Raw genomic sequence first — 57671 nt, 5'->3', positions numbered from 1 at the left:
GGACCTTCAAGATGCAGGCCCAGCGCCTGGTTAGGGTATTTGGCCAGATAGTCACGCATGACGCGAATACCCTGTTTCATCAGGTCATCACTACTGGTGATAAGGGTTGGGAGATAGCTGGTGCAGCCCGATTTCTCGTTAGCTTTCTGCATGATTTCCAGCGTTTCAACCGTCACCGCCTCTGCAGTGTCATTGAACTGCACACCGCCGCAGCCGTTCAGCTGCACGTCGATGAAACCGGGGGAGATTGCTGCTCCATTGAGTGAGCGCTGTTCCATCTCCGGCGGCAACTCTGCCAGCGGGCAAACACGTTCAATCAGGCCATTCGCGATAACAATCGCGTGGTCATCCAGAATTTCATGGCCGGTATAAATCCGACCGTGGGTTAAAGCGTACATAACGACCCCCGGTTTAAAAAAGCGACCGCCCCTTTTGCGAGGCGGTTATTCAATTACAGATCTTTGATATTTTCTGATTCTAACTCGTTGAAATATTTCAACGTTTTCACTTTCAGTTCCATCGTTGACGGTTCGTCACAGACGATAACTGATTTTGGATGCAGCTGCAGGCAACTGATGGTCCACATATGATTAACGTTGCCTTCAACGGCTGCCTGGAGCGCCTGCGCTTTCACGCCGCCCAGAACCAGAATCATCACTTCTTCGGCATCCAACAGGGTGCCCACACCTACGGTCAGGGCGTATTTAGGAACCTGGTTCACGTCGCCGTCGAAGAAACGGGAGTTTGCCACGCGCGTGTCATGGGTCAGCGTTTTAATACGCGTACGAGAAGCAAGAGAAGACGCAGGTTCGTTAAATGCGATATGACCATCGTTGCCCACGCCACCCATAAACAGATGGATTTTACCGTAAGAACGGATTTTTTCTTCATACTGACGGCATTCTGCGTCAATATCGGGCGCGTTTCCATTCAGCAGGTTAATGTTTTCAGCTGGAATATCAACGTGATCGAAGAAGTTACGGTGCATGAAACTGTGATAGCTTTCTGGATGGTCCTTTGGCAGGCCAACATATTCGTCCATGTTGAACGTGACGACATGCTTAAAGCTAACCTGGCCCGCTTTGTGCATTTCAACCAGAGCTTTGTACGCTGTCAGCGGTGTACCGCCGGTTGGAAGACCAAGAACGAAAGGACGATCGGCGGTAGGTTTGAAGGCGTTAATGCGGTTAACGATATGACGGGCAGCCCATTTACCGACTTGTTCAGCTGTTGCCAGGGGGATCAGTCTCATTGTTCACCTCTAAGGTTAAAGTAAAAGAGTGGGCGGATGATTTCTGGAGCCTGAACTAAGCGTAACCTGGAACCTTTCAGGCCGGATCAATCCGTCTTGATTTTTTGAATGATAAAATAAGTTTTCGCTGTTAGCCAGTCCATGGGGGTGTAATTAACGATATTTGGTGACAAAAATCACAAAAAGTACGCGTTTAATTTGCGATACGAATTAATTTTTCACACACTCAGAATGCCAGTGAATCATCAACTGTATCTATAGTTAGTGACACAATAAAAAACACAGCTGAGAACGTGCCTTAAACGGGGTCTCATAGGGGGAAGAAAGTGAGTATTCTAGGTTATTTACAAAAGGTTGGCCGCGCGCTTATGGTGCCGGTTGCCACGCTGCCAGCGGCAGCGATATTGATGGGTGTGGGTTACTGGATTGACCCGGTAGGTTGGGGTGGAGATAACGCACTCGCGGCGTTCTTCATTAAATCGGGTTCCGCCATTATCGACAACATGTCCGTACTGTTCGCCATTGGTGTGGCTTACGGTATGTCTAAAGATAAAGATGGTGCTGCGGCGTTGACGGGTTTTGTGGGCTTCCTTGTGCTGACCACGCTCTGTTCTCCAGCTGCCGTTGCTATGATCCAGAAAATCCCGGCGGACCAGGTTCCTGCCGCGTTCGGTAAGATCAGTAACCAGTTCGTGGGTATCCTGGTCGGTATTATCTCTGCAGAACTGTACAACCGGTTCAGCAGCGTTGAGCTGCCAAAAGCGCTGTCGTTCTTCAGCGGCCGTCGTCTGGTGCCAATTCTGACCTCCTTCGTGATGATCTTCGTTGCGTTTATCCTGATGTACATCTGGCCGGTTATCTTCGACGGTCTGGTGAACTTCGGTGAACATATTCAGAAACTGGGTTCCGTCGGTGCGGGCGTGTACGCGTTCTTCAACCGTCTGCTGATCCCGGTTGGCCTGCACCACGCGTTGAACTCCGTATTCTGGTTCGACGTTGCGGGTATTAACGATATTCCTAACTTCCTGGGTGGCGCACAGTCCATCGAAGCAGGTAAAGCGGTTGTCGGTATTACCGGTCGTTACCAGGCAGGCTTCTTCCCCATCATGATGTTTGGTCTCCCAGGTGCTGCGCTGGCTATCTACCACTGCGCGCGTCCCGAGAACAAAGCAAAAGTGCTGGGTATCATGATGGCAGGTGCATTTGCTGCCTTCTTCACGGGTATCACCGAGCCGCTGGAATTCTCCTTCATGTTCGTGGCACCGGTGCTGTACGTGATTCACGCCGTGCTGACCGGTATCTCCGTATTCATCGCTGCAAGCATGCACTGGATTGCCGGTTTTGGCTTCAGCGCCGGGCTGGTGGATATGGTGCTCTCCTCGCGTAACCCGTTGGCGACCCACTGGTGGATGCTGATCCCACAAGGTTTGGTGTTCTTCGTTATCTACTACGTGGTGTTCCGTTTCACTATCACCAAATTCAACCTGATGACTCCGGGTCGCGAACTGGCCGTTGCCGGTAGCGAAGCTGATGGTCAGGACGTGAACGTCAGTGCAGACAAAGAACAGGACGTTGCAGGCCTTGCGCGTCAGTACATCGCCGCTGTTGGGGGTTCTGACAACCTGACCGGTATCGATGCTTGTATCACCCGTCTGCGTCTGAACGTTAAAGACTCCTCTCTGGTGAACGAAGCGCTGGCAAAACGTCTGGGGGCGTCTGGCGTTATCCGTTTGAACAAAACCAGCGTGCAGATAATCGTAGGCTTTGTGGCAGAGAAAATTGCGAATGCGATGAAAACTACCGGTCCGGTCGCTGCTGCTGAAGCAACGTCGGCACCTGCTGCCGCGCCAGCTGCCTCAAAACCGCAGGCCGTGCCAAACCCAACGACTATCGCTGCGCTGGTATCGCCAGTCACCGGTGAAGTGGTTGCCATTGAACAAGTGCCTGATGAAGCCTTTGCCAGCAAAGCAGTGGGTGACGGCGTGGCAGTGAAACCAACGGACAAAACCGTGGTGTCTCCTGCGGCCGGCACTATCGTCAAAATCTTCAATACCAACCACGCGTTCTGCCTCGAAACTGAGAAAGGCGCGGAGATCGTTGTCCATATGGGTATCGACACCGTTGCGTTGAACGGTCAGGGCTTTACTCGTCTGGTGGAAGAGGGGGCTGAAGTGGTTGCAGGTCAGCCGATTCTGGAAATGGATCTGGACTTCCTGAACGCTAATGCGCGCTCCATGATCAGTCCAGTGGTGTGCAGCAACATCGACGACTTTAGCGGTCTGGTCATTCAGGCTAAAGGTCAGGTGGTTGCGGGCCAAACCCCACTGTATGAGATTAAAGGCAAGTAATCGCTCCTGAGTAGAGTCATGCCTTAAGCGGCGGGGGGAGATCCTCCGCCGCTTTTTTTTGCAGCAAATACCCCCATTATTTTCTTCAGAGACGTTTTAAGGGTTGTCACTACGTCCGGCTTATAAGATCATATGCCGTTATACGTTGTTTACGCTTTGAGGAATCCACGATGAGTGAGGCTGAAGCCCGCCCGAGTAACTTTATTCGTCAGATCATCGATGAAGATCTGGCCAGTGGTAAGCACACCACAGTTCATACCCGTTTCCCGCCGGAGCCGAATGGCTACCTGCACATTGGTCATGCGAAATCTATCTGCCTGAACTTTGGCATTGCGCAAGACTATCAGGGACAGTGCAACCTGCGTTTCGATGACACCAACCCAGTAAAAGAAGACATCGAATACGTTGAGTCCATCAAGAACGACGTGCAATGGCTCGGCTTCAACTGGTCTGGCGATATCTGCTACTCCTCTGACTATTTTGATCAGCTGTTTGCCTATGCGGTTGAGCTCATCAATAAAGGTCTGGCGTATGTGGATGAACTGTCCGCTGATGAAATCCGTGAATACCGCGGCTCGCTGACCGCGCCGGGTAAAAACAGTCCCTACCGCGATCGCAGCGTAGAAGAGAACCTGGCACTGTTTGAAAAAATGCGTGCCGGCGGCTTCGAAGAAGGCAAAGCGTGTCTGCGTGCCAAAATCGACATGGCGTCTCCGTTCATCGTGATGCGCGATCCGGTTCTGTACCGTATTAAGTTCGCTGAACATCACCAGACCGGTAACAAGTGGTGCATCTACCCGATGTACGACTTCACCCACTGCATCAGCGATGCGCTGGAAGGCATTACGCATTCACTGTGTACGCTGGAGTTCCAGGACAACCGCCGCCTGTACGACTGGGTACTGGATAACATCACCATCCCTGTGCATCCGCGTCAGTACGAGTTCTCTCGTCTGAATCTGGAATACACCGTGATGTCCAAGCGTAAGCTGAACGAGTTGGTGACCGACAAACACGTTGAAGGCTGGGATGACCCGCGTATGCCGACCATCTCTGGTCTGCGTCGCCGTGGTTACACCTCTGCTTCTATTCGTGAGTTCTGCAAACGTATTGGCGTCACCAAACAGGACAACACCATTGAGATTGCTTCTCTGGAATCCTGTATTCGTGAAGATTTGAACGAAAACGCGCCGCGCGCGATGGCGGTTATCGATCCGGTGAAGCTGGTTATCGAAAACTACCCGCAGGGCGAGAGCGAGCTGGTCTCCATGCCAAACCATCCGAGCAAACCGGAGATGGGAACCCGCGACGTGCCTTTCAGCGGTGAAATCTGGATCGACCGCGCTGACTTCCGCGAAGAAGCGAACAAGCAGTACAAGCGTCTGGTGATGGGCAAAGAAGTCCGTCTGCGTAACGCTTACGTGATCAAAGCTGAGCGCGTTGAGAAAGATGCAGGAGGTAATATCGTGACTATCTTCTGTTCTTACGATGCAGAGACCCTGAGCAAAGATCCGGCTGATGGCCGTAAAGTTAAGGGTGTTATTCACTGGGTGAGCGCATCACATGCGCTGCCGATTGAAATCCGCCTGTACGATCGCCTCTTCAGCGTGCCTAACCCTGGCGCTGCGGAGAACTTCCTGGAGACCATCAACCCGGAATCTCTGGTGATTAAGCAGGGCTATGCTGAGCCTTCACTGAAGGCTGCGGAAGCGGGTAAAGCGTTCCAGTTTGAGCGTGAAGGTTATTTCTGCCTTGACAGCCGACACAGCACGGCTGAAAAACCGGTGTTTAACCGTACCGTAGGTCTGCGCGATACATGGGCTAAGATCGGCGAATAATAACGCTGCTCTGGTCAATGAGAGACAAACGCCGCTTATTGCGGCGTTTTTTTTATTAACGATCATGCTATTAACGCATGAGAGGAATAGGGCAGGCCGGAAATTCAGGTCAATGGCGTGCTACTTATTTTTCAGAAAAAAGTTTGTGTATTTATCAAAATATAAATGGCAGCAAAAGAGGCCATTTACTCTGGCTATATTTGTTGATATTTATCGTAATGCCCCGCCAGCACTCGCTTTCCTGCAAATGTTACAAATCACTACTAATTATGTGCACTTCGTCATAATCCTGACTTCTCACGACTAAAAAGCATTGATAATTCGCGTCGCGAAAAATAACCTAAAGGCGGTAGTTATTTCGAGGGTATTTCTAACTACCCCTGACCATTAGGTCTTTTATATTTTCGCCGTTTAGGCGCTTTAATTCGTCAAAGAGGAATAATCTATGCGTACGTTCAGTGGCAAACGTAGTGCGCTGGCGCTGGCTATTGCCGGTGTGACAGCAATGTCGGGTCTGGTTGTTACACATGAGGCAAAAGCCGCAGGTTTTATCGATGACTCCACGCTCACGGGCGGTATTTATTACTGGCAACGTGAACGTGACCGTAAAGACGTTACTGAAAACAAATATAAAACCAACCTTTCTCACTCTACCTGGAACGCCAACCTCGATTTCCAGTCAGGCTATGCCGCGGATATGTTTGGCCTGGATATTGCCGCCTTTACGGCAATTGAAATGGCGGAAAACGGCGACAGTGCTCACCCGAACGAAATTGCTTTCTCCTCAAGTAACAAAGCGTATAAAGAAGACTGGTCCGGTGATAAAAGCGGTATCAGCTTGTATAAGGCCGCGGCAAAATTCAAATATGGTCCGGTATGGGCGCGTGGAGGCTATATCCAGCCAACCGGTCAGACGCTGTTAGCACCGCACTGGAGCTTTATGCCAGGTACTTATCAGGGTGCGGAAGCCGGTGCCAACTTTGACTATGGCGATGCCGGTGCGTTGAGCTTCTCCTATATGTGGACCAACGAATACAAAGCGCCGTGGCACATTGAGATGGACAAGTTCTATCAGAACGATAAAAAAAACAAAGTAGATTATCTCCACTCGCTGGGCGCGAAGTACGATTTCAAAAACGATCTGGTGCTAGAGGCCGCATTTGGTCAGGCTGAAGGGTATATCGATCAGTATTTTGCGAAAGCGAGCTACAAGTTCGATATCGTTGGGGGGCCGTTAAGCACCAGTTACCAGTTCTACGGCACGCGGGATAAAGCCAGCAATGGCACCGTTAACGATATTTATGATGGTACTGCTTGGCTGCAGGCGCTGACCTTCGGTTACAAAGTGGGTCAGGTTGATTTACGTCTGGAAGGGACATGGGTGAAGGCGGAAGGGCAGCAGGGCTACTTCCTGCAGCGTATGACCCCAACATATGCCTCTTCAAACGGTCGTCTCGATATCTGGTGGGACAACCGTTCTGATTTCAACGCCGACGGCGAAAAAGCGGTCTTCTTCGGCGCGATGTACGACCTGAAAAACTGGAATCTGCCTGGCTGGGCGGTGGGTGCATCTTATGCTTATGCCTGGGACGCGAAGCCTGCCGATATGGCCACACCGGATGCCTACTACGATCCTAACTATCGTCTGAAAGAATCAGCATACAGCCTGGACGCAATCTACACCCTGCAGGATGGCCGCGCGAAGGGGACCATGTTCAAACTGCACTTCACTCAGTACGACAACCATTCCGATATCCCGAGCTACGCGGGCGGTTACGGCAACATCTTTCAGGATGAACGTGACGTGAAATTCATGGTTATCGCCCCATTCACTATCTTCTGATGAACGCTCCGGCGGGCGTGTCCCGCCGGGATGGAGACCAACATGATCAAAAAAATCGTCATCGTATCGTTGCTGGCATCGGGGCTGGTGGCCTGCACTCAACCTCAGGCGCCGAAAGAAGATACGCGGCTGAAAGAGGCGTACAGTGCTTGCATGAATACAGCGGAAGGTTCGCCAGAGAAAATCGAGGCCTGCCAGAGCGTGCTCAATGTGCTGAAGAAAGAGAAGGCGCATGAGCAGTTTGCTACGCAGGAAAATGTTCGCGTGATGGATTATCAGGCCTGTATCCAGGCGCGTAAAACGGGTAACGATCAGGAAGTGACAAAGCGTTGCGATAAGATCTGGCAGGAAATTCGCAGCAGTAACAATTAATTCGCGATTTCTATGCCCGGCAAGCATTCGCTGCCGGGCTTTTTTTTGGCAAAAAAAAGCCAACCTTACGGCTGGCTCAGAGTATGAAAGCGAGCTTATTTTGCGTCATGCGCATGGTCATCTTCGCGGCAATCGCCTTCTGTACAGTGACCATAAAGGTACAGGCTGTGGTTGGTCAGGCGGATACCATGACGAGCAGCGATTTCACGCTGGCGTGATTCAATAGAATCATCGCTAAATTCAATGACCTTGCCGCAGTCGAGGCAGATCAGATGATCGTGGTGGTGCTGTTGGGTCAGTTCGAAAACAGATTTACCGCCTTCAAAATTATGACGGGTAACAATGCCTGCGTCATCAAACTGGTTCAGCACACGATAAACGGTTGCCAGCCCAATTTCTTCACCCATATCGATAAGACGCTTATAAAGGTCTTCCGCACTGACATGGTGATTGTCTGGACCCTGAAGCACTTCAAGGATTTTTAACCGAGGAAGCGTAACTTTCAGGCCAGCCTTCTTTAATGCGGTATTGTTGTCAGTCATGCGGAATCTGTCCTGTTGCTAAACGATTCACTTCTAAAGAAGAAGTGACAGAAAATGCACTTGGGATAATGCGTCTCATTATAGAACTGCCATGCCTAAATGAAAACTGCAAGTCTCAAGCAAAGTATGCTTATAAAAACGTGGTCTCACCGACAAACTTATTCGATGGCTCCCACTTTCTACCTGGGGGATATTGTACAGGTCTGAACGGAAAAGTTAAAAGTTTGTAGCAATTAATTTAATCGGTTTCACCTGGACAACGGGCGCAACCGGAGTTGCGCCGCAGGGTTATCAGGCGTTAAGGATATCGTCCAGGTTCAACTCTTCACGAACCTGCTTAACCCATTTTTCAACACGCTCCGCGGTCAGTTCTGGCTGGCGGTCTTCGTCAATCGCTAGGCCGACAAAGTGATCGTCATCTGCCAGACCTTTAGAGGCTTCAAAGTGGTAGCCTGCCGTTGGCCAGTGGCCGACAATCGCCGCGCCGCGCGGCTCAATGATGTCGCGGATGGTACCCAGCGCGTCACAGAAGTATTCTGCGTAGTCTTCCTGATCGCCACAGCCAAACAGCGCAACCAGCTTTCCGTTAAAGTCTACTTCTTCCAGCGTTGGGAAAAAATCGTCCCAGTCACACTGCGCTTCACCGTAGTACCAGGTCGGAATGCCCAGCAGCAGGATGTCATAACCTTCGAGGTCTTCTTTGCTGCTCTTGGCGATGTCGTGCACATCGGCAACGTCTTTACCGAGCTGTTTTTGAATGTTTTTTGCGATGTTTTCGGTATTGCCGGTATCACTGCCGAAGAAAATGCCGATGATTGCCATGAGTAAAATAACCTCTTGAAACTTAATAGTATGGTGGCACAATTTGTCCACGGATAAGGGCAATAATAGCAGAACAGGCAACCCTGCGGAAACAGCTATCACGCAGGACTGCACTCTGTGCTACATGAAATGGGAAATAAAGGGAATTTTCAGACTTATGCCTTGCCGCGCAACAGTTCAAGTTGGGCGATCAGCATCTCTTCAATCAGCTCGCTGCGGCTGATATTACGCGCGTCAGCCAGTTCATTCAGCGCATCGACGGCGTCAGCATTCAGCTTCAGTTCGACACGCTTAAGCCCACGAGTTTTATCGCGTTTAAGCTGGTTGCGTTTATTAATACGCAGCTGTTCATCGCGCGAAAGCGGATTCGTTTTCGGTCGTCCCGGTCGACGCTCATTCGCGAACAGATCTAGTGTCGTACGGTCCGTTTGTTCTTTGGCCATGATTCTGAGACTTCGGGGGAAACAAGCCGCCCTGCTATTGCCCGGGCGATAAGCGCGCCATCATACATCACCGAAATCGGCACGCCAACGACTGGAAGCCCGCAGCCTTCCAGTCGCTTTCTTTTTAATCAATTTGCCGTATCAGAAAGATAGCGACGGATAGCGCGCAGGACAGCATCTGGTTTTTCCGCGTGAACCCAGTGCCCGGCACCGGCAACCACATGGGCGCGCGCCTGCGGGAACTGCGCAAGCAATGTGTCCCGGTAGGCATCGGTGACGTAAGGTGAATTACCGCCACGAATAAAGAGGGTCGGATGCACCCACGCCGGCACGGTGTCCCAGCCAACGATATTGTTGTATTGATCCCAAAGCACCGGCACGTTAAAACGCCATTGGCCGTCGACGAACGACTTCAGCAGAAACTGCACCACGCCTTCTTCATCAAGATGTTCGCGCATCACTGCAGCAGCCTGCTGGCGGGTGGACACTCCCGCCTCTGTCACCGCATTGATGGCGGCAAAAATTTCATCGTGACGACGCACGTCGTAATCCACGGGCGCCACGTCGATGACGACCAGACCATCGATCCGATCTGGCGCCAGGGCCGTGAGGGCCATAACCGCTTTGCCACCCATTGAATGCCCGATAAGCGTCACTTTCTGGAGATCGTTGGCATCCAGCGTATCCCGCAGATCCTGCGCCAGTGCCGCGTAGGTCATCTCCTCTGAACGCACGGAAAGACCGTGATTTCGCATATCGACCTGCACAATGTCGTGATCGGCAACCAGATCCCGCGCCAGCACGCCCAGGTTATCAAGGCTGCCAAAAAGCCCGTGAACCAGTACGATGGGAGAATTATTGTTCGGCGATTGCGCAGATTGCGCTCGGGTATTCAATTTCATGGCAAAGTTCTTTTTTTACGTATGTCAGGTTAGGGTATCATGTTGACCATTCTGCCGCCCGGCTGCAAGGATCCAGTTTATTCTGACTTTTGCCGCCAACCTGGCTTGACGCTATCCGCTGTTGGGATTTGACCTTATAATCCCAACGACTTGTATTCAGATAAGATATCGCACTGGATTAAGATGAAAACAATCGAAGTTGATGACGAACTCTATCAGTTTATTGCCAGCCAAACGCGGCATATCGGGGAGAGCGCGTCCGACATTTTACGGCGTATGCTTAAAATTTCCGCCGCCTCACAGCCTGTCACTCCTGTCGCTAAAGATGTCGTGTCTCAGCCGAGCGTTGTCGCACCCGTAAAACCTGCTGTGGCGCAGGTCAAAGATAAAGTACGTGCAATGCGCGAACTGCTGCTGTCTGACGAATATGCAGAGCAGAAAAAAGCGGTCAACCGCTTTATGCTGGTGCTGTCTACACTCTATTCACTGGATAACAACGCGTTTGCTGAAGCGACCGAGTCGCTGCACGGTCGTACCCGCGTCTATTTTGCGGGTGATGAGCAGACGCTGATACAAAATGGCAATCAAACCAAACCCAAACATGTCCCGGGTACACCGTACTGGGTGATCACCAATACCAATACGGGCCGCAAGCGCAGCATGGTTGAACACATCATGCAGTCTATGCAGTTCCCGGCGGAATTGATTGAAAAGGTTTGCGGTACAATTTAACCCTTGCATTAGAAGGACCAGGCAATGGCAAATCACAGCCGTGCAGGCCAACCTGCACAACAAAGCGATTTGATTAACGTCGCTCAACTGACCGCGCAGTATTACGTGCTGAAACCGGTCGTGGGCAACGCAGAACACGCAGTGAAGTTTGGTACATCTGGCCACCGCGGCGGCGCGGCGCGCCATAGCTTTAACGAACCGCATATTCTGGCCATTGCCCAGGCCATCGCCGAAGAGCGCGCCAAAAATGGCGTGACGGGTCCGTGCTATGTAGGGAAAGATACCCACGCGCTCTCTGAACCGGCGTTTATTTCCGTGCTGGAAGTGCTGGCAGCTAACGGTGTTGACGTTGTGATTCAGGAAAACAACGGCTTTACGCCAACACCGGCGGTGTCTAACGCGATCCTTGTTCATAACAAAAAGGGTGGCGCGCTGGCCGACGGTATCGTCATTACGCCATCCCACAACCCGCCAGATGATGGTGGTATCAAATACAATCCACCAAACGGCGGTCCGGCAGATACCAACGTCACTAAAGTGGTAGAAGATCGTGCAAACGCGCTGCTGGCGGATGGCCTGAAAGGCGTGAAACGCATGTCGTTTGATGCGGCAATGGCGTCAGGCCACGTGAAAGAAGTGGATCTGGTTCAGCCCTTTATTGAAGGGCTGGCGGATATCGTCGATATGGCTGCAATCCAGAAAGCCGGTTTGAAGCTGGGCGTTGATCCGCTTGGCGGCTCCGGTATCGAATACTGGAAACGCATTGGCGAGCATTACAAGCTGGACCTGACCATCGTGAACGATCACGTCGATCAGACGTTCCGCTTTATGCACCTGGATAAAGACGGCGCAATCCGCATGGACTGCTCCTCTGAGTGCGCAATGGCTGGCCTGCTGGCGCTGCGCGATAAGTTCGACCTGGCGTTTGCCAACGACCCGGATTACGACCGTCACGGTATTGTCACCCCGGCAGGGCTGATGAATCCGAACCATTATCTGGCTGTCGCGATCAACTACCTGTTCCAGCATCGTCCACAGTGGGGCAAAGAGGTTGCTGTAGGTAAAACGCTGGTCTCTTCCGCAATGATTGACCGCGTGGTCGACGCGCTGGGCCGTAAGCTGGTGGAAGTTCCCGTCGGCTTCAAATGGTTCGTTGAGGGTCTGCACGACGGCAGCTTCGGCTTTGGTGGTGAAGAGAGCGCGGGCGCATCTTTCCTGCGCTTTGACGGTACGCCATGGTCTACTGATAAAGACGGCATCATTATGTGTCTGCTGGCAGCGGAAATTACTGCCGTCACCGGTAAGAACCCGCAGGAACACTATAACGAGCTGGCAGCACGTTTTGGCGCGCCAAGCTATAACCGTATTCAGGCCAGTGCGACCTCTGCACAGAAAGCGGCCCTGTCAAAACTCTCCCCGGAGATGGTTAGCGCAAGCACCCTGGCTGGCGACCCGATCACGGCACGCCTGACGGCAGCACCGGGTAACGGTGCGTCTATCGGTGGTCTGAAAGTGATGACCGAAAACGGCTGGTTCGCCGCGCGTCCGTCCGGTACGGAAGATGCGTATAAAATCTATTGCGAAAGCTTCCTCGGCGCTGAGCATCGCCAGCAGATTGAGAAAGAAGCGGTAGAGATTGTCAGTGAAGTGCTGAAAAACGCGTAAGATGAAAAAGGGAGCCAGTAGGCTCCCTTTTTTTTTAACCGTGTTTATTCTTTAATTCAAACCTCGGCGACACCAGCCCGTACAGCGTCCAGCCCATAAAGGTCACCATCGCGCCATAAAGCATGGCTTCCTGACCCGATGAATAGAGCGCGTAGAAGCTATAAATCGCCCCAATCAATGCCACCACGTTTGCCATCTTCGCTTTACGCGGATCAACCTTCGCCACCTTCTGAATAATCACCAGTGCCGCCATCGACAGAATGTAGGGGATGATATTCGTCACCACGGCAAGGTTTACAAGCACGTTGAACTGACTGTTCAGCGACGGGCTAATGGTCATTAGCGACAGACCACTCTGGAAGATAACAATCGCCAGCATGCCCTGCACCGGCGCATCAGCTTTGCTCACGCGAGAAAAAATTTTCGGGAAGTAACCTTCATCAGCCGACGATTTAAACACCTGAGCAATGGTGAACTGCCAGCCGAGGAGGGAACCGCAGCAGGACATGACCATTAAACCCATGATGACTTTCCCCACTTCAGGCGTAAACATCTGCGCAAAGGCCAGCCCGAACGGCGCGGTGGAGTGGGCCAGATCCATGTTGGGCACAATCCCGGCAATCACGTTGGTGGAGACGATATAGATAACGGCTGCCCCCAGCGTTCCGCCAAGTACCGCAATCGGCACGTTCTTTTCCGGGTTTTCAACCACCTCAGCATTTGCGCAGGCGGATTCCAGTCCGAGGAAGGCCCACAGCGTCATGGCGATGGATGACCCCACGGCGGTGAAGAAAGGAACGTGGTGCGGGTTCCAGGAGTTTGCATACAGCGTAGGGCTAAACCAGAACCAGCCGATGATGCAAAGCCCCACGACCGGGATGATCACCCCCCAGACGGTGATGCTGCTCAGCTGGCCGGTAATGCGCGCGCCGCCAAAGTTAGCCACGGTGCAGATCCACAGCACGCCGATGGTTGCCAGCCCAATTTGCACCGGGCTGAGCGTGGCACCGAACAGTTCCGTACCGTAACCCACGGCGGAAATGGCAATCGCCACGTTGGCGATCAGGAGCGACACGCCGTAGGTGTAGTTCGCCATAAAGTTACCCGACTTACCAAACGCGTATTCGGCGTAGCCGCCCATCCCGCCTGACTTGCGGCTAAACATTCCGCACTTGGCAAATGCCCATGCCAGCGCCATTGAACCTACGGCCGTGACCAGCCAGGAAATAATGGAAATAGTGCCGACTTCGGCGAGCTTGGTGGGCAGCATGATAATCCCGGATCCCATCATGTTCACCATGGTGAGGATAGTGAGCTGCACCACGCCCATCTTATTGGACTTACTCATAATTTCTCTCCTTTCAGCAGCGCGGGCTGAGCGGCAGATTGCTTGATGACGTAGCAGCGAACCTGCTTGCGGCCGTCACACTCTTCGACATAGACACCCTGCAATTCCGGTGCGAAGCCCGGTAGCTGATTGATCCCTTCTTCGAGAGCCGCAAAGTAGCGCAGTACGGAACCGCCCCAGACTTCGCCCGGAACAACGCACAGCACGCCCGGTGGGTAAGGGAGGGCACCTTCAGCGGCAATGCGACCTTCTGCATCACGCAAGGAGACCAGTTCGACCTCGCCGCGCAGGTAGGCATAGTTTGCGTCCTGCGGACGCATGACCACGCGCGGGAAATGGGACTTGCGGAACATCTCCTTTTGTAACTGCTTAACGTTGTTACGGGCGTAAAGTTCATGCATTTCCTGGCAAATTTGGCGCAGGGTGTAATCTGCATAACGTTGCGGATACTGCTTACAGATGGAGGGCAACACTGCTTTAAGCGGGGCATCGCTCTGAAGCAGCTTTTCGAAGCGCACAAGCTGCGCGACCAGCTGCTGCAGCTTGCCCATATCTTCCGCAGGCGTGAGCAGGAACAGGATTGAGTTGAGATCGCATTTCTCCGGCACGATGGCGTTTTCGCGCAGGAAGTTGGCAAGAATGGTGGCGGGCACGCCGAAATCATCATACTCACCGGTGGTGGCGTTGATGCCCGGCGTGGTCAGGAGCAGCTTGCACGGGTCGATAAAATATTGATGCTCGGCATAACCTTCGAAGGCATGCCAGTTCTCGCCAGGCACAAAGTGGAAGAAGCGCAGGTCAGTGGCAATATCTGCCGTATCCCAGCTTTGCCACGGACGACCATCAACCTGTTCTGGCACAAATGGGCGAATAAACTGGCAGTTCTCCAGTATCAGCTTGCGGGCTTCAATGCCGGTCACCACACAGTTCATCCACATATTGCGGCCACTTTGTCCCTCGTGCATGCGGGCGTTGATGTCCAGTGCGGCAAACAGCGGGTAAAACGGGCTGGTGGAGGCATGCATCATAAAGGCATTGTTAAGGCGCTTATGCGGTACGTAGCGCGGCTGACCCTTGATGTGGCTGTCTTTCTTATGGATCTGCGAGGTTTGCGAGAAGCCAGCCTGCTGTTTGTGCACCGATTGTGTCACCAGAATGCCCGGATCGTTCTCGTTCAGCTCCAGCAGCAGCGGCGAACAGTCGGCCATCATCGGAATAAACTGCTCGTAGCCCACCCATGCGGAATCAAACAGAATGTAGTCGCACAGATGACCAATCTTATCCACCACCTGGCGAGCGTTATAAATGGTGCCGTCGTAGGTGCCAAGCTGGATTACCGCCAAACGGAACGGGCGCTCATCGCGTGCACGTCCGGGAGCAACGTCGGATACCAATTCGCGCAGGTAGGGCTCGTTAAAACAGTGGGCGTCAATGCCGCCGATAAAGCCGTACGGGTTGCGCGCCGTTTCCAGATAAACCGGCGTTGCCCCCGCCTGTAGAAGCGCGCCGTGATGGTTGGATTTATGGTTATTGCGATCGAAGAGTACTAGATCGCCCGGCGTGAGAAGGGCGTTCAACACCACTTTGTTCGATGATGAGGTCCCGTTCAATACGAAGTATGTTTTGTCGGCATTAAACACTTTTGCCGCATGCTGTTGCGCGATGCACGGTGCCCCTTCATGAATCAGCAGATCGCCCATGGCGACGTCGGCATTGCAGAGGTCCGCGCGGAAAAGCGTTTCGCCAAAGAAATCGACAAACTGGTTACCGGCTGGGTGGCGACGGAAAAATTGCCCGCCCTGATGGCCCGGACAGTCAAACGCGCTGTTACCCTGTTGAACGTAATCGACCAGAGCGCGGAAGAACGGTGGACGCAGTTGGGTTTCGTACTTTTGCGCAGCCGCTTCAAGCTGACGTCCGTAGTAGTCGTTACAGGTCTCCGAACACTCAAAAACGCCGTGGATCCGTGAAAGATATTCTGCCGGTATAATCTCTTCTTTGTGCGTCGCAATAAATACGGGAATGCCAAATCCTGTTGCTTCTATTTCTTCAATGGTGCCACTGTAAATATCGCTCGCGGCTAAAACAATAGCGGCAACATCAATATAATCCGAAGCGCTAACGTCAACGACTTCGCGGTGAGTGGTAAAGCAATCAGGGCAAGCGAGGCTGGCTGCGATTTTTAAACGTTTCATCTTTATCTCTTTATTTTAGGTGAAAAGTGTCCCTCGATTTCTTGTCAGTAAGAAATCGATAACGTTTCCGGAAAAAAGCAAAGTGGGGCCGCTGACGAAAGTCAGTGAATTGCTTTTTAAGGATGTTAATTCAGTCCGCCCGGCTGCGGATGACTCTGAATCAAGAGAAATGAGCGCACGCGTTCACAGGCAGAAGCCTGTAAAATAAGGTTTTTCAGTATTGCCTGTAAGCGAGTACGCCAGAAGTCGAAGGACTACCGGGCATTAAAGAGATGAAAGTCAAAGCAGTTTCGGTGGGCAAACATCATGATATGCGTTGTCCGCCTTATATGGGGCATTAAGCGATTATTGTTTTCCATGTTTCATTTCCTTTCAGTAATTGAAAGCATGGTCATTTTATCCAAGGAAAGGGGATTAACCGTGATGTTGATCACCGTTAACCGATCGATTTAGAAATAAATATTCGCTTTTGATGAATATCGCAGATCAAAATGCTGTTTTGTTGCGTATGTGTTAGTTTGCTGTGTGTATTGTGTTTTAAATGCGCGGAAATACGTTTTGAGAATATTTTACTGTTTATTTTAAACGTATTTATCGAGCGGGAGAAATTTTCTCAGAAATAAACTGAATAGCTATTCAAAGCATAAACCGATAACCGATACCGGTTTCAGTTAATAAATGACGAGGACGCGCGGGGTCAACTTCGAGTTTTTGGCGCAGGTGGCCCATATATATGCGTAAATAGTGACTATGTTCTACAGCGTTTGGCCCCCAAACCTGATTCAACAGCTGGCGTTGGGTAAGGACTTTGCCGTGATTGTTGAGCAGAACGGCAAGCAGACGAAACTCGATCGGAGTGAGGTGGATCTCCTCATCACCACGGGCAATGCGTCGTGCCGCAAGATCGACCCGGATATCGCTAAAGGTATACACCGGATCGGAAGGGGAAGCGGCGCTGTGTCGACGTAAGGCCACGCGAAGTCGGGCCTGTAGCTCGCCAATGCCAAAGGGCTTTATCAGATAGTCGTCCGCACCGGCATCCAGCGCGGCGATTTTATCCGTCTCTTCTGTACGCGCAGACAGCACCAGAATCGGCATTTGGCTCCACTGGCGAACCTCACGAATAAAATCGATTCCGTCTCCATCCGGCAGCCCGAGATCGAGGATCACCAGATCCGGCTTACGCGTGGCGGCTTCAATCAGCCCCCGTTGAAGCGTAGCCGCTTCGTGCACGCGCAGGCCGTCGCCTTCCAGCGCGGCGCGCAGAAATCGACTAATGGCCAGCTCATCTTCAACAATCAGAACGTTAATCACAAATCCTCTGGTAATTCATCAAGTTCTGGCGGGGCTTCCAGTGGAAGTGTAACACAAAAACGTGCACCTCCCTCCGGGCGGTTCTCCGCGGAAAGGGTACCGCCGTGCACGTCGATAATCGCCTGGCAAATTGCCAGACCCAGCCCAACGCCCGGAATAGCGGACTCCTTATTGCCCCGCGCAAATTTTTCGAAAATCGCCTGCTCCTGCCCCTCGGGGATCCCAGGCCCGGTATCCCAGACGTCGAGCCGGAGCTGTCTGTCTTTCACGGTGGCATCCACCCCAATCTGCGCTTTTACGCCCGCATACTTACCGGCATTTTCCAGAAGGTTTATAAGAACGCGTTCAAACAGCGGGCCATCGACGTGGATGAGCGTCAGCGGGTCGGGCATGTTCAGCGTAATATGGCGACCGCCAAGCCCCGGCTCCAGCATTTTCAGCGCGCTGCCCACCACTTCCTCCAGGGTCAGCCACTCTCTTTTCAGGTTGAATCCCCCTGACTGAATGCGCGCCATGTCGAGCAGGTTATTCACCAGCCGCGTGGTATTCAGCACATGCTGGCGGATCTCGCTGGCCTGCATGGCGTGTTTTGAGCCTTCTGCAGCCAAATCCAGAGTCAGAATTTCAGACTGACCAAACAGCACGGTAAGCGGCGTTCTCAGGTCGTGAGAGAGTGCCGCGAGCAGAGAGTTACGGATGCTTTCACGCTCGCTGGCCAGCCGCGCCTGCTCTTCGCTGGCGGTAAGCGCCAGGCGCTCCAGCGCGCTGGCGACCAGCAGGGTGAAAGTTTCCAATAGGCGCTGCTGCTCGGGGATCATCAGCTGGCGCAGGTTTGCTGGCTCAACGATGACCAGCCCTTGATTTTTATCGGCGCTGCGTAAGGGAAGGATCTGGTACGGCACGCCGGGCAGAGTATCTGTCCCCGCGCCTGCAGGCAGACCTTTATCAAAACTCCAGCGGGCGATCGCTTCATCCCAGGGTGTCATGCCCGAGGCCGACGTGAGCGGACGAAGCTTCCCGTGCTCATCCGGAAGCAAAATCAGGTTGCTGGCATGAAACGTTGAACGGATAAACTGCTCGCTGGTCCGCACGATGTCCAGCGGCGTGCGGCCGACGGCAAGCGATTTAGACATTTCATAAAGATGCCGCGTGCGCTGCTCGCGGTAGCGGGCGATACGTGCCTGATAACGCACCCCTGCAGTCAGATTCCCGATCACCAGCCCGACGGTGAGCATCACGCCAAAGGTCAGAATGTACTGCACGTCGGAGACGGCAAGCGTTCCGCGCGGGGCAATAAAGAACAGGTCGAAGCTGATAACGTTGATCACCGTCGCCAGCACCGATGGCCAGCGACCGTAAAAGAGTGCCACCACCACCACGCCGAGCAGATAAATCATCACCAGGTTGGCAGCATCAAAGGCAATCAGCCACTGACTGGCGATGACGGTGATCAGCGTGCAGAGTATGACGGCGACAAGGCAACCCCGGAGCTGAATACGCCATTTGTCACCAAAAGCACGGGCGTCCGGCGTTCGGCTGGGCAGGGGCGTGGGTTTATCATCCAGCGCGACGATCACCAAATCGAGGTCAGGTGCCCGACGGGCCAGCTTGTCGGCAAACGATTCGCGGCTGAACCAGCGTCGATGCTGACGGCGGCCAATAACAATTTTTCCGAGGTTGTGCTCGCGCGCGTAGCGCAGGATGGCTTTGTCTTCCTGGGGATCGGAGAGGGTGGCGGTTTCCGCCCCCAGCTCCTGCGCCAGGCGCAGCGAGCTCAGGATAGCGCGGCGCTGGTTTTCCGGTAGCGCATGAAGCCGGGGCGTTTCGACATACACCGCATGCCAGACGCTGCCAAATTTTGCCGCCAGCCGCGCGGCGGTGCGGATAAGTTTTTCATTGCCGCTGCCGTGACCAACACAGAGCAAAATGGCATCCCGCGTATGCCAGACGCGCTCCTGCCCCTGCAAATCGCGCCAGGCACGCATCTGGTCATCGACCCGATCCGCCGTGCGGCGCAGGGCCAGCTCGCGCAGGGCAATCAGGTTGCCCTTGCGGAAGAAGTGTTCGATGGCGCGCTCGGCCTGGCCTGCAATATAGACTTTCCCTTCATGCAGGCGCTGGCGCAGATCGTCAGGCGGCAGATCGACCAGCACCACTTCATCTGCGGAATCAAAAAACGGATCCGGCACCGTCTCCCGTACCTGAATGCCGGTCACGCCGCTGACCACGTCGTTCAGGCTTTCGAGATGTTGAACATTCACCGTGGTGAAGACGTCGATGCCGGCTTCAAGTAGCTCTTCGACATCCTGCCAGCGTTTTGGGTGGCGCGAGCCTTGCGCATTACTGTGCGCCAGTTCGTCCATCAGGATCAGTGCGGGACGGCGGGCGAGGGCGGCGTCGAGATCGAACTCGGTGACCAGTCGCCCGCGATGGCTAATGCGGCGAGGGGGCTGGGTGGCCAGCCCCGTCAGCAGCGCAGCGGTCTCTTTACGGCCGTGGGTTTCCACCACGCCGATCAGAATATCAAGCCCCTGCGCCCGAAGCCGCTGGGCTTCCGTCAGCATGGCGAAGGTTTTCCCGACGCCCGCGCAGGCGCCGAAAAAGATTTTCAGTTTGCCGCGATGGGCTTCAGCCGCCTGTTCAAGCAGCCTGTCCGGATCCGGGCGCATGGGCTCGTCGGTCATTTAGTTTTTCCTTAGCGCGTCCAGCGCCAGATTCAGCTCAACAATGTTCACTACCGGCATACCTATGAAGCTGACCAATGGCTTTTGCGTGTGCTCTGCGACCAGCTTGCTTACCTGTTCAACCGTCAATTGACGAGCGGCCGCAACGCGCGGTATCTGCCATGCCACCGCGTCCGGGGTCAGGCTGTAGTCCAGCCCGCTGGCCGAGGCGGTGACCAGCTCTACGGGAACATCGCGGCTGGCCTGCGGGTTTGCAGCGCGCAGGGTGGTAATGCGTTCGGCAATGGCTTTATCCAGCTCAGGGTTGCTGCCTGCCAGGTTACTGCCGCCCGACGCCATCGGATTATACGGGCTTTCCGCGGTGGCGGAAGGGCGTCCCTGGAAGTAGCGCGCCTGGGTAAAGTTCTGGCCGATCAGGCGTGAGCCGCGGTGTTCACCGTTCAGGATAACCTGCGAGCCGTTAGCCCGATCCGTAAACCACCACTGGCCCAGCGCGGTGGTCATCAGCGGGTAAAGCCCGCCGGTAATAAGAGACAGCAGAATAAACAGAAGTATAGCGGGACGTAACATCGTCATTTGATTCACCTTTTAAACCAGCCCAAACAGGGTCAACAGCACGTCAATAACCTTGATTCCGATGAAGGGAACCACCAGCCCGCCTAAACCATACACCCACAGGTTGCGGCGCAGCATGGCAGCTGCGGTCAGGGGCTTATAGCTCACGCCCTTCAATGCCAGCGGTATCAGGAAGACAATAATCAGGGCATTAAAAATTACCGCGCTGAGAATGGCTGAGGCCGGAGAGTGAAGGTGCATCACGTTCAGCGCATTTAGCTGCGGGTAGGTGGCAGCAAAGGCCGCTGGAATAATGGCGAAGTACTTCGCCACGTCGTTGGCAATGCTGAAGGTGGTCAGCGAGCCGCGCGTCATCAACATCTGTTTGCCAATGTGCACCACCTCAATCAGCTTGGTTGGGTTAGAGTCGAGATCGACCATGTTGCCCGCCTCTTTTGCCGCCTGGGTACCGGAGTTCATCGCTACCGCTACGTCGGCCTGCGCCAGGGCAGGGGCATCGTTGGTCCCGTCCCCCGTCATCGCCACCAGGCGGCCTTCTGCCTGATACTGACGGATCAGCGCCAGCTTGGCTTCCGGCGTTGCTTCGGAGAGGAAGTCATCCACGCCCGCTTCGGCAGCAATGGCGGCGGCAGTCAGGCGGTTATCCCCGGTGATCATCACCGTTTTGATCCCCATTTTGCGCAGCTGGGCAAAACGTTCCTTGATGCCGCCTTTGACGATATCCTTCAGGGAAATGACGCCCAGCACGTTGGAGCCTTCTGCCACCACCAGCGGAGTCGCACCTTGACGGGCGACGCTTTCCACCAGTGTGTCCACTTCCGGTGGGAAATGGCCGTTGTTGGCTTCAATGTGGCGACGAATCGCATCAACGGAGCCTTTGCGGATCATCCGTTCCTGAATGTTGATCCCGCTCATGCGGGTTTGCGCGGTGAAGGGCACAAAGGTGGCATGGAGGCTCTGCACGTCGCGCTGGCGCAGGTTAAAGCGTTGTTTCGCCAGAATGACGATGCTGCGGCCTTCCGGGGTTTCATCGGCAAGTGACGAGAGCTGGGCGGCATCCGCCAGCGTTTTTTCATCGACGCCAGGGGCGGGCAAGAACTCTGATGCCTGACGGTTACCGAGCGTGATGGTCCCGGTTTTATCCAGCAGCAGAACGTCAACATCGCCCGCCGCCTCAACGGCACGCCCGCTGGTGGCGATAACGTTCGCGCCCAGCATACGGCTCATACCGGCCACGCCGATGGCTGAGAGCAAGCCGCCGATGGTGGTTGGGATCAAGCAGACCAGCAGAGAAACCAGCACGGTGGTGCTGACCGCCGCGCCGCCATAGGCGGAAAAGGGCCACAGAGTAGCGGTTGCCAGCAGGAAGACGATGGTTAACGCGACCAGCAGAATGGTCAGGGCAATTTCGTTAGGCGTTTTGCGACGCTGTGCGCCTTCTACCATGGCGATCATTCGGTCAAGGAAGGTTTCGCCCGGATTGACGCTGCACTGAATCACCAGCCAGTCAGAGAGAATACGCGTCCCGCCCGTTACGGAAGCGAAGTCACCGCCCGATTCGCGGATAACCGGGGCGGACTCCCCGGTGATGGCGCTTTCATCTACGGATGCGCCCCCTTCAATGACCTCTCCGTCGCAGGGGATGATGTCACCGGCTTCGACCAGCACCACATCGCCTTTACGCAGCTCGTCCGCCGGGACGTGATCCAGTTGCGCGCCGTACTTCGGTTCACGTAATTTGCGCGCAAATGAGGTCTTTTTAACCCCTTTCAAGCTGTTGGCCTGGGCTTTACTGCGGCCTTCCGCCAGGGCTTCTGCAAAGTTGGCAAACAGTACGGTAAACCACAGCCACAGGCTGATCGACGCGGTAAACAGCGTATTTCCCGACAGATGACCCGTGCCCATCGCAATTGCCAACGCGGTGGTGAGTAAGCTTCCTATCCAGACGATAAACATCACCGGGTTGTGCCATTGCACGCGCGGGCTCAGCTTTTTCACCGCATCCATGAGGGCCTGGCGAACTAACGACGGTTCGAACAGGGCCATTTGTTTACGACTCATGACAAATTCTCCGCAAAATCAGCGTAAAGAGAGGGTTTCCGCGACCGGGCCTAACGCGAGGGCGGGAATAAAGGTCAGGGCACCGACCAGCAGCACGGTGCCAATCAGCAGGCCGGTAAACAGCGCGCCGTGGGTGGGTAACGTACCGGTGGTGGCAGGTTGTATTTTTTTCGTCACCAGAGAGCCCGCGATTGCCATGACCGGCACAATGACCCCGAAGCGGCCGACGAACATGCAGAAGGCCAACAGGCAGTTCCAGAATGGCGAGTTGGCGCTCAAGCCGGCAAAGGCGCTGCCATTGTTATTCGCGGCTGAAGAGACGGCGTAAAGCACTTCGCTGAAGCCGTGGATCCCCGGGTTGAAAATGCCGCTGCGTCCGGCCTCCGTCATCAGCGCCAGCGCGGTGCCGAGCAGCACGAGGGCAGGGGTCACCAGAATGGCCAATGCGGTAAACTTCATTTCCCGCACGTCAATTTTTTTACCCAGATATTCTGGAGTGCGGCCAATCATCAGGCCCGCGATGAACACCGCTAGCAGCACAAACAGCAGCATGCCGTAGAGGCCCGAGCCGACGCCGCCAAACACCACTTCACCAATTTGCATCAGCCACATCGGGATCATGCCGCCAAGCGCCGTGAAGGAGTCATGCATGGCGTTAACTGCCCCGCACGATGCCGCCGTCGTGACCACCGCATACAGACTGCTCACAAGAATGCCAAAACGGCTCTCTTTGCCTTCCATATTGATGTTGCTGTCAGCGCCCAGCTGCATGAAGTGGCTGTTGCCGCTCCATTCCGCCCACATAACCAGCGCGACGCAGACCACGAAGATTAACGACATCGCCCAAAGCAGCGTGCGGCCCTGGCGTCGATCGTTAACGACATCGCCAAAGGCGAAGCACAGCGCGGTGGGGATCAGGAAGATCGCCAGCATCTGGACGAGGTTGGTGAGCGCCGTAGGGTTTTCAAACGGGTGCGCCGAGTTGGCGTTGAAGAAGCCGCCACCGTTGGTACCGAGCATCTTGATGGCTTCCTGTGAGGCCACCGGCCCCATCGGCAGAAGCTCTTTTGCACCTTCGAGAGAGGTATAAGGGGCGTAAGGAAGCAGGTTTTGCAGGGCACCCTGCTGAATAAAGAACAGGGCAATGAGCAGCGAAATAGGGAGCATAATCCACAGCGTGATGCGTGTAAGATCGACCCAGGCGTTACCCAAGGTGCTGACATTCTGGCGAGCGAAGGCGCGCGTCAGCGCAAAGATCACCGCGATACCTGTGGCAGCAGAAAGGAAGTTCTGCACGGTTAATCCGGCCATCTGGCTGAAATAGCTGAGCGTGGTCTCACCGGCATAGGATTGCCAGTTGGTATTACTGACAAAGCTGACGGCCGTGTTCAGGGCAAGGTGCCATGACAAGCCCGGCAATTGCTGCGGGTTAAACGGTAAACTGCCCTGCAGCATCAGCATGGCGAACAGGGCAATAAGCCCAACGATGTTCAGTAGCAGAATGGCCAGCAGATACTGACGCCAGTTCATCTCACTATCGCGTATTCCCAGCACGCGCCAGATCCCTTTTTCAACGCGACCCGCAACGGGCAACGCCACGTTGTTGATCATGCTTGCCAGCAATGTTCCCAGCGGTCTTGCCAGAATGAACAACACCACTAAAAAACTGGCAATAAGTAAAAATGCCTGAGCAGCCATCAGAATGCCTCCGCATTAATCAGGGCGTAGACCAGATAACCCAATAACAGGAACACCAGCACGATGCCGGCAATCAGACCTGCACTCACAATTCACCTCCGGGTGACATTTGTATTTGTGCTAAAGGTAGGATTTACGGCGCAAAGATTTCGCAAAAATCAGAACGGGGGGTGTAAAAAAAGTATAAAAATGGGAATCCCACAATTTAACTATTGATAAGTAAATCGTTAACTTTTTTGTAACTTAATTACGGCGAGAGTGTAAATATTCACTAAATGGATGAAAATAAGTGGTCGGATGAGTAGTAAAATTACAAACAAAGCGATATTATTTTAGCCAAGTCACAGATTTTGAATTTTCCGGATGACGTTTCCGGCCAACTATAGGGGAGAAAATATGGATCTGTATAAAGAGTATCCGGCTCATATCATTTTCATGCGTCGCGCTTTCGCCGTAGTGGCTGGCGTGCTGGCGCTGCCGGTCATGCTTTTCTGGAAAGACCGCGCACGTTTTTATAGCTATCTGCACCGCGTCTGGGCGAAAACCAGCGAGAAGCCGGTGTGGATGGATCAGGCCGAAAAAGCGACCTGCGATTTTTACTGATACTACGACGACACCAAAATCATTCGAGCTGTATGAAGGCCGCCTCTGGCGGCCTTTTTTATTTTATCCCGTCTACACTTCATGGCAAAGTAGTTCATTGCGTGCACCCTTTTCTCTTTAGTGACATGCCCTTACGGACATAATGGATAATTGCCTGGAGTTTTATGCCCACCCATCTGGTTTGGTTTCGCGCCGATTTACGCGTACATGACAATATCGCCCTCGCGGCGGCCTGCCGCGATAAGCACGCCCGCGTGCTGGCGCTGTTTATCGCTACCCCCGGTCAGTGGCTGCAGCATGATATGGCCCCCCGACAAGCGGCATATCTGCGCTCGCATCTGAATCACCTTCAGCACGCGCTTGCCGAAAAAGGCATTCCGCTGATTTATAAAGAGGTGAGTGACTTTGCTGCACAGCAGGACGCGGTAATGGAAATCTGTCAGCAGCACGACGTTACGCATCTTTTTTACAACTATCAGTACGAGTTCAACGAGCAGCAGCGCGATCGTCAGCTGGAAAACAGGGCAGAAGAGGTGGTGTGTCAGGGGTTTGATGACAGCGTGATGCTACCCCCCGGCAGCGTGATGACCGGCAATCATGAGATGTATAAAGTCTTTACGCCGTTCAAAAATGCGTTCATCAAGCGTCTGAAAGAAGGATTACCCGAGTGCGTTGCTGCGCCAGCCGCCAGAGGTGAAGCCTTAACAGATTTGCCTGAACGCTCATTTAACTACCCGCAAGCAGCCTTTAACGACGCCCATTTCCCGGCATCGGAAAAAGAAGCCATCGCGCAACTGCGGCACTTTTGTAAACTGGGGGCGGCAGATTACGAAGCGCGTCGGGATTTCCCCGCCGTTGAAGGCACCAGCCGTCTGTCAGCCTGTTTAGCCTTGGGCGTGCTCTCACCGCGCCAGTGTTTACACCGCCTGCTGGCGGAACAGCCGCGTGCGCTTGACGGTGGGCCGGGCTCAGTGTGGCTCAATGAACTTATCTGGCGCGAGTTTTACCGCCATCTGATGACGTATCATCCTGCTTTATGTAAACATCGGCCATTCATCCGCTGGACGGATAACGTCAAATGGCAGCACAACGATGACCACCTTCAGGCCTGGCAGAAGGGGGCAACGGGCTACCCGATTGTTGATGCTGCCATGCGCCAGCTCAATGAAACGGGATGGATGCATAACCGTCTGCGGATGATTACCGCCAGCTTCCTGGTAAAAGATCTGCTTATCGACTGGCGCCTCGGGGAGCGGTATTTTATTTCTCAGCTGATCGATGGCGATCTGGCCGCGAACAATGGCGGCTGGCAGTGGGCAGCGTCCACCGGAACCGATGCGGCGCCCTATTTCCGGATTTTTAACCCCACAACGCAGGGGCAAAAATTTGATGCTGACGGTGAGTTTATCCGCCACTGGCTGCCCGCGCTTAAGGACGTTCCCGCTAACGCGATCCACGACCCGTGGGCGTGGGCGGATAAACAGGGCATAAGGCTCGATTATCCCCGTCCCGTCGTTGACCATAAACAGGCGCGAGTCGCCACGCTGGCGGCGTACGAAGCCGCTCGCAACGCTTAAGAGAGTGATGATGAAAAACACAGAACTGGAAAGCCTGATTAACGAGAAACTCAACACCGCCTCTTTCAGCGACTACGGGCCTAACGGTCTGCAGGTTGAAGGACGCGAAACGGTGCAGAAAATTATCACCGGCGTGACGGCAAGCCAGGCGCTGCTGGATGAGGCCGTGCGTCAGGAGGCAGATGCCATCATTGTTCATCATGGCTATTTCTGGAAAAACGAATCCCCCCTTATTCGCGGCATGAAGCGTAACCGACTGAAAACGCTGCTGGCCAATGACGTCAACCTGTACGGCTATCACCTGCCGCTGGATGCCCATCCGGCGCTGGGTAACAACGTACAGCTGGCGCAGCTGTTGGGCATTACCGTCATGGGGGAAATTGAGCCGCTGGTGCCGTGGGGTGAGTTGGCTATGCCGGTGCCGGGGCTGGAACTGGCGTCCTGGATTGAAGCGCGTCTGGGGCGTCGTCCGCTGTGGAGCGGCGATACCGGCCCGGATACGGTCAAACGTGTTGCTTGGTGCACCGGCGGCGGCCAGGGCTTCATTGATAGCGCAGCCCGTTTTGGTGTTGATGCCTTCATTACCGGAGAGGTATCCGAGCAAACTATCCATTCAGCCCGTGAACAGGGTCTGCATTTTTACGCGGCCGGTCACCATGCTACCGAGCGCGGCGGCATTCGTGCCCTCAGCGAATGGCTGACGGAAAATACCGATCTGGATGTGACCTTTATTGATATCCCTAATCCGGCCTGATGAGAGGTGCCTGAGTGCAGCGAGCGCGTTGTTATCTTCTGGGTGAAACGGCAGTGGTTCTGGAGCTGGAACCCCCCGTCACCCTTGCCACGCAAAAGCGTATCTGGCGTCTGACGCAGCGACTGGCCGACGTGCCTGAGGTCGTTGAAGCCATTCCGGGTATGAATAACATCACCGTTGTGCTGCGTAACCCGCATACGCTGGCGCTGGATGCCATCGAGCGTTTACAGCGCTGGTGGGAGGAGAGTGAAGCGCTGGAGCCGGAATCCCGGGCGATTGAGATCCCGGTGGTCTATGGCGGCACGGCGGGGCCCGATCTCGCCGTTGTGGCTGAACACTGTGGGCTGACCGAGAAGCAGGTGGTTGAATTCCATGCCTCCGTTGACTACGTCGTCTGGTTTTTAGGGTTTCAGCCGGGCTTTCCGTATCTGGGGGGATTATCCCCCAGGCTGCATACCCCGCGTCGCGCAGAACCCCGCCTGAGCGTGCCGGCAGGAACGGTGGCGATCGGTGGCGAACAGACCGGCATTTACCCGCTGACCTCCCCGGGCGGTTGGCAGCTTATCGGGCACACGTCCACACCGCTATTTGAGCCGGGTCAGGATATCCCTATTCTTCTTCGTCCTGGCGATACCCTTCGGTTTATCCCGCAGAAGGAGGGGGTATGTTAACGCTGATACGCGCCGGGCTTTACACCTCGGTTCAGGATGCCGGTCGCTTTGGCATGCGCCAATCGGGTGTGAGTTACTGCGGTGCCCTTGACCGTCCCTCGCTGGAGATTGCCAACGTGCTGGTGGGTAACCCCGGCAGCACGGCCGCGCTGGAGATAACGCTGGGGCAATGCGTGATTGAGTTTGGTCAGGAGACCTGGTTTGCCTTAACCGGGGCAGGGTGCGATGCAACGCTTGACGGCAAAGCGGTATGGACCGGCTGGCGTTTACGGGCGAAAGCCGGACAGCGTCTGACGCTCAAGCGGCCGCTGCACGGGGTTCGCAGTTACCTTGCGGTAGCGGGCGGCATTGATGTCCCGGCGGTGCTGGGCTCATCCAGTACCGATCAGAAAGCAGGCATTGGCGGGCATGAAGGCCGCCTGTTGCGCGACGGTGACCGTCTGGCGATTAAGCCATCTGCGCGCCATTTCTCGACAGCGCAGGGCGTAAAGCAGCTGTTATGGGGAAACCAAATTCGCGCCCTGCCGGGGCCGGAATATCAGGAGTTCGATGAGGTTTCTCAGGAGACGTTTTGGCGCTCGCCGTGGAAGATCAGCCCGCAAAGTAACCGTATGGGCTATCGTCTGCAGGGGCAGCCGCTGACCCGCACCACCGATCGGGAATTACTTTCCCACGGCTTATTGCCCGGCGTTATCCAGGTGCCCGGCAACGGGCAGCCCATCGTGCTGATGAACGATGCTCAGACAACGGGCGGTTATCCGCGGATTGCCTGCATCATTGAAGCCGATCGCTACCATCTGGCGCAAATTCCTCTCGGACAGCCAATTCACTTTGTGCAGTGTACGCTGGAGGAGGCAATGAAAGCCCGACAGGATCAGCAGCGTTATCTGGATCAGCTGACGTGGAGGCTGGATGGTAAAGATTGATCTTAACGCCGATCTGGGCGAGGGCGGCAGCGCAGATGCCGAACTGATGACGCTGGTTTCATCAGCCAATATCGCCTGCGGTTACCATGCGGGCGATGCGCACACCATGCTGGCGAGCGTGCGTAGTGCGATCAAAAATGGCGTCGCTATAGGGGCGCATCCCAGCTTTCCCGACAGGGAAAACTTCGGACGTACGGCCATGAAATTACCGCCTGAGACGGTGTATGCCCAGATGCTTTACCAGATTGGCGCACTTGAGGCGATCGTTCGCGCTCAGAGAGGCATTCTGCGCCACGTTAAACCGCACGGCATGCTTTACAACCAGGCGGCAAAAGACCCTCTTCTGGCAGATGCTATTGCGCGAGCGGTGCGGGACTGCAATCCGCAGCTTGTCCTGGTGGGCCTGGCGGGCAGCGAACTCATTCGCACCGGGCAGCGTTTGGGGTTAAGCACGCGTCACGAGGTCTTTGCTGACCGGGGCTATCAGCCTGACGGCAGCCTGGTGCCGCGCACCCAGCCCGGCGCGCTCATTAGCGATGAAGACAAAGCCCTGAGCCAGACGCTGGACATGGTGCGCAAGGGGGCCGTTATAGCGATTGACGGTACCTCTGCTAAGGTTCAGGCCGATACGGTTTGTTTACACGGTGATGGCGAGCATGCGCTGCAGTTTGCGCGCCGCCTGCGGGCGGCGTTTGCTGAACAGGGGATCCTCGTCAGCGCCTGAATATCACGATAAGGACAAAAAGATGCCAGAAGGTCCGGAGATCCGCCGCGCGGCGGATAGCCTGGAGGCGGCGATTAAGGGCAAACCTCTGACGGAAGTCTGGTTTGCTTTTCCTCAACTGAAGCCGTTTGAATCGCAGTTGGTCGGGCAGACGGTGACCCATATCGACACGCGCGGAAAGGCGTTGCTGACGCACTTTTCCCATAACCTGACGTTATACAGCCATAACCAGCTTTATGGCGTGTGGCGGGTTGTTAACGCCGATGAACAGCCGCAAACGACCCGCGTGCTGCGCGTCAGGCTGCAAACGGCGGATAAAGCCATCCTGCTTTACAGCGCGTCGGATATCGAACTGTTAACGCCGGAGCAACTGCTTACTCACCCATTCCTGCAGCGTGTAGGGCCTGACGTGCTGGATATGCGCCTGACGGCGAGCGATGTTAAAGCCCGGCTGTTATCACCTAAATTCCGCAACCGTCAGTTTTCTGGACTGTTTCTCGATCAGGCGTTTCTTGCGGGTCTTGGTAACTACCTTCGGGTGGAAATTCTGTGGGACGTCGGGCTGGCAGCGCAGCGCAAAGCGTCGCAGCTGAGCGATGAACAGCTGGAGGCCTTATCCCACGCGCTGCTGGATATTCCACGGCTGTCGTACAACACGCGCGGCGTGGTGAATGACAATAAGCACCACGGGGCACTGTTCCGGTTCAAGGTGTTTCATCGCGACGGGAAAAAGTGCGAGCGGTGTGGCGGGATTATCGACAGGATAATGCTCTCTTCGAGACCTTTTTACTGGTGTCCGCACTGCCAGAAATAAAAGTAAAACGGTAACCCAAGGGTTACCGTTTTCGTGTTTTTCAGGGGGAGGGCATTAGACCGTACCCAATACCCATTAGCGTTTGATGTCAGACTTAAAATCACGCTGCTCGTAGCCGGTATACAGCTGACGAGGACGGGCGATTTTCATGCCTTCGCTGTGCATTTCGTTCCAGTGCGCAATCCAGCCAACGGTACGTGCCATGGCGAAGATCACGGTGAACATGGAAGACGGAATACCCATCGCTTTCAGGATAATACCGGAGTAGAAGTCTACGTTCGGGTAGAGTTTCTTCTCGATGAAATACGGGTCGTTCAGCGCGATATGTTCCAGCTCCATCGCCACTTCCAGCAGGTCATCTTTGGTGCCCAGCTCTTTCAATACTTCATGACAGGTTTCACGCATCACGGTCGCGCGCGGGTCATAGTTTTTGTAAACACGGTGACCAAAGCCCATCAGGCGGAAGGAGTCATTCTTATCTTTCGCGCGACGCACAAATTCAGGAATGTGTTCAACGGTGCTGATCTCTTCCAGCATTTTCAGCGCCGCTTCGTTCGCGCCGCCGTGTGCCGGTCCCCACAGGGAGGCGATGCCCGCAGCGATACAGGCGAACGGATTTGCACCTGAAGAGCCAGCGGTGCGGACGGTGGAGGTTGAGGCGTTCTGTTCGTGGTCAGCATGCAGGATCAGAATGCGATCCATCGCGCGTTCCAGAACTGGATTCACTTCATACTCTTCGCACGGCGTGGAGAACATCATGCGCAGGAAGTTACCGGCGTAAGAGAGGTCGTTACGCGGGTAAACAAACGGCTGACCGATAGAATATTTGTAACACATCGCGGCCATGGTCGGCATTTTGGACAGCAGGCGGAACGCTGCGATATCACGGTGACGCGGGTTATTCACGTCCAGGGAATCGTGATAGAACGCCGCCAGCGCACCGGTAATTCCGCACATCACCGCCATCGGATGAGAATCACGACGGAACGCATGGAACAGACGGGTAATCTGCTCATGGATCATGGTGTGACGGGTCACGGTGGTTTTGAATTCATCGTATTGCGCCTGTGTCGGTTTTTCGCCGTTCAGCAGGATGTAGCACACTTCCAGATAGTTGGATTCGGTGGCTAACTGATCGATGGGGAAGCCGCGATGGAGCAGGATACCTTCGTCACCGTCGATGAAGGTGATTTTGGATTCGCAAGATGCGGTAGAGGTAAATCCAGGGTCAAAGGTGAATACCCCTTTGGAACCCAGCGTACGGATATCAATAACATCCTGACCGAGCGTGCCTTTTAGCACATCCAGTTCAATAGCATTGTCACCACCCAGGGTGAGCTTTGCCTTTGTATCAGCCATTTACGGTCTCCTTAGCGCCTTATGCTTAAGACTGCTGTTCACCGGATTTGCCTTCAGCTGTTAATCACCGTTACCAGATTGTTATTTGGCTTACCGCTCAGCTCACGAGGAGTAACCAGGGTACAGAGCTATGGCGCCTTGCAGGTAAACGGATGAAATATCAGTGAAATAACAGCAAGTCAGTGTTTTTGCAGTCCGAATTATTCAAACCTGTATACCACTAATAACTGTCCTGATAACTTCGGTCAATACCATCACACTGTTACATAACTATTTGTCAGGTGAAAGAGAGACCTCATAACTTTTGCGCATTATATGCCTTTTCTGATGACGTTTGTAACAATATTGTTTAACATTTGTCAAATCAGATGATTAAAATTTAAAAAGATGTTGTTATCGTGACCCTGATCACTGTTCCAGAGAAAACCCGACAAACTGTATGTAGGTTAATTGTAATGATTTTGTGAACGGCCTATACTGCCGCCAGGTCTCCGGAACACCCTGCAATCCCGAGCCACCCAGCGTTGTAACGTGTCGTTTTAGCATTTGGAAGCAATGTTTTGCATGACGCGCAGTTATAGAAAAGGAACGCTGCTTGACCCGCATCGCAGTCCGGAGGAAGGAAACAATAAGAACAGCATGTGGGCGTTATTCATGATAAGAAATGTGAAAAAACAAAGACCTGTCAATCTGGATCTCAAAACGATCCGGTTCCCTGTAACAGCAATAGCGTCCATTCTGCACCGTGTGTCAGGTGTGATTACGTTTGTGGCGGTCGGCATTTTGCTGTGGTTGCTGGGTACCAGCCTCTCTTCTCCTGAAGGATTCCTCCAGGCCTCTGCCATCATGAACAGCTTCTTCGTGAAATTTATCATGTGGGGCATTCTGACTGCGCTGGCGTACCACGTTGTTGTGGGTGTTCGCCATATGCTGATGGACTTCGGCTACCTGGAAGAGACTTTCGAAGCCGGCAAACGCTCCGCTAACATTTCATTTGTGATTACTGTCGTGCTTTCACTTCTCGCAGGAGTTCTCGTATGGTAAGCAACGCCTCCGCATTAGGACGCAACGGCGTACATGACTTCATTCTGGTCCGCGCTACTGCCATCGTCCTCACGCTTTACATCATCTATATGATCGGTTTCTTCGCCACCAGCGGCACGCTGACGTGGGACATCTGGAGTGGTTTCTTCGGATCGGCCTTCACCAAGGTGTTCACCCTGCTGGCGCTGTTCTCCATCCTGATTCATGCCTGGATTGGCATGTGGCAGGTGTTGACCGATTACGTTAAACCTCTGGCGATTCGCCTTCCGCTGCAGCTGGTCATTGTCGTTGCACTGGTGGTTTACGTTATTTATGGATTCGTTGTGGTGTGGGGTGTGTAATGAAACTGCCAGTCAGAGAATTTGATGCTGTAGTGATTGGTGCTGGTGGCGCAGGTATGCGCGCAGCGCTGCAAATTTCCCAGAGTGGCCAGACGTGTGCGCTGCTCTCTAAAGTATTTCCAACGCGTTCCCATACCGTCTCTGCTCAGGGTGGTATCACCGTAGCGCTCGGTAATACCCATGAAGATAACTGGGAATGGCACATGTACGATACGGTAAAAGGTTCCGATTACATCGGTGACCAGGATGCCATCGAATATATGTGTAAAACCGGCCCGGAAGCGATTCTGGAACTGGACCACATGGGTCTGCCGTTCTCCCGCCTGGAAAATGGCACCATCTATCAACGTCCGTTTGGCGGCCAGTCGAAAGATTTCGGCGGCGAGCAGGCGGCACGTACTGCGGCAGCGGCCGACCGTACCGGTCACGCACTTCTGCATACCCTGTATCAGCAAAACCTGAAAAACCACACCACCATCTTCTCCGAATGGTATGCGCTGGATCTGGTGAAAAACGCCGATGGCGCAGTGGTGGGGTGTACCGCGCTGTGCATCGAAACCGGTGAAGTGGTTTACTTCAAAGCGCGTGCAACCGTGCTGGCAACTGGCGGTGCAGGGCGTATTTATCAGTCTACGACTAACGCCCACATCAACACCGGTGACGGCGTTGGTATGGCTATCCGCGCTGGTGTGCCGGTGCAGGATATGGAGATGTGGCAGTTCCACCCAACCGGTATCGCCGGCGCGGGCGTTCTGGTGACAGAAGGTTGCCGCGGTGAAGGTGGTTACCTGCTGAACAAGCACGGTGAGCGCTTCATGGAGCGTTATGCCCCGAATGCGAAAGACCTGGCGGGTCGTGACGTGGTGGCGCGTTCCATCATGATCGAAATCCGTGAAGGTCGCGGCTGTGACGGCCCATGGGGCCCGCACGCGAAGCTGAAACTCGACCATCTGGGTAAAGACGTTCTGGAATCCCGCCTGCCGGGTATTCTGGAACTGTCCCGCACCTTCGCCCATGTCGACCCGGTAAAAGAGCCGATTCCGGTTATTCCAACCTGCCACTACATGATGGGCGGTATTCCGACCAAAGTGACCGGTCAGGCGCTGACCGTGAACGAGCAGGGCGAAGATGTCGTTATCCCTGGCCTGTTTGCCGTCGGCGAAATCGCCTGCGTATCCGTGCATGGTGCAAACCGTCTGGGCGGCAACTCCCTGCTGGACCTGGTGGTGTTTGGTCGTGCAGTGGGTCTGCATCTGCAGGAATCCATTGCCGAGCAGGGCGCACTGCGCGATGCGACCGATGACGAAATTGATGCTTCTCTTGAGCGCCTCAACCGCTGGAACGGCAACCGTAACGGTGAAGATCCGGTGGAAATCCGTAAAGCGCTTCAGGAATGTATGCAGCACAACTTCTCGGTATTCCGCGAAGGTGACGCGATGGCCAAAGGTCTTGAACAGCTGAAAGCGATCCGCGAGCGTCTGAAAAACGCCCGTCTGGATGATACCTCTAGCGAGTTCAATACCCAGCGCGTTGAGTGTCTGGAGCTGGATAACCTGATGGAAACGGCTTACGCCACTGCGGTGTCGGCGAACTTCCGCACCGAGAGCCGTGGCGCGCATAGCCGCTTCGACTTCCCGGATCGTGATGACGAAAACTGGCTGTGCCATTCCCTGTATCTGCCAGAGTCGGAATCCATGACGCGTCGTAGCGTCAATATGGAACCGAAACTGCGTCCGGCGTTCCCGCCGAAGATTCGTACTTACTAATGCGGAGACAGGACAATGAAACTCGAATTCTCAGTTTATCGTTATAACCCGGATGTTGACGACGCTCCGCGTATGCAGGATTACACCCTGGAAGCGGAAGAAGGGCGTGACATGATGCTGCTGGATGCCTTAATGCAGCTGAAAGAACAAGATCCGACGCTGTCGTTTCGTCGTTCCTGCCGTGAAGGGGTTTGTGGCTCTGACGGCGTGAACATGAACGGCAAAAATGGCCTGGCCTGCATCACGCCAATTTCGGCACTGCAGCGTGCGGGTCAGAAAATTGTTATCCGTCCTCTGCCGGGCTTGCCCGTCGTTCGCGATTTGGTGGTAGACATGGGGCAATTCTATGCACAATATGAGAAGATTAAGCCTTACTTATTGAATAATGGGCAAAATCCACCTGCGCGCGAGCACTTACAGTCTCCTGAGCAGCGTGAAAAACTCGATGGATTGTACGAGTGTATTCTCTGCGCATGCTGTTCGACGTCTTGCCCATCATTCTGGTGGAATCCGGACAAATTTATTGGCCCGGCCGGTCTGCTGGCTGCCTATCGCTTCCTGATCGATAGCCGCGACACCGAAACCGATAACCGTCTGGAAGGACTGAGTGACGCTTTCAGCGTATTCCGCTGCCATAGCATCATGAACTGCGTCAGTGTATGTCCTAAAGGGCTGAACCCAACGCGCGCCATCGGCCATATTAAGTCGATGCTGCTGCAGCGCAGTGCGTAAGTCGTGAGAGGGGAGCGCTGTTCCCCTCACTCTAACCCTCTCCCAACGGGAGAGGGGATTGATTGCAGAAACCTTTAAAAACTGCCCTGAAGTCTAGACAGTTTCTAAAGGTTCCTTCGCGGGCCAAAGTAAAAGAGCTCGCAGGTGAACCCCGGCACGTACACGGTGTGTGCGTGGTAGTTTCTACGGCGAAAGTAAGCATAAAAATGCTTAAGGGATCACGATGCAGAACGGCGCAATGAAAGCCTGGCTGGACTCTTCATTCCTCTCTGGTGCTAACCAGAGCTGGATAGAACAGCTCTATGAAGACTTCTTAACCGATCCTGACTCAGTGGACGCAAACTGGCGTTCCATGTTCCAGCAGTTGCCTGGCACGGGAGTCAAACCGGATCAATTCCATTCCAAAACACGTGATTATTTCCGTCGTCTGGCGAAGGATGCCTCACGTTACTCTTCTGCGATTTCCGACCCTGACACCAATGCGAAGCAGGTTAAAGTCCTGCAGCTTATCAACGCTTATCGCTTCCGTGGTCACCAGCATGCGAATCTCGATCCGCTGGGACTGTGGCAGCAAGACCGTGTAGCGGATCTCGATCCGGCCTACCACGATCTGACCGAGGCCGATTTCCAGGAAAGCTTTAACGTAGGTTCATTTGCCATCGGCAAAGACACGATGAAGCTGGGCGAGCTGATTGACGCCCTTAAGCAAACCTACTGCGGCTCCATCGGTGCGGAATATATGCACATCACCTCCACCGAAGAGAAACGCTGGATCCAGCAGCGCATCGAATCCGTGGCAGGCCATGCGAATTTCTCGACGGAAGAGAAAAAACGCTTCCTGAGCGAGCTGACCGCAGCAGAAGGCCTTGAGCGCTATCTGGGCGCGAAATTCCCGGGCGCAAAACGCTTCTCGCTTGAAGGCGGCGATGCGCTTGTGCCCATGCTCAAAGAGCTGATTCGCCACGCAGGCAAAAGCGGTACCCGTGAAGTCGTGCTGGGTATGGCGCACCGTGGTCGTCTGAACGTGCTGGTCAACGTGCTGGGTAAAAAACCGCAGGACCTGTTCGACGAATTTGCGGGCAAACATAAAGAACACCTCGGCACAGGTGACGTGAAGTACCACATGGGCTTCTCGTCTGATATCGAAACCGAAGGCGGCCTGGTTCACCTGGCGTTGGCATTTAACCCGTCACACCTCGAAATCGTTAGCCCGGTGGTTATCGGTTCCGTGCGTGCGCGTCTGGATCGTCTGGATGAGCCAAGCAGTAATAAAGTGCTGCCAATCACCATTCACGGCGATGCGGCGATTACCGGTCAGGGCGTAGTTCAGGAAACCCTGAACATGTCGAAAGCGCGCGGTTATGAGGTGGGCGGTACCGTTCGCATCGTGATTAACAACCAGGTGGGCTTCACCACGTCCAACCCACTGGATGCGCGTTCTACCCCGTACTGCACCGACATCGGTAAGATGGTACAGGCGCCGATCTTCCACGTGAATGCAGATGACCCGGAAGCGGTGGCATTTGTGACTCGTCTGGCGCTGGACTTCCGTAATACCTTCAAGCGTGACGTGCTGATCGACCTGTTCTGCTACCGTCGTCACGGTCACAACGAAGCGGATGAGCCAAGTGCAACCCAGCCGTTGATGTATCAGAAAATCAAAAAACACCCAACGCCGCGCAAGATCTATGCTGACAAGCTGGAAAGCGACAACGTGACGACGCTTGAAGATGCGACCGAGCTGGTCAATCTTTACCGCGATGCGCTGGATGCGGGTGAATGCGTAGTGAAAGAGCTGCGTCCAATGAACATGCACTCCTTCACCTGGTCACCGTACCTCAACCACGAGTGGGACGAGAGCTACCCGAACAAGGTGGAGATGAAGCGTCTGCAGGAGCTGGCTAAGCGCATCAGCACCGTACCCGACGCCATCGAGATGCAGTCTCGCGTGCAGAAAATCTACTCTGACCGTCAGTCTATGGCGGCGGGTGAGAAGCTGTTCGACTGGGGCGGCGCGGAAACGCTGGCTTACGCAACGCTGGTTGACGAAGGGATTCCTGTTCGTCTGTCCGGTGAAGATGCGGGGCGCGGCACCTTCTTCCACCGTCACGCGGTTGTTCACAACCAGTCTAACGGCTCAACGTACACCCCGCTTCAGCACGTGCATAACGGCCAGGGCCAGTTCAAGGTCTGGGACTCCGTGCTGTCTGAAGAAGCGGTACTGGCATTCGAATATGGTTACGCCACGGCTGAACCACGCACCCTGACCATCTGGGAAGCACAGTTCGGTGACTTCGCCAACGGTGCTCAGGTGGTTATCGATCAGTTCATCTCTTCTGGCGAGCAGAAGTGGGGCCGTATGTGTGGCCTGGTGATGCTGCTGCCGCACGGTTACGAAGGGCAGGGCCCGGAGCACTCCTCCGCGCGTCTGGAACGTTATCTGCAGCTCTGCGCTGAGCAGAACATGCAGGTTTGCGTGCCGTCTACCCCGGCTCAGGTGTACCACATGCTGCGTCGTCAGGCGCTGCGCGGTATGCGTCGTCCGCTGGTGGTCATGTCGCCGAAATCTCTGCTGCGTCATCCGCTGGCGGTCTCCAGCCTCGAAGAACTGGCTAACGGCACCTTTATGCCGGCCATCGGCGAGATTGACGAGCTGGATCCGAAAGCCGTGAAGCGTGTCGTAATGTGTTCTGGTAAGGTTTATTACGACCTGCTGGAACAACGCCGCAAGAACAATCAGAAAGATGTCGCCATCGTGCGTATCGAGCAGCTTTATCCTTTCCCGCATCAGGCGATGCAGGAAGTGCTGAAACAATATGCTCACGTGCATGATTTTGTCTGGTGCCAGGAAGAGCCGCTTAACCAGGGCGCATGGTACTGCAGCCAGCATCATTTCCGTGAAGTGATTCCATTTGGGTCTGCCCTGCGTTACGCAGGTCGCCCGGCCTCCGCCTCTCCGGCGGTAGGGTATATGTCCGTTCACCAGAAGCAGCAACAAGATCTGGTCAATGACGCGCTGAACGTCGATTAATTAAAGGATACATAATGAGTAGCGTAGATATTCTTGTTCCCGACCTGCCTGAGTCTGTAGCAGATGCGACTGTCGCCACCTGGCACAAAAAACCGGGCGATAGCGTTAAGCGCGATGAAGTGCTGGTAGAAATCGAAACTGACAAAGTGGTACTGGAAGTACCGGCATCGGCGGATGGCATTCTGGATGCGGTCCTGGAAGATGAAGGCACGACCGTGACCTCTCGCCAGATCCTGGGTCGCCTGCGCGAAGGCAACAGCGCGGGTAAAGAGTCCAGCGCGAAATCTGAAGAGAAAGCGTCAACTCCAGCGCAGCGCCAGCAGGCCTCTCTGGAAGAACAGTCTAACGACGCGCTCAGCCCGGCGATCCGTCGCCTGCTGGCTGAACATAACCTCGACGCGGCTGCTATTAAAGGCACTGGCGTGGGTGGCCGTCTGACGCGTGAAGACATTGAGAAGCATCTGGCGAAAGCCCCTGCGCAAGCAGAAGCGAAAGCACCTGCAGCGGCACCAGCAGCACAACCTGCACTGGGTGCACGCAGCGAGAAACGCGTACCGATGACTCGTCTGCGTAAGCGTGTGGCCGAGCGTCTGCTGGAGGCGAAAAACTCCACCGCGATGCTGACCACCTTCAACGAAGTGAACATGAAGCCAATCATGGACCTGCGTAAGCAGTACGGTGACGCGTTTGAAAAACGTCACGGTATCCGTCTGGGCTTTATGTCCTTCTACGTCAAAGCGGTTGTTGAAGCGCTGAAACGCTACCCGGAAGTGAACGCATCTATCGATGGCGATGACGTGGTTTACCACAATTATTTCGACGTCAGCATGGCGGTTTCTACTCCACGTGGCCTGGTGACCCCGGTTCTGCGTGATGTTGATACCCTGGGTATGGCTGACATCGAGAAGAACATTAAAGAGCTGGCCGTTAAAGGCCGCGACGGCAAACTGACCGTAGACGACCTGACCGGCGGTAACTTCACCATTACCAACGGCGGCGTATTCGGTTCGTTGATGTCTACCCCAATTATCAACCCACCGCAGAGTGCGATCCTCGGCATGCATGCCATTAAAGATCGTCCTATGGCGGTTGACGGTAAAGTTGAGATCCTGCCGATGATGTATCTGGCACTGTCTTACGATCACCGTCTGATCGACGGACGCGAGTCCGTGGGCTTCCTAGTCGCCATTAAAGAGCTGCTGGAAGATCCAACGCGTCTGCTGCTGGACGTCTAGTTTTGCAGTCTTGCCCGGCGGGCTTTGCCTGCCGGGCCTATAAAAGCACGACCTAACGATTACCTGAAGGATGGATAGAACACATGAACTTACATGAATATCAGGCCAAACAGCTGTTTGCCCGGTATGGCTTACCGGCTCCGGTGGGTTATGCCTGTACTACCCCGCGTGAAGCAGAAGAAGCCGCATCTAAAATCGGTTCCGGCCCGTGGGTAGTTAAGTGTCAGGTTCACGCTGGTGGCCGTGGTAAAGCGGGCGGTGTGAAGGTTGTTAAGAGCAAAGAAGAGATCCGTGCTTTTGCTGAACATTGGCTCGGCAAGCGCCTGGTAACCTATCAAACAGATGCGAACGGCCAGCCGGTAAACCAGATCCTGGTTGAAGCAGCGACCGATATCGCGAAAGAGCTATACCTGGGCGCGGTTGTTGACCGTAGCTCCCGTCGCGTGGTGTTCATGGCGTCTACTGAAGGCGGCGTGGAAATCGAAAAAGTGGCGGAAGAGACGCCACACCTGATCCACAAAGTGGCTATCGATCCGCTGGCAGGCCCAATGCCTTATCAGGGGCGCGAGCTGGCGTTTAAGCTGGGTCTGGAAGGCAAGCTGGTTCAGCAGTTCACCAAGATCTTCATGGGTCTGGCGAACATCTTCCTGGAGCGCGACCTGGCGCTGATCGAAATCAACCCGCTGGTGATCACCACTCAGGGCGACCTGATCTGCCTCGATGGCAAGCTGGGCGCTGACGGCAACGCATTGTTCCGCCAGTCCGATCTGCGCGAAATGCGCGACCAGTCTCAGGAAGACCCGCGTGAAGCGCAGGCTGCACAGTGGGAACTGAACTACGTTGCGCTCGATGGCAACATCGGCTGCATGGTTAACGGTGCGGGCCTGGCAATGGGCACCATGGACATCGTTAAGCTGCACGGCGGTGAGCCAGCGAACTTCCTCGACGTAGGCGGTGGCGCAACCAAAGAGCGCGTCACTGAAGCGTTCAAAATCATCCTCTCTGACGACAACGTGAAAGCTGTTCTGGTGAACATCTTCGGCGGTATCGTGCGCTGCGACCTGATCGCCGATGGTATCATCGGTGCGGTAGAAGAAGTGGGTGTTAACGTTCCGGTTGTTGTACGTCTGGAAGGTAACAACGCTGAACTCGGCGCGAAAAAATTGGCTGACAGCGGCCTGAATATTATTGCAGCGAAAAGTCTGACGGATGCAGCTCAGCAGGTTGTTGCCGCAGTGGAGGGGAAATAATGTCAGTTTTAATTAATAAAGATACCAAGGTTATCTGCCAGGGCTTTACCGGTAGCCAGGGGACATTCCACTCCGAGCAGGCAATTGCCTACGGTACGCAGATGGTTGGCGGCGTAACACCAGGTAAAGGCGGCACCACGCACCTGGGTCTGCCGGTGTTTAACACCGTGCGTGAAGCTGTAGAAGCCACCGGCGCGACCGCGACCGTGATCTACGTTCCGGCACCGTTCTGCAAAGACTCCATTCTGGAAGCGATCGATGCAGGTATTAAACTGATCATCACCATCACTGAAGGCATCCCGACGCTGGACATGCTGACCGTGAAGGTGAAGCTCGACGAAGCTGGCGTGCGCATGATTGGCCCGAACTGCCCGGGCGTTATCACCCCAGGCGAATGCAAAATCGGCATCATGCCGGGCCACATTCACAAGCCAGGCAAAGTGGGCATCGTTTCCCGCTCTGGTACGCTGACCTATGAAGCGGTTAAGCAGACCACCGACTACGGTTTCGGCCAGTCCACCTGCGTGGGCATCGGCGGTGACCCGATCCCGGGCTCTAACTTTATCGACATCCTGAAACTGTTCCAGGAAGATCCACAGACCGAAGCGATCGTGATGATCGGTGAGATCGGTGGTAGCGCGGAAGAAGAAGCGGCTGCATACATCAAAGAACACGTTACCAAGCCGGTAGTGGGTTACATCGCAGGTGTAACTGCGCCGAAAGGCAAGCGTATGGGGCACGCAGGCGCGATCATCGCCGGTGGTAAAGGTACGGCTGATGAGAAATTTGCCGCGCTGGAAGCCGCAGGCGTGAAAACCGTTCGCAGCCTGGCGGATATCGGCGAAGCTCTGAAATCCATCATTAAGTAAGTCCTCTCTGCTCCCTGAAAGGGGAGCGTTGAAATAAAAAAATGTCTGTTTCGACATGGTTGGCCGCTGATAAAGCGGCCTTTTTTATTGCCTGCGTTTGGCGACAAGCGTGAACTTGTAATCGTCGGTATTGAACACGTTGCGGCTGTATTCAAATACCCGTCCGTCCTTCAGAAACCCGCGCGAGACTTTTTCCAGGATGGGTTTCGCCGGATCGAGCGACAGCGCGGCAATCGCCTCTTCTGACGGCATGATCGGCACCAATTCTTGCTCGCTGCGATCGATAACCAGCTTCTTGATCTGCTCAACATAGTGGTATTTCGAATTCACCATCACTTCCCAGGTGAGGTCGGGGAACATCGCCAGCGGCATCCACGTTTCTTCCAGATTCACCGGTTTTTGTTTGATAAAGCGGACGCGTTTGACGTGCCAGACTTTATCGTCCGGGTTGATCGCCAGCCTTGCTGCGAGCCTCTCATCGGCTTTCACCACTTCGAAGATGCTGACGTCGCTGTGCGTATCGACGTTTCGGTCCGCCAGCTTTTCGTAAAAGCCGGTGAGCTGGTAAATGTCGTAGTTAACGCGCTCTTCTTTTACGTAGGTGCCGCTGCCCTGAATGCTCTCGACGATCTGCTCTTCCGTAAGCAGCTTCAGCGCCTGTCTCACCGTTACACGGCTAACGTTGAACGCCTCCTGAAGGCTGGATTCCGTCGGTAACGCATCGCCAGGTTTTAACTCGCCCGCATTGATTTTCTCGCGAAGTGCATCGGCTATCTGCCGGTACATCGGTTTGTTACCCATAGAATCTGCCTTTCTAATACCTTTTCACGGAATTATGCCTTCAGCGTAAAATTTGTAAATAATACAATTTAAATACAAATTTACGTTGTTAGTGAAAGTGATCACATAAATGTATTGTATTGCCTGCCACAATTGCCGACAGAAAATAACAAATTACGTGTGAGGATCTTATGGACCTGACGACTCTGACCCACTCCAGTGCTGTCTGCGTGCAGGCGCACTATGCCAGCCGTGATGAGGCCATTCGCCAGCTTACGATGCGACTGGTGGCGCTGGGCAAAATTACCGATGGCGATGCATTTCTGGCGGAGGTCTACCGTCGTGAATCTCAGGGGCCGACCGCACTGGGAGAAGGGCTGGCTGTCCCGCATGGTAAATCGAGCGTGGTGAACGAAGCGGCTTTTGCGGTTGCTACGCTGAGCGAACCGCTGGAGTGGGAGGGGGTGGACGGCCCTGAACACGTTGAGCTGATCGTCCTGCTTGCCATCCCGCCTGCTGAAGCCGGATCCACGCATATCCATGTACTGACGGCGCTGACGTCTCGTCTGGCAGATGATGCACTTCGGGAACGCGTTATGGCTGCAGCGACGGCGGAGGATCTGCTTGATGCGCTGAACGGTGGCTCGCAGGAAGACGAGGTTGCCACATTGGTGAATGCACCAACCGTCATCTGCGTCACCGCCTGTCCGGCCGGGATTGCCCATACCTATATGGCAGCTGAGTACCTGGAAAAAGCGGGACGTAAGCTGGGCGTCAACGTTGTGGTCGAAAAGCAGGGGGCGAATGGCATTGAGGGGCGCATCACCGCGCAGCAGTTGCAGGAGGCCAAAGCGTGCATCTTTGCCGCAGAAGTGGCGATCAAAGAGAGCGAGCGTTTTCAGGGGATCTCCGCCATTTCCGTGCCCGTCGCGGAACCCCTGCGCCATGCTGAAGCGCTCATTGAGCGCGCGCTGGCGCTACAGCCTTCTACCGATGCGCGTCTTGGGCATGTTGATACCGAAACGAAAAAGAGCGTTAAAACTGAGCTCAAGCAGGCGCTCCTTAGCGGTATCTCCTTTGCGGTGCCGCTCATCGTCGCCGGCGGGACGGTACTCGCCGTGTCGGTACTGCTGGCGCAAATCCTTGGCCTGCAGCACCTGTTCGACCAGGAAAACTCATGGCTGTGGATGTACCGCAAGCTTGGCGGCGGCATGCTCGGCATTTTGATGGTCCCTGTTCTGGCGGCCTATACCGCTTACTCGCTGGCGGATAAACCCGCGCTGACGCCGGGCTTTGCGGCCGGTCTTGCGGCCAATATGATCGGCTCCGGTTTTCTGGGGGCTATCATCGGCGGGCTGATTGCGGGTTACCTGATGCGCTGGGTGAAAAATCACATTCGCCTGAGTAGCCGCTTCAACGGTTTTTTAACCTTTTATCTCTATCCGGTTATTGGCGTACTGGGGGCGGGCAGCCTGATGCTGTTTGTGATCGGTGAGCCGGTGGCCTGGCTTAATACTACGCTCACCGCCTGGCTTAACGGTTTGTCCGGCGCGAATGCGCTGCTCCTGGGGGCGATCCTCGGGTTTATGTGCTCGTTCGATTTGGGTGGCCCGGTCAACAAAGCCTCTTACGCGTTCTGCCTGGGAGCGATGGCTAACGGGGTATACGGTCCCTATGCCATCTTTGCCTCCGTCAAAATGGTGTCGGCCTTCACCGTCACGGCATCAACGTTGCTGGCACCGAAACTGTTTAAACCGTTTGAAATTGAAACCGGTAAATCCACCTGGCTGCTTGGACTTGCGGGCATCACCGAAGGGGCGATTCCGATGGCGATTGAAGATCCGCTTCGCGTCATTGGTTCATTTGTGCTCGGCTCTATGGTAACAGGCGCGATTGTCGGCGCGATGGGGATCGGGTTGTCCACGCCGGGAGCCGGTATTTTCTCTCTCTTTTTACTTCACGATGCCGGGTTGAGCGGTGTGGTTGCGGCGGCGGGCTGGTTTGGCGCGGCGCTGGTGGGTACCGCAATCTCCACCTTTATTCTCCTGCTCTGGCGACGCCAGGCGGTGAAAAAGGGCAACTACGTCACTGAAGACGCCATACCGTAACAATGCACAAACAGGAAACGAAGATGAAAGCTGTATCTCGCGTTCATATCACGCCGCATATGCACTGGGACCGTGAGTGGTACTTCACCACCGAAGAGTCGCGTATTCTTCTGGTCAATAATATGGAGGAGATCCTGACCCGTCTGGAGCAGGATGACGAGTATAAATATTATGTCCTCGATGGACAGACGGCGGTGCTGGAGGATTATTTTGCCGTCGTGCCTGAAAACCGCTCGCGGGTGAAAGCGCTTGTGGAGCGCGGAAAGTTGATTATCGGCCCCTGGTATACCCAGACCGATACCACGATTGTCAGCGGTGAGTCGATTGTCCGCAACCTGATGTACGGCATGCGCGACTGTATGGCGTTTGGCGAGCCGATGAAGATCGGCTATCTGCCGGATTCGTTTGGTATGTCCGGCCAGCTACCGCATATCTATAACGGGTTTGGCATTACGCGCACGATGTTCTGGCGAGGCTGCTCCGAACGTCACGGTACCGATAAAACCGAGTTTCTCTGGCAGAGCCAGGACGGCAGTGAAGTGACGGCGCAGGTACTGCCGCTGGGCTACGCGATTGGTAAGTACTTACCGGTGGACGAAGCAGGGCTGAGAAAACGGCTCGACAGCTATTTCGAGGTACTGGAAAACGCCTCCGTGACCAAAGAGATTTTACTGCCCAACGGTCACGACCAGATGCCCCTGCAGCAGAATATTTTCGCGGTGATGGATAAGCTTCGTGAAATCTATCCCCAGCGTCAATTCGTGATGAGTCGGTTCGAAGAGGTGTTTGATTATATCGACGCGCACCGCGACGAACTGGCGACGCTGAAAGGAGAGTTTATCGACGGGAAATACATGCGTGTGCACCGCACCATCGGCTCCACGCGCATGGACATTAAAATCGCCCATGCGCGTATCGAGAACAAAATCGTCAATATCCTCGAGCCGCTGTCGGCGCTTGCCTGGGCGCTGGGCTTCGACTACCACCACGGCCTGCTGGAGAAGATGTGGAAAGAGATCCTCAAAAACCACGCTCACGACAGCATCGGCTGCTGCTGCAGCGATAAGGTGCACCGCGAGATTGTCTCCCGCTTTGAACTGGCTGAGGACATGGCGGACAACCTGGTGCGTTTCTATATGCGCAAGATTGTCGACAACATGCCGCAAAGCGACGCCGATAAGCTGGTGATGTTCAACCTGATGCCCTGGCCGCGTGAAGAGGTGATGAACACCACGATTCGGCTGCGTGCCAGCCAGTTCAGACTGCGGGATGAAAAAGGCAACGAGATCCCCTATTTCATTCGCAGCGCGCGCGAACTCGACCCCGGCCTTATTGACCGGCAGATTGTCCATTACGGCAATTACGACCCGTTTATGGAGTTTGATATTCAGCTCAGCCAGATACTGCCATCGATGGGCTACCGTACGCTGTATATCGAGCCGAACGTGGCCGGGAAGGTGCTCCCGGCGGTGAAAAATGCCGAATCCTTACTTGAAAATGCCTTCTGGCAAATTGACTTAAACGATGACGGTACGCTACGTCTGCGCGATAAAGAAAGCGGGCTTATTTATGACCGCGTACTGGAAATCGAAGAGAGTTCGGACGATGGCGATGAGTACGACTACTCGCCTTCTCGGGAAGAGTGGAGGCTCACGTCAGCGCAGGGCGAGCATGAGATTGAGGTCACGCACGAAGGCTGGCAGAGCAGGGTGGCTATCCGCCATCGGATCGCCGTTCCGGCAAATCTGGCTGAACGCGTGGCGCGCCAGCGAAACGGCTCACTCAACGTAGAGTTTGACGTCACGCTTAGCCATAACAGCAGGCGTATTGATGTGGCCGTGCGTCTGGAAAACCAGGCAAACGACCACCGCGTTCGCGTACTGATCCCAACGCCGTTTATGACAGAGGAAGTGTTAGCGGATACGCAGTTTGGCTCGCTCATTCGCCCGGTGCAGGACGCGGCGATGGCGACCTGGCATGAGGAGGGCTGGAAAGAAGCGCCGGTTCCCGTCTGGAATTTACTCAACTATGCCGTCCTGCAGGAAAAGCGCAACGGGCTGGCGCTCTTCACCGAGGGACTGCGCGAGTTTGAAGTGGTGGGCGATGACAAAAAAGCATTCGCTTTAACCTTGTTGCGCGGCGTGGGACTGCTCGGGAAAGAAGATTTGCTGTTGCGTCCAGGCAGACCTTCGGGGATCAAAATGCCTGTTCCTGACTCTCAGGTACGTGGGCCGTTAACCTGTCGCTTTAGCCTCTTCAGCTTTAGCGGTACGCCAGAAAACGCGGGCGTCGCACAGCAGGCTAAATCGTGGTTAACACCGGTGCAGTGCTATAACAAAATTCCCTGGGATGCGATGAAACTGAATCGCGCGTCGTTTATCACGCCGGAAAGTTACAGTCTGTTAGCGCTTTCGCCAACGGGATGCGTGCTCAGCACGCTCAAAAAGGCTGAAGATCGTGATGAGCTCATTCTCCGCCTGTTCAACCCTTCGGCGTCCAGCGCATGTGACACGACGTTATCCATGAATCCAACGGTGAAACGGTGGCGCGAAACGGACATGAACGAACGGATAATGGATAGGTGTGAAGAAGAGGGTATTGTCGGGGCATTCAGGCCGGGGCAGTCGCGAACCTTTAGTATTCTTTTCGCCTGAGTCAGCGATACAAAAAGGCTGCAGAGAAGGCGGCCTTTTTTCATTAAATAGTCACACCGCGGTGTTAACTTATGGGGTGTCAAAAGTAAATTAAATGTAATTTCGGAGGGTTGCATAAATGCAATGGAAAAATAACCTGGCCCGACTACGCTTTATTGTGTATCCCCCGTTGAAATGTTGCTTACTTTCGCGTTAATTAAAATCACTTCTGTTTATATTTTTTTCCGTCTTCGATAACTAATCTCATCTTAGCATACACATATCATTAACATGGTTTTTACCATTCTCACCATGATTAAACATGGTTAACATCAATGGTTGTTTTTGATTTAAATCAAAGTTTAATCCTTGGAAAATCCCACCAAAAGGCGCTAAATTGTCCCGGATCAAAATGGCCGAAAAGTGGTAATTTTGCTATAAATTGATCGTCGTCGTAAAACGTAAATATGATTCAATAAAAACCTGTTTATTGTAAGGGTTTTGCAGCGTATTATATTCGCGGGATCAATTTGGTTTTTTTATTAACGTATTTGTAACCTATCGCCATTGCTTTTATCCTTCCTGAGGCTAATTGTGACGACAAGGATGCGAATAATTTGTATTGGGGCATGCGTGTGGATCCTCATCTGACGGGGTTCACTCTCGGAGTCTTCATGCGATGAGCAAGGAGTCATGATGTTAGATATAGTCGAACTGTCGCGCTTACAGTTTGCCTTGACCGCGATGTACCACTTCCTTTTTGTGCCACTGACGCTCGGTATGGCGTTCTTGCTGGCCATCATGGAAACGGTCTACGTCCTCTCCGGCAAACAGATTTATAAAGATATGACCAAGTTCTGGGGCAAGTTGTTTGGTATCAACTTTGCACTGGGCGTGGCAACCGGTTTGACCATGGAGTTCCAGTTCGGGACTAACTGGTCTTACTATTCCCACTATGTTGGGGATATCTTCGGTGCGCCACTGGCCATTGAAGGTCTGATGGCCTTCTTCCTCGAATCCACCTTTGTAGGTCTGTTCTTCTTCGGTTGGGACCGTCTGAGCAAAGTTCAGCACATGGCCGTCACCTGGCTGGTGGCATTAGGTTCTAACCTGTCCGCACTGTGGATCCTGGTGGCGAACGGTTGGATGCAGAACCCAATCGCATCTGATTTCAACTTCGAAACCATGCGTATGGAGATGGTCAGCTTTGCTGAGCTGGTACTGAACCCGGTCGCACAGGTTAAATTTGTACACACCGTGGCATCAGGCTATGTGTGCGGCGCGATGTTCGTGCTGGGCATCAGCGCTTACTATATGCTGCGCGGTCGTGACTTCGCCTTTGCTAAGCGCTCCTTTGCTATCGCAGCAAGCTTCGGTATGGCCGCCATTCTGTCCGTTATTGTGCTGGGTGATGAATCCGGTTACGAAATGGGTGACGTACAGAAAACCAAGCTGGCAGCTATTGAAGCGGAATGGGAAACTCAACCGGCTCCGGCTGCATTTACCCTGTTCGGTATTCCGGATCAGGATGCACAGGAAAACCGCTTTGCCATTCAGATTCCTTATGCGCTGGGCCTCATCGCAACCCGCTCGGTTGATAAACAGGTTACTGGCCTGAAAGACCTGATGGTGCAGCACGAAGAGCGTATCCGTAACGGTATGAAAGCTTACTCGCTGCTGGAACAGCTGCGCGCAGGTTCTACCGACCAGACCATTCGCGATCGGTTTAACGACGTGAAGAAAGACCTGGGCTACGGTCTGCTGCTGAAACGCTATACCCCGAACGTCTCTGACGCGACGGAAGCACAGATTCAGATGGCAACCAAAGACTCGATTCCACGCGTTGCGCCGCTGTACTTCGCGTTCCGTATCATGGTGGGCTGCGGCATTATCATGCTGCTGATTATTGCAGCGTCCTTCTGGTCAGTGATTCGCAACCGTATCGGCGAGAAAAAATGGCTGCTGCGTACTGCGCTTTACGGGATCCCGCTGCCATGGATTGCTATCGAATCCGGTTGGTTTGTGGCGGAGTATGGCCGACAGCCGTGGGCGATAGGTGAGGTGCTGCCAACGGCGGTCGCGAACTCTTCGCTGACAGCAGGCGATCTGATCTTCTCCATGCTGCTGATTTGTGGTCTGTACACCCTGTTCCTGGTGGCTGAACTGTTCCTGATGTTCAAGTTCGCGCGCCTTGGCCCAAGCAGCCTGAAAACCGGTCGCTATCACTACGAGCAGTCCAATGCGACTACTCAGCCGGCACGCTAAGACAGGAGTCATCAAATGATCGATTATGAAGTATTACGTTTTATCTGGTGGCTGCTGGTCGGTATTCTACTGATCGGTTTTGCGGTCACGGATGGTTTCGACATGGGGGTGGGCATGCTCACCCGTTTCCTCGGTCGCAGTGACACCGAGCGTCGAATCATGATCAACTCCATCGCCCCGCACTGGGACGGTAACCAGGTGTGGCTGATCACCGCAGGTGGCGCGCTGTTCGCTGCCTGGCCGATGGTCTACGCGGCTGCGTTTTCCGGTTTCTACGTGGCGATGATCCTGGTGCTGGCGTCTTTATTCTTCCGTCCGGTGGGTTTCGACTACCGTTCTAAGATTGAAGACACCCGCTGGCGAAACATGTGGGACTGGGGCATCTTCATCGGTAGCTTCGTTCCGCCGCTGGTGATTGGTGTGGCCTTCGGTAACCTGCTGCAGGGCGTACCGTTCCACATCGACGAATATATGCGTCTTTACTACACCGGTAACTTCTTCCAGCTGCTGAATCCGTTTGGTCTGCTGGCTGGCGTGGTAAGCGTGGCGATGATCATCACTCAGGGTGCTACCTACCTGCAGATGCGCACCGTGGGTGAACTGCACCTGCGTTCACGTGCAACGGCTCAGGTTGCCGCTCTGGTCACGATGGTTTGCTTCGCACTGGCTGGCGTTTGGGTCGTGTACGGTATTGATGGTTACGTGATTACGTCTGCTATCAACCACGCTGCACCGTCTAACCCGCTGACTAAAGAAGTTGCGCGTCAGGCTGGTGCCTGGATGGTGAACTTCAACACCGCGCCTGCGCTGTGGGCTATCCCGGCACTGGGCGTGCTGTTACCTTTGTTGACGATGCTGACGTCCCGTCTGGAAAAAGGCGCACTGGCGTTCGTCTCCTCTTCACTGACGCTGGCGTGCATTATCCTGACTGCAGGTATCGCTATGTTCCCATTCGTGATGCCATCCAGCACCATGATGAATGCTAGCCTGACCATGTGGGATGCAACGTCCAGCCAGCTGACGCTGAACCTGATGACCTATGTCGCTTGTGTGTTCGTACCGATTATTCTGCTGTACACCGCCTGGTGTTACTGGAAAATGTTCGGTCGTATCACCAAAGAACATATCGAAAGCAACACCCACTCTATGTATTAAGTAAGGAGCTGAATATGTGGTATTTCGCATGGATTTTAGGGACGCTTCTTGCCTGTGCATTTGGCATCATCACTGCCCTGGCGCTTGAGCACGTTGAAGCGTCAAAAGCGGGTGAAGAAAAACACTGATGAATATTATCGCAACGTTATATGCGGTAATGGATAAGCGCCCGTTACGGGCGCTTTCTTTAGTGATGGCATTACTGCTGGCAGGCTGTATTTTTTGGGACCCTTCGCGCTTTGCAGCGAAGACCAGCGAGCTCGAGATCTGGCACGGCTTCTTCATTATGTGGGCAGTGTGTGCAGGAGTGATTCACGGTGTTGGCTTTCGTCCGAAAGCACTGCACTGGAAGGGCATCTTCTGCCCGCTCATTGCCGATCTGGTTCTCCTCGCAGGTCTTATTTTCTTCTTCTTCTGAATAAGAAATGTCCGTTAACGATATGGGCTTACCCGAGCCCATAAAAATTTACTCTCCGTTTACTTTCCCCCATTCCAAACCATCATTCCCGCGCGTATAGTAGCGAAGTTTAAAAGCATTAACTTTTGTTGCATTACTGGGATGTAAAGTGAATACAACGCTGTTTCGATGGCCGGTTCGTGTCTACTATGAAGACACCGATGCCGGTGGTGTGGTCTACCACGCCAGCTACGTTGCTTTTTATGAACGGGCACGCACAGAGATGCTGCGACATCATCACTTTAGTCAACAGGTGCTGTTGGCTGAGCGAGTTGCCTTCGTGGTACGCAAGATGACGCTTGAGTATTTTGCGCCTGCCAGACTCGACGATATGCTCGAAGTCCAAACTGAAATTACATCAATGCGCGGAACTTCACTGGTTTTCACGCAGCGGATAGTCAATGCAGAGAACACCGTACTGAACTCAGCTGAAGTACTGATTGTCTGTGTTGATCCAACCATAATGAAGCCTCGTGCGCTTCCTAAGTCTATTGTCGCGGAGTTTAAGCAGTGACTGACATGAATATCCTTGATTTGTTCCTGAAGGCAAGCCTTCTGGTTAAACTTATCATGTTGATTTTGATTGGTTTTTCAATCGCATCCTGGGCCATTATCATCCAGAGAACGCGTATCCTCAATGCTGCTGGCCGCGAAGCCGAAGCGTTTGAAGATAAGTTCTGGTCGGGCATCGAACTTTCTCGTCTGTATCAGGAAAGTCAGGGGCGCCGTGATAATCTTTCAGGCTCCGAACAAATTTTCTATAGCGGTTTCAAAGAGTTCGCTCGTTTGCATCGCGCAAATAATCATGCACCAGAAGCGGTTGTTGAAGGTGCGTCGCGTGCGATGCGCATTTCCATGAACCGTGAGCTGGAAACGCTTGAAACGCATATTCCTTTCCTGGGTACTGTCGGCTCCATCAGCCCGTATATCGGCCTGTTTGGTACGGTATGGGGGATTATGCACGCCTTTATCGCGTTAGGCGCGGTGAAGCAGGCGACGTTGCAGATGGTTGCTCCGGGTATCGCAGAAGCACTGATTGCGACCGCTATCGGTCTGTTTGCGGCTATCCCGGCGGTAATGGCGTACAACCGCCTTAACCAGCGCGTGAACAAACTGGAACTGAACTACGACAACTTTATGGAAGAGTTCACTGCGATTCTGCACCGTCAGGCGTTTACCAGTACCGAGAGTAACAAGGGGTAAACCATGGCCAGATCGCGTGGACGAGGTCGTCGCGAACTCAAGTCCGAAATTAACATCGTTCCGCTGTTGGATGTACTGCTGGTACTGCTGCTGATCTTTATGGCGACAGCGCCCATCATTACTCAGAGCGTGGAAGTTGATCTGCCGGATGCGACAGAATCACAGGCGGTAAGCACCAATGACGACCCTCCGGTCATCATTGAGGTTTCCGGCGTAGGGCAATATAGCGTGGTGGTAGAAAAAGATCGTATGGATCAGCTACCTCCTGAGCAGGTTATTGCTGAAGCGCAACGACGCCTGGAGTCAAATCCGAAAACGGTCTTCTTAATCGGTGGTGCGAAAGATGTACCTTACGATGAAATTATTAAAGCGCTGAACTTGCTACATAGTGCGGGCGTTAAGTCTGTTGGCTTAATGACTCAGCCTATTTGATCATCTGCGTAGTTTTTGGGAACCGATAGTGTCAAAGGCAACCGAACAGAACGACAAGCTTAAGCGAGCGATAATTGTCTCCGCAGTGCTGCACGTTATTCTTTTTGCAGCGCTGATCTGGAGTTCGTTCGACGAGCATATTGATGCATCAGCCGGCGGCGGGGGAGGTTCTTCCATCGACGCCGTGATGGTGGATCCCGGCGCGGTAGTGCAGAACTATAATCGTCAGCAACAGCAGCAGGCGAGTTCAAAACGTGCGGAAGAGCAGCGTGAAAAACAGGCGCAACAGCAAGCGGAAGAGCTGCGTGAAAAGCAGGCCGCGGAGCAGGAACGTCTGAAGCAGCTTGAGAAAGAACGTTTGCAGGCGCAGGAGTCAGCGAAAGAGCAGGCCGAACAGCAGAAACAGGCTGAAGCGGCGGCTAAAAAAGCGCAGGAACAGCAGAAGCAGGCGGAAGAGGCAGCAGCCAAAGCCGCCGCGGATGCAAAAGCGCAGGCTGACGCTCAGGCAAAATTAGCGGCGGAAGCCGCGAAAAAAGCCGCTGCTGATGCTCAGAAAAAAGCGGAAGCCGAAGCGGCGACAAAAGCGGCTGCCGATGCTAAGAAGAAAGCGGAAGCCGAAGCCGCGAAGAAAGCCGCTGCTGACGCTCAGAAAAAAGCTGAAGCAGAGGCTGCGAAAAAAGCCGCTCAGGAAGCAGAGAAAAAAGCGGCTGCTGAAGCTGCGAAGAAAGCGGCGGCTGCCGAAAAAGCAGCCGCTGAAAAAGCCGCTGCGGCCGAAAAAACTGCAGCCGATAAAAAAGCTGCTGCAGCGAAAGCCGCTGCCGATAAAAAAGCGGCTGCTGATAAGGCCGCTGCGAAAAAGGCTGCCGCTGCCGAGAAAGCGGCTGATGCTGCAGGCGTTGACGATTTACTGGGCGACTTAAGCTCAGGTAAGAATGCGCCGAAAACGGGCGGTGGGGCGAAAGGAAGTAATGCTGCTCCGGCTGGAAGTGGTAACACTAAGAGTAACGGTGCCTCTGGTGCTGAGATCAATGGCTATGCCGCTCAGATTAAATCCGCGATTGAAAGCCGATTTTATGATGCGACATCTTATGCCGGTAAAACGTGTACGTTACGTATAAAGCTGGCACCGGACGGTATGCTTCTTGATATTCAGTCTGAAGGTGGCGATCCCGCTTTATGTACTGCAGCACTGGCTGCAGCACGTCAGGCGAAGATGCCTAAGCCGCCATCACAGGCAGTCTACGAAGTGTTTAAAAATGCACCGCTGGACTTCAAACCTTAAGTTACATTTTCTCCGTGCAAACGGGGAGAAATAGGCCAGGTTTAGTCACAGGGTTCTGGTAGTTTTGTCTATTTGAGTTTGTTAACATTCTGCTAAATTATCGTGGGTAAGGTTACCCAGATAAGGGAGATATGATGAAGCAGGCATTACGTGTAGCATTTAGTTTCTTAATGCTGTGGGCAGCTGTGCTGCACGCAGAAGTACGTATCGAGATCACCCAGGGGGTGGACTCGGCGCGCCCAATTGGTGTTGTACCGTTCCAGTGGGCTGGCCCTGGGGCTGCTCCTGAAGATGCCGGCGGCATCGTGGCGGCGGACCTGCGTAACAGCGGCAAATTCAACCCATTAGATCGTTCTCGTCTGCCTCAGCAGCCTGGAAGTGCGCAGGAAGTTCAGCCTGCCGCATGGTCTGCACTGGGCATTGATGCCGTTGTTGTAGGCCAGGTTACGCCTAACCCAGACGGCTCTTTCAACGTTGCGTGGCAGCTGGTTGATACCGGTGGTGCACCGGGTACCGTGCTGGCACAGAACTCCTATAAGGTCACTAAACAGTACCTGCGCTATGCGGCTCACGCGGCAAGTGATGCGGTATTTGAAAAACTGACCGGTATTAAAGGTGCGTTCCGTACCCGTATCGCTTATGTGGTACAGACCAACGGTGGCCAGTTCCCTTACGAACTGCGCGTCTCTGACTACGACGGTTACAATCAGTTCCTGGTGAAACGTTCTTCTCAGCCACTGATGTCGCCAGCCTGGTCTCCAGACGGTTCTAAACTGGCCTATGTGACCTTCGAAAGCGGTCGTTCTGCGCTGGTTATCCAGACGCTGGCGAATGGCGCTGTTCGTCAGGTGGCGTCGTTCCCACGTCACAACGGTGCACCGTCGTTCTCGCCAGATGGTTCCAAGCTGGCGTTCGCACTGTCTAAAACCGGTAGCCTGAATCTGTATGTGATGGATATTGGTTCTGGTCAGATCCGTCAGGTAACGGATGGTCGTAGCAACAACACCGAACCTACGTGGTTCCCGGACAGTCAGAACCTGGCATTTACCTCTGACCAGGCCGGCCGTCCACAAATCTATAAAGTGAATGTCAACGGCGGCGCTCCGCAACGTATTACCTGGGAAGGTTCTCAGAACCAGAACGCAGACGTGAGCACCGACGGTAAGTTTATGGTAATGGTCAGCTCCAACGGTGGGCAGCAGCACATTGCCAAACAAGATCTGGTAGCGGGTGGCGTTCAAGTTCTGTCGTCAACGTTCCTGGATGAAACGCCAAGTCTGGCACCTAACGGCACTATGGTAATCTACAGCTCTTCTCAGGGGATGGGATCTGTGCTGAATCTGGTTTCTACAGATGGGCGTTTCAAAGCGCGTATTCCGGCTACTGATGGACAGGTAAAATCACCTGCCTGGTCGCCGTATCTGTAAATAATAATTAATTGATTACTAAAGGAATCATAGAAATGCAACTGAACAAAGTGCTGAAGGGGCTGATGATCGCTCTGCCTGTAATGGCAATCGCAGCGTGTTCTTCAAACAAGAACGCAAGCAATGACCAGAGCGGCGAAGGCATGATGGGTGCCGGCACCGGTATGGACGCTAACGGCAATGGCAACATGTCTTCTGAAGAGCAAGCGCGTCTTCAGATGCAGCAGCTGCAGCAGAACAACATCGTTTACTTCGATCTGGATAAATACGACATCCGTTCTGACTTCGCTGCAATGCTGGATGCTCACGCTAACTTCCTGCGTAGCAACCCGTCTTACAAAGTCACCGTAGAAGGTCACGCGGACGAACGTGGTACTCCAGAGTACAACATCTCCCTGGGTGAACGTCGTGCTAACGCCGTTAAGATGTACCTGCAGGGTAAAGGCGTATCTGCTGACCAGATCTCCATCGTTTCTTACGGTAAAGAAAAACCTGCAGTACTGGGTCACGACGAAGCGGCTTATGCCAAAAACCGTCGCGCCGTACTGGTTTACTAAGAGAATTGCATGAGCAGTAACTTCAGACATCATCTGTTGAGTCTGTCGTTACTGGTTGGAATAGCGGCCCCTTGGGCCGCTTTTGCTCAGGCACCAATCAGTAGTGTCGGCTCCGGCTCGGTAGAAGACCGAGTCACTCAACTCGAGCGTATTTCTAACGCTCACAGCCAGCTTTTAACCCAACTCCAGCAACAACTTTCCGACAACCAAAGCGACATTGACTCTCTCCGTGGGCAGATCCAGGAAAGCCAGTACCAGCTTAATCAGGTTGTGGAACGTCAGAAGCAAATCTTGCTGCAGATTGATAGTCTCAGCAGTGGTGGTGCAGCAGCACAGCCAGCAGCGGGCGATCAGAGCGGTGCGGCGGCAACAACCCCGGCGCCGTCCGCGGATGCGTCTGCCTCGACAGGCGCGCCTGTACAGAGCGGTGACGCGAATACGGATTACAATGCGGCCATTGCCCTGGTGCAGGATAAATCGCGTCAAGAAGACGCTATCGCTGCGTTCCAGAACTTTGTGAAGAAGTACCCTGACTCCACTTACCAGCCAAATGCGAACTACTGGCTGGGTCAGTTGAACTACAACAAGGGTAAAAAGGATGATGCGGCGTTTTATTTTGCCTCAGTGGTGAAAAATTACCCGAAATCTCCAAAAGCACCCGATGCGATGTTTAAGGTCGGCGTGATCATGCAGGACAAAGGCGACGCTGCGAAGGCCAAAGCGGTTTATCAGCAGGTGGTCTCAAAATTCCCGGGCACCGAAGGTGCTAAACAGGCGCAAAAACGTCTGAGTACGATGGGATGATTATCGCATGACCAGAAATCGTGTTATTTCTGGTCGTGCAGCATGATTACTAAGCAGTTAAGTGATCTTCATCGAAATTTTTGTTGCGCAGAATTCTTAAATCAGTAATATATGCCGCCGTTGCCACGGGATATCAAACAACGTGAAAACAGCGTAAAAGTGGGTCGTTAGCTCAGTTGGTAGAGCAGTTGACTTTTAATCAATTGGTCGCAGGTTCGAATCCTGCACGACCCACCA

51 protein-coding genes and 1 tRNA gene (1 of these 52 running past the window's edge) are annotated in these 57671 nt (G+C 54.1%); 35 read left to right on the top strand and 17 right to left on the bottom strand.

Going from position 1 to position 57671, the window contains the following annotated elements; genetic code table 11:
- Both nagA and nagB read right to left on the bottom strand, forming a co-directional pair.
- Window positions 1-398 carry the 5' portion of an N-acetylglucosamine-6-phosphate deacetylase gene (gene nagA / locus V5P19_RS22050; protein WP_334407536.1) on the bottom strand. 751 nt of this gene lie to the left of the window's left edge, so the window shows 398 of its 1149 coding nt (coding positions 1-398); it begins with the start codon at window positions 396-398; the stop codon falls past the left edge of the window.
- Window positions 399-451: 53 nt separating this feature from the next.
- Window positions 452-1252, bottom strand: a complete 801-nt coding sequence (nagB, locus tag V5P19_RS22045) for a glucosamine-6-phosphate deaminase (protein ID WP_334407534.1) — start codon at window positions 1250-1252, stop codon at window positions 452-454.
- Window positions 1253-1578: 326 nt separating this feature from the next.
- Here nagB and nagE point away from each other — a divergent pair, with 326 nt between their 5' ends.
- The 4 genes from nagE (at window position 1579) to chiQ (ending at window position 7653) form a co-directional block, all read left to right on the top strand.
- A complete protein-coding gene (gene nagE, locus V5P19_RS22040; protein ID WP_334407532.1) occupies window positions 1579-3600 on the top strand; it encodes an N-acetylglucosamine-specific PTS transporter subunit IIBC in 2022 nt (673 codons plus the stop codon).
- Between the two features lie 170 nt (window positions 3601-3770).
- Window positions 3771-5438, top strand: a complete 1668-nt coding sequence (glnS, locus tag V5P19_RS22035; protein ID WP_334407530.1) for a glutamine--tRNA ligase — start codon at window positions 3771-3773, stop codon at window positions 5436-5438.
- A gap of 445 nt (window positions 5439-5883) precedes the next feature.
- Complete coding sequence (chiP, locus tag V5P19_RS22030; protein ID WP_334407528.1) at window positions 5884-7281, top strand: chitoporin; 1398 nt, start codon at window positions 5884-5886, stop codon at window positions 7279-7281.
- Window positions 7282-7326: 45 nt separating this feature from the next.
- Window positions 7327-7653: a ChiQ/YbfN family lipoprotein gene (gene chiQ, locus V5P19_RS22025; protein WP_334407550.1), complete on the top strand. Its 327-nt coding sequence runs from the start codon at window positions 7327-7329 to the stop codon at window positions 7651-7653.
- Window positions 7654-7748: 95 nt separating this feature from the next.
- Here the strand turns inward: chiQ and fur are convergent, their stop codons facing one another.
- From fur to ybfF, 4 genes are all read right to left on the bottom strand, one after another.
- Window positions 7749-8195 carry a ferric iron uptake transcriptional regulator gene (gene fur / locus V5P19_RS22020; protein WP_334407526.1) on the bottom strand — a complete coding sequence of 149 codons (447 nt, stop codon included), beginning with the start codon at window positions 8193-8195 and terminating at the stop codon, window positions 7749-7751.
- A 291-nt stretch (window positions 8196-8486) separates the two neighbouring features.
- Window positions 8487-9017: a flavodoxin FldA gene (gene fldA, locus V5P19_RS22015; protein WP_003858653.1), complete on the bottom strand. Its 531-nt coding sequence runs from the start codon at window positions 9015-9017 to the stop codon at window positions 8487-8489.
- 155 nt (window positions 9018-9172) lie between these two features.
- Complete coding sequence (gene ybfE / locus V5P19_RS22010; protein WP_334407524.1) at window positions 9173-9460, bottom strand: LexA regulated protein; 288 nt, start codon at window positions 9458-9460, stop codon at window positions 9173-9175.
- A gap of 128 nt (window positions 9461-9588) precedes the next feature.
- Window positions 9589-10362, bottom strand: coding sequence for an esterase (gene ybfF / locus V5P19_RS22005; RefSeq protein ID WP_334407521.1), 774 nt, complete (start codon window positions 10360-10362; stop codon window positions 9589-9591).
- Window positions 10363-10545: 183 nt separating this feature from the next.
- Between ybfF and seqA the strand changes: the two genes are divergently transcribed.
- Both seqA and pgm read left to right on the top strand, forming a co-directional pair.
- A complete protein-coding gene (gene seqA, locus V5P19_RS22000; protein WP_334407519.1) occupies window positions 10546-11094 on the top strand; it encodes a replication initiation negative regulator SeqA in 549 nt (182 codons plus the stop codon).
- A gap of 24 nt (window positions 11095-11118) precedes the next feature.
- Window positions 11119-12759: a phosphoglucomutase (alpha-D-glucose-1,6-bisphosphate-dependent) gene (pgm, locus tag V5P19_RS21995; RefSeq protein ID WP_334407516.1), complete on the top strand. Its 1641-nt coding sequence runs from the start codon at window positions 11119-11121 to the stop codon at window positions 12757-12759.
- Window positions 12760-12793: 34 nt separating this feature from the next.
- Here pgm and potE read toward each other — a convergent pair whose 3' ends face one another.
- From potE to kdpF, 9 genes are all read right to left on the bottom strand, one after another.
- Window positions 12794-14107 carry a putrescine-ornithine antiporter gene (gene potE / locus V5P19_RS21990; protein ID WP_334407514.1) on the bottom strand — a complete coding sequence of 438 codons (1314 nt, stop codon included), beginning with the start codon at window positions 14105-14107 and terminating at the stop codon, window positions 12794-12796.
- Window positions 14104-16302, bottom strand: a complete 2199-nt coding sequence (speF, locus tag V5P19_RS21985) for an ornithine decarboxylase SpeF (RefSeq protein WP_334407511.1) — start codon at window positions 16300-16302, stop codon at window positions 14104-14106. Before speF ends, potE begins: the two co-directional genes overlap by 4 nt.
- Window positions 16303-16556: 254 nt before the next feature.
- Window positions 16557-16661 (bottom strand): leader peptide SpeFL, encoded by a 105-nt coding sequence (speFL, locus tag V5P19_RS21980; protein ID WP_003858645.1) that lies wholly within the window; start codon window positions 16659-16661, stop codon window positions 16557-16559.
- Between the two features lie 277 nt (window positions 16662-16938).
- Entirely contained in the window at window positions 16939-17616 is a 678-nt protein-coding gene (gene kdpE, locus V5P19_RS21975) for a two-component system response regulator KdpE (protein ID WP_334407509.1), read from the bottom strand.
- Complete coding sequence (gene kdpD / locus V5P19_RS21970; RefSeq protein ID WP_334407507.1) at window positions 17613-20300, bottom strand: two-component system sensor histidine kinase KdpD; 2688 nt, start codon at window positions 20298-20300, stop codon at window positions 17613-17615. The genes kdpE and kdpD overlap by 4 nt, the downstream gene beginning before the upstream one ends.
- Complete coding sequence (gene kdpC, locus V5P19_RS21965; RefSeq protein ID WP_334407505.1) at window positions 20301-20876, bottom strand: potassium-transporting ATPase subunit KdpC; 576 nt, start codon at window positions 20874-20876, stop codon at window positions 20301-20303.
- Between the two features lie 12 nt (window positions 20877-20888).
- On the bottom strand, window positions 20889-22937 hold the full coding sequence (gene kdpB, locus V5P19_RS21960; protein ID WP_334407503.1) for a potassium-transporting ATPase subunit KdpB: 2049 nt from the start codon (window positions 22935-22937) through the stop codon (window positions 20889-20891).
- Between the two features lie 18 nt (window positions 22938-22955).
- Window positions 22956-24635, bottom strand: a complete 1680-nt coding sequence (kdpA, locus tag V5P19_RS21955; RefSeq protein ID WP_334407501.1) for a potassium-transporting ATPase subunit KdpA — start codon at window positions 24633-24635, stop codon at window positions 22956-22958.
- Window positions 24635-24724 carry a K(+)-transporting ATPase subunit F gene (gene kdpF, locus V5P19_RS21950; protein WP_014069365.1) on the bottom strand — a complete coding sequence of 30 codons (90 nt, stop codon included), beginning with the start codon at window positions 24722-24724 and terminating at the stop codon, window positions 24635-24637. The genes kdpA and kdpF overlap by 1 nt, the downstream gene beginning before the upstream one ends.
- 307 nt (window positions 24725-25031) lie before the next feature.
- Between kdpF and V5P19_RS21945 the strand changes: the two genes are divergently transcribed.
- The 7 genes from V5P19_RS21945 to nei all read left to right on the top strand — a co-directional run bounded on the left by V5P19_RS21945 (window position 25032) and on the right by nei (window position 30704).
- The gene (locus V5P19_RS21945; protein WP_334407499.1) at window positions 25032-25238 is read left to right on the top strand and encodes a YbfA family protein; all 207 of its coding nucleotides are present in this window, start codon (window positions 25032-25034) and stop codon (window positions 25236-25238) included.
- A 164-nt stretch (window positions 25239-25402) separates the two neighbouring features.
- The gene (gene phrB / locus V5P19_RS21940; protein ID WP_334407497.1) at window positions 25403-26815 is read left to right on the top strand and encodes a deoxyribodipyrimidine photo-lyase; all 1413 of its coding nucleotides are present in this window, start codon (window positions 25403-25405) and stop codon (window positions 26813-26815) included.
- Between the two features lie 10 nt (window positions 26816-26825).
- The gene (locus tag V5P19_RS21935) at window positions 26826-27569 is read left to right on the top strand and encodes a type 2 GTP cyclohydrolase I (RefSeq protein WP_334407548.1); all 744 of its coding nucleotides are present in this window, start codon (window positions 26826-26828) and stop codon (window positions 27567-27569) included.
- A 14-nt stretch (window positions 27570-27583) separates the two neighbouring features.
- Window positions 27584-28240, top strand: a complete 657-nt coding sequence (gene pxpB, locus V5P19_RS21930; protein ID WP_334407495.1) for a 5-oxoprolinase subunit PxpB — start codon at window positions 27584-27586, stop codon at window positions 28238-28240.
- Complete coding sequence (gene pxpC / locus V5P19_RS21925; protein ID WP_334407493.1) at window positions 28234-29166, top strand: 5-oxoprolinase subunit PxpC; 933 nt, start codon at window positions 28234-28236, stop codon at window positions 29164-29166. The genes pxpB and pxpC overlap by 7 nt, the downstream gene beginning before the upstream one ends.
- Window positions 29153-29890: a 5-oxoprolinase subunit PxpA gene (gene pxpA / locus V5P19_RS21920; protein ID WP_334407491.1), complete on the top strand. Its 738-nt coding sequence runs from the start codon at window positions 29153-29155 to the stop codon at window positions 29888-29890. Before pxpC ends, pxpA begins: the two co-directional genes overlap by 14 nt.
- Before the next feature lie 22 nt (window positions 29891-29912).
- A complete protein-coding gene (gene nei / locus V5P19_RS21915) occupies window positions 29913-30704 on the top strand; it encodes an endonuclease VIII (protein WP_334407489.1) in 792 nt (263 codons plus the stop codon).
- A gap of 75 nt (window positions 30705-30779) precedes the next feature.
- Here the strand turns inward: nei and V5P19_RS21910 are convergent, their stop codons facing one another.
- Window positions 30780-32063 (bottom strand): citrate synthase, encoded by a 1284-nt coding sequence (locus V5P19_RS21910; RefSeq protein WP_134349103.1) that lies wholly within the window; start codon window positions 32061-32063, stop codon window positions 30780-30782.
- A gap of 639 nt (window positions 32064-32702) precedes the next feature.
- On the opposite strand from V5P19_RS21910, the gene sdhC reads away from it, so the two are divergent.
- The 8 genes from sdhC to sucD all read left to right on the top strand — a co-directional run bounded on the left by sdhC (window position 32703) and on the right by sucD (window position 42331).
- Window positions 32703-33107 (top strand): succinate dehydrogenase cytochrome b556 subunit, encoded by a 405-nt coding sequence (sdhC, locus tag V5P19_RS21905; RefSeq protein WP_020684965.1) that lies wholly within the window; start codon window positions 32703-32705, stop codon window positions 33105-33107.
- Window positions 33101-33448, top strand: coding sequence for a succinate dehydrogenase membrane anchor subunit (sdhD, locus tag V5P19_RS21900; protein ID WP_334407485.1), 348 nt, complete (start codon window positions 33101-33103; stop codon window positions 33446-33448). Before sdhC ends, sdhD begins: the two co-directional genes overlap by 7 nt.
- A complete protein-coding gene (gene sdhA / locus V5P19_RS21895; protein ID WP_334407483.1) occupies window positions 33448-35214 on the top strand; it encodes a succinate dehydrogenase flavoprotein subunit in 1767 nt (588 codons plus the stop codon). Before sdhD ends, sdhA begins: the two co-directional genes overlap by 1 nt.
- A gap of 15 nt (window positions 35215-35229) precedes the next feature.
- Window positions 35230-35946, top strand: coding sequence for a succinate dehydrogenase iron-sulfur subunit (locus tag V5P19_RS21890; RefSeq protein WP_334407481.1), 717 nt, complete (start codon window positions 35230-35232; stop codon window positions 35944-35946).
- A 223-nt stretch (window positions 35947-36169) separates the two neighbouring features.
- Window positions 36170-38977, top strand: coding sequence for a 2-oxoglutarate dehydrogenase E1 component (gene sucA, locus V5P19_RS21885; RefSeq protein WP_334407479.1), 2808 nt, complete (start codon window positions 36170-36172; stop codon window positions 38975-38977).
- A gap of 14 nt (window positions 38978-38991) precedes the next feature.
- Window positions 38992-40212 carry a 2-oxoglutarate dehydrogenase complex dihydrolipoyllysine-residue succinyltransferase gene (gene odhB, locus V5P19_RS21880; RefSeq protein WP_334407477.1) on the top strand — a complete coding sequence of 407 codons (1221 nt, stop codon included), beginning with the start codon at window positions 38992-38994 and terminating at the stop codon, window positions 40210-40212.
- A gap of 83 nt (window positions 40213-40295) precedes the next feature.
- Window positions 40296-41462: an ADP-forming succinate--CoA ligase subunit beta gene (gene sucC, locus V5P19_RS21875; RefSeq protein WP_023310791.1), complete on the top strand. Its 1167-nt coding sequence runs from the start codon at window positions 40296-40298 to the stop codon at window positions 41460-41462.
- Window positions 41462-42331 carry a succinate--CoA ligase subunit alpha gene (sucD, locus tag V5P19_RS21870; RefSeq protein ID WP_008501094.1) on the top strand — a complete coding sequence of 290 codons (870 nt, stop codon included), beginning with the start codon at window positions 41462-41464 and terminating at the stop codon, window positions 42329-42331. Before sucC ends, sucD begins: the two co-directional genes overlap by 1 nt.
- A gap of 84 nt (window positions 42332-42415) precedes the next feature.
- Here the strand turns inward: sucD and V5P19_RS21865 are convergent, their stop codons facing one another.
- Window positions 42416-43132, bottom strand: a complete 717-nt coding sequence (locus tag V5P19_RS21865) for a GntR family transcriptional regulator (protein WP_334407475.1) — start codon at window positions 43130-43132, stop codon at window positions 42416-42418.
- Window positions 43133-43302: 170 nt separating this feature from the next.
- On the opposite strand from V5P19_RS21865, the gene mngA reads away from it, so the two are divergent.
- The 14 genes from mngA to V5P19_RS21795 all read left to right on the top strand — a co-directional run bounded on the left by mngA (window position 43303) and on the right by V5P19_RS21795 (window position 57671).
- Window positions 43303-45219, top strand: coding sequence for a PTS 2-O-a-mannosyl-D-glycerate transporter subunit IIABC (gene mngA, locus V5P19_RS21860; protein ID WP_334407472.1), 1917 nt, complete (start codon window positions 43303-43305; stop codon window positions 45217-45219).
- Between the two features lie 23 nt (window positions 45220-45242).
- Window positions 45243-47873 (top strand): mannosylglycerate hydrolase, encoded by a 2631-nt coding sequence (gene mngB, locus V5P19_RS21855; protein ID WP_334407470.1) that lies wholly within the window; start codon window positions 45243-45245, stop codon window positions 47871-47873.
- Window positions 47874-48548: 675 nt separating this feature from the next.
- Window positions 48549-50117 (top strand): cytochrome ubiquinol oxidase subunit I, encoded by a 1569-nt coding sequence (gene cydA / locus V5P19_RS21850; RefSeq protein WP_334407546.1) that lies wholly within the window; start codon window positions 48549-48551, stop codon window positions 50115-50117.
- A 15-nt stretch (window positions 50118-50132) separates the two neighbouring features.
- The gene (gene cydB, locus V5P19_RS21845; RefSeq protein ID WP_334407468.1) at window positions 50133-51272 is read left to right on the top strand and encodes a cytochrome d ubiquinol oxidase subunit II; all 1140 of its coding nucleotides are present in this window, start codon (window positions 50133-50135) and stop codon (window positions 51270-51272) included.
- A gap of 14 nt (window positions 51273-51286) precedes the next feature.
- Complete coding sequence (cydX, locus tag V5P19_RS21840) at window positions 51287-51400, top strand: cytochrome bd-I oxidase subunit CydX (RefSeq protein ID WP_334407465.1); 114 nt, start codon at window positions 51287-51289, stop codon at window positions 51398-51400.
- Window positions 51400-51690, top strand: coding sequence for a cyd operon protein YbgE (gene ybgE / locus V5P19_RS21835; RefSeq protein ID WP_334407463.1), 291 nt, complete (start codon window positions 51400-51402; stop codon window positions 51688-51690). The genes cydX and ybgE overlap by 1 nt, the downstream gene beginning before the upstream one ends.
- Before the next feature lie 148 nt (window positions 51691-51838).
- Window positions 51839-52243, top strand: a complete 405-nt coding sequence (gene ybgC, locus V5P19_RS21830; RefSeq protein ID WP_003858593.1) for a tol-pal system-associated acyl-CoA thioesterase — start codon at window positions 51839-51841, stop codon at window positions 52241-52243.
- Entirely contained in the window at window positions 52240-52932 is a 693-nt protein-coding gene (gene tolQ, locus V5P19_RS21825) for a Tol-Pal system protein TolQ (RefSeq protein WP_089598919.1), read from the top strand. Before ybgC ends, tolQ begins: the two co-directional genes overlap by 4 nt.
- Before the next feature lie 3 nt (window positions 52933-52935).
- Window positions 52936-53364: a colicin uptake protein TolR gene (gene tolR / locus V5P19_RS21820; RefSeq protein WP_003858589.1), complete on the top strand. Its 429-nt coding sequence runs from the start codon at window positions 52936-52938 to the stop codon at window positions 53362-53364.
- A gap of 28 nt (window positions 53365-53392) precedes the next feature.
- Complete coding sequence (gene tolA, locus V5P19_RS21815; RefSeq protein WP_334407456.1) at window positions 53393-54646, top strand: cell envelope integrity protein TolA; 1254 nt, start codon at window positions 53393-53395, stop codon at window positions 54644-54646.
- Between the two features lie 134 nt (window positions 54647-54780).
- Window positions 54781-56073: a Tol-Pal system beta propeller repeat protein TolB gene (tolB, locus tag V5P19_RS21810; protein ID WP_334407544.1), complete on the top strand. Its 1293-nt coding sequence runs from the start codon at window positions 54781-54783 to the stop codon at window positions 56071-56073.
- A gap of 35 nt (window positions 56074-56108) precedes the next feature.
- Complete coding sequence (pal, locus tag V5P19_RS21805; RefSeq protein WP_006177214.1) at window positions 56109-56630, top strand: peptidoglycan-associated lipoprotein Pal; 522 nt, start codon at window positions 56109-56111, stop codon at window positions 56628-56630.
- A 9-nt stretch (window positions 56631-56639) separates the two neighbouring features.
- Window positions 56640-57434 (top strand): cell division protein CpoB, encoded by a 795-nt coding sequence (gene cpoB / locus V5P19_RS21800; RefSeq protein ID WP_334407453.1) that lies wholly within the window; start codon window positions 56640-56642, stop codon window positions 57432-57434.
- A 161-nt stretch (window positions 57435-57595) separates the two neighbouring features.
- Window positions 57596-57671, top strand: a tRNA-Lys gene (locus tag V5P19_RS21795).

The sequence above is a fragment of the Enterobacter sp. UNJFSC 003 genome (assembly GCF_036903355.1).
In the GTDB taxonomy this organism is placed as follows: domain Bacteria; phylum Pseudomonadota; class Gammaproteobacteria; order Enterobacterales; family Enterobacteriaceae; genus Enterobacter.
This window is presented reverse-complemented; position numbering and strand designations above follow the sequence as displayed.

What these genes read in the sequence shown, in the direction of transcription:
- nagB (WP_334407534.1), bottom strand. Translation starts at nt 1,252, where the DNA reads ATGAGACTGATCCCCCTGGCAACAGCTGAACAAGTCGGTAAATGGGCT.
- glnS (WP_334407530.1), top strand. Translation starts at nt 3,771, where the DNA reads ATGAGTGAGGCTGAAGCCCGCCCGAGTAACTTTATTCGTCAGATCATC.
- chiP (WP_334407528.1), top strand. Translation starts at nt 5,884, where the DNA reads ATGCGTACGTTCAGTGGCAAACGTAGTGCGCTGGCGCTGGCTATTGCC.
- fur (WP_334407526.1), bottom strand. Translation starts at nt 8,195, where the DNA reads ATGACTGACAACAATACCGCATTAAAGAAGGCTGGCCTGAAAGTTACG.
- fldA (WP_003858653.1), bottom strand. Translation starts at nt 9,017, where the DNA reads ATGGCAATCATCGGCATTTTCTTCGGCAGTGATACCGGCAATACCGAA.
- ybfE (WP_334407524.1), bottom strand. Translation starts at nt 9,460, where the DNA reads ATGGCCAAAGAACAAACGGACCGTACGACACTAGATCTGTTCGCGAAT.
- ybfF (WP_334407521.1), bottom strand. Translation starts at nt 10,362, where the DNA reads ATGAAATTGAATACCCGAGCGCAATCTGCGCAATCGCCGAACAATAAT.
- seqA (WP_334407519.1), top strand. Translation starts at nt 10,546, where the DNA reads ATGAAAACAATCGAAGTTGATGACGAACTCTATCAGTTTATTGCCAGC.
- pgm (WP_334407516.1), top strand. Translation starts at nt 11,119, where the DNA reads ATGGCAAATCACAGCCGTGCAGGCCAACCTGCACAACAAAGCGATTTG.
- potE (WP_334407514.1), bottom strand. Translation starts at nt 14,107, where the DNA reads ATGAGTAAGTCCAATAAGATGGGCGTGGTGCAGCTCACTATCCTCACC.
- speF (WP_334407511.1), bottom strand. Translation starts at nt 16,302, where the DNA reads ATGAAACGTTTAAAAATCGCAGCCAGCCTCGCTTGCCCTGATTGCTTT.
- speFL (WP_003858645.1), bottom strand. Translation starts at nt 16,661, where the DNA reads ATGGAAAACAATAATCGCTTAATGCCCCATATAAGGCGGACAACGCAT.
- kdpD (WP_334407507.1), bottom strand. Translation starts at nt 20,300, where the DNA reads ATGACCGACGAGCCCATGCGCCCGGATCCGGACAGGCTGCTTGAACAG.
- kdpC (WP_334407505.1), bottom strand. Translation starts at nt 20,876, where the DNA reads ATGACGATGTTACGTCCCGCTATACTTCTGTTTATTCTGCTGTCTCTT.
- kdpB (WP_334407503.1), bottom strand. Translation starts at nt 22,937, where the DNA reads ATGAGTCGTAAACAAATGGCCCTGTTCGAACCGTCGTTAGTTCGCCAG.
- kdpA (WP_334407501.1), bottom strand. Translation starts at nt 24,635, where the DNA reads ATGGCTGCTCAGGCATTTTTACTTATTGCCAGTTTTTTAGTGGTGTTG.
- V5P19_RS21945 (WP_334407499.1), top strand. Translation starts at nt 25,032, where the DNA reads ATGGATCTGTATAAAGAGTATCCGGCTCATATCATTTTCATGCGTCGC.
- phrB (WP_334407497.1), top strand. Translation starts at nt 25,403, where the DNA reads ATGCCCACCCATCTGGTTTGGTTTCGCGCCGATTTACGCGTACATGAC.
- V5P19_RS21935 (WP_334407548.1), top strand. Translation starts at nt 26,826, where the DNA reads ATGAAAAACACAGAACTGGAAAGCCTGATTAACGAGAAACTCAACACC.
- pxpC (WP_334407493.1), top strand. Translation starts at nt 28,234, where the DNA reads ATGTTAACGCTGATACGCGCCGGGCTTTACACCTCGGTTCAGGATGCC.
- pxpA (WP_334407491.1), top strand. Translation starts at nt 29,153, where the DNA reads ATGGTAAAGATTGATCTTAACGCCGATCTGGGCGAGGGCGGCAGCGCA.
- nei (WP_334407489.1), top strand. Translation starts at nt 29,913, where the DNA reads ATGCCAGAAGGTCCGGAGATCCGCCGCGCGGCGGATAGCCTGGAGGCG.
- V5P19_RS21910 (WP_134349103.1), bottom strand. Translation starts at nt 32,063, where the DNA reads ATGGCTGATACAAAGGCAAAGCTCACCCTGGGTGGTGACAATGCTATT.
- sdhC (WP_020684965.1), top strand. Translation starts at nt 32,703, where the DNA reads ATGTGGGCGTTATTCATGATAAGAAATGTGAAAAAACAAAGACCTGTC.
- sdhD (WP_334407485.1), top strand. Translation starts at nt 33,101, where the DNA reads ATGGTAAGCAACGCCTCCGCATTAGGACGCAACGGCGTACATGACTTC.
- sdhA (WP_334407483.1), top strand. Translation starts at nt 33,448, where the DNA reads ATGAAACTGCCAGTCAGAGAATTTGATGCTGTAGTGATTGGTGCTGGT.
- V5P19_RS21890 (WP_334407481.1), top strand. Translation starts at nt 35,230, where the DNA reads ATGAAACTCGAATTCTCAGTTTATCGTTATAACCCGGATGTTGACGAC.
- sucA (WP_334407479.1), top strand. Translation starts at nt 36,170, where the DNA reads ATGCAGAACGGCGCAATGAAAGCCTGGCTGGACTCTTCATTCCTCTCT.
- odhB (WP_334407477.1), top strand. Translation starts at nt 38,992, where the DNA reads ATGAGTAGCGTAGATATTCTTGTTCCCGACCTGCCTGAGTCTGTAGCA.
- sucC (WP_023310791.1), top strand. Translation starts at nt 40,296, where the DNA reads ATGAACTTACATGAATATCAGGCCAAACAGCTGTTTGCCCGGTATGGC.
- sucD (WP_008501094.1), top strand. Translation starts at nt 41,462, where the DNA reads ATGTCAGTTTTAATTAATAAAGATACCAAGGTTATCTGCCAGGGCTTT.
- V5P19_RS21865 (WP_334407475.1), bottom strand. Translation starts at nt 43,132, where the DNA reads ATGGGTAACAAACCGATGTACCGGCAGATAGCCGATGCACTTCGCGAG.
- mngA (WP_334407472.1), top strand. Translation starts at nt 43,303, where the DNA reads ATGGACCTGACGACTCTGACCCACTCCAGTGCTGTCTGCGTGCAGGCG.
- mngB (WP_334407470.1), top strand. Translation starts at nt 45,243, where the DNA reads ATGAAAGCTGTATCTCGCGTTCATATCACGCCGCATATGCACTGGGAC.
- cydA (WP_334407546.1), top strand. Translation starts at nt 48,549, where the DNA reads ATGTTAGATATAGTCGAACTGTCGCGCTTACAGTTTGCCTTGACCGCG.
- cydB (WP_334407468.1), top strand. Translation starts at nt 50,133, where the DNA reads ATGATCGATTATGAAGTATTACGTTTTATCTGGTGGCTGCTGGTCGGT.
- cydX (WP_334407465.1), top strand. Translation starts at nt 51,287, where the DNA reads ATGTGGTATTTCGCATGGATTTTAGGGACGCTTCTTGCCTGTGCATTT.
- ybgE (WP_334407463.1), top strand. Translation starts at nt 51,400, where the DNA reads ATGAATATTATCGCAACGTTATATGCGGTAATGGATAAGCGCCCGTTA.
- tolR (WP_003858589.1), top strand. Translation starts at nt 52,936, where the DNA reads ATGGCCAGATCGCGTGGACGAGGTCGTCGCGAACTCAAGTCCGAAATT.
- tolB (WP_334407544.1), top strand. Translation starts at nt 54,781, where the DNA reads ATGAAGCAGGCATTACGTGTAGCATTTAGTTTCTTAATGCTGTGGGCA.
- pal (WP_006177214.1), top strand. Translation starts at nt 56,109, where the DNA reads ATGCAACTGAACAAAGTGCTGAAGGGGCTGATGATCGCTCTGCCTGTA.
- cpoB (WP_334407453.1), top strand. Translation starts at nt 56,640, where the DNA reads ATGAGCAGTAACTTCAGACATCATCTGTTGAGTCTGTCGTTACTGGTT.